Genomic DNA, 47597 nt, shown 5'->3' on the forward strand with positions numbered 1-47597 from the left:
AACGTCGCCGACCACCTCGACAGCAACGCCGACGACTTCCTCGCCACCGTCCGACGCGACGCCGGTCGGTGGGAGGGCCTCGCCGTCGACGCCTACACCGCCGCCGCGGACGCGCTCGAGGACATCCTCAAGGCCTTCGCCACCGCGATCCGCGGGGTGGGCGGCGCCACCGAGCTCGCCGGCGGCATCGTCGCCGGCGTGCGCGCCCTCGTGCGCGACGCCATCGTCGAGGTGGTCAGCTGGATCCTCGGGGCGATCTGGAAGTTCACCACCCCGTACCTCCCCAAGGGCCTGCAGGAGCTGGCTTCCACCGTCGTGGAGTGGGTCGCGAAGGTCCGGCGCTTCCTCGACGACCTGGTGTCGACCGTCAGCCAGCTCGGCACCCGCATGAACGACCTGATCGCCTCGATGGGGGACGGCGGCGCCAAGGTGTCGGAGGTGCTGGGGCGGTGGGGTCAGCTCTCGGTCGTCGAGCCCGGGTTCGACATGGACCGACTGGTGAGCTCGGTGTCACCCGGGGGCGGTGGCCTCAGCAGCGGGATCCCGACCCTCGCGAAGGTCACCTACGACGGTCTGACGGAGTCCACCAAGTACGTCAGCGACGAGTGAGGCCCCGGCTCGCGGAGGCCACCGACACCGCGAGCACGGAGACGAGCACGAGGGCCAGGGTGGGCGCGGCGACGACCCACCAGGCCCGTTCGGCGTAGCCGATGCCCTCGGCGAGCAGCAGGCCCCACTCGGGCGAGGGCTGGCCCGGGCCGAGCCCCAGGAAGCCCAGCGAGGCCAGCGCCAGGGTCACCCCCGGCACGCGCAGCGCGGCGTGGCGCACGACGGGGCCGACGGCGCCCGGCAGCAGGTGGCACCAGGTGCGTCGCAGCGGCCCGACCCCCAGCACGGGGAGCACCGCGACGTGGGGGCGGCCGCGGGCCTCGGTGACGAGGGCCGAGGTGTGCGCGGCCAGGGGCGCCCAGCTCACGGCCGCCACCGCCACCGCCGCACCGAGCGTCGAGGGTCCGGCGAGGGCGGCCACGAGCAGTCCGGCCACGATGGGCGGGGCGGCGTTGGTGACCTCGACCGGGCCCGCGGAGAGGCGGGGCGCCAGCCCGACCACGAGGCCCACCACGAGGCACACCGCCACCACGGCGAGGGCGGTGCCGACCGTGCTGAGCGCCCCGTGGGCCAGGCGGGCGAGCAGGTCGCGTCCGCTGGCGTCGGCGCCGAGCCACAGCCCCGGTCGCGGCGCCTCGAGCCGCTCGTGGACCGACGCGTAGGGATCGCCCGGCAGCCCGGCGAGCACCATGACCAGCAGCAGCCCCCCGGCCAGGAGCGGTACGCCGAGGGCGCGCCGGCCCGCCCGCGGGGCGGGCGCGGCGCTCGGCACGCTGGCCAGCCGCAGGGCCGGTCCGAGCAGGGCGCGCCGCAGCAGCGCCACGACGAGGCCGACCGCGACGGCCACGACGACCAGCAGCAGCACGCCGGCCTGGAGCGCCGGCACGTCCTGCGCGCTCGCCGCGCCCAGCACCGCCCGGCCCAGCCCCGGCACGGCGAAGACCTCCTCCACCGCGACCGCGCCCCCGAGCAGCCCGACCACGACGAGGCCGACCTGGCCCACGACCGACGGCAGGGCACGGCGTAGCACGGCGAGGGCCAGCCGGGCCCGGGAGCGCCCGACCAGCAGCCAGGTGTGCACCCACGGCTCCCCCACCACCGCGCCCACCGCGTCGGCCAGCAGGCGGCCGACCAGTCCCCCGCCGGGCAGCCCCAGCGCGAGCGCCGGCAGCACGAGGTGCTCGGGGCCCTGCCAGCCGTAGGGCGGCAGCCAGCCCAGCCACACCGCGCCCACCAGCAGCAGCACGGCGCTGAGCACGAACTCCGGGAGCGCGGTGAGCGCCACCGCGCCGACGCCGGCGCCCGCCCCGCGGTCGCCGCGCAGCCCGCCGACCAGCGCGGGCACCGCCACGACGGCCGCGACGACCAGCGCCACGACGAGCGCGGCGAGCATGAGCGTCAGCGAGACGCCGGCCGCCGACAGCAGCCCGGGGCCGACCGAACGCCCGGAGATCCACGACGTGCCGAGGTCGCCGCGCGCCAGGCCCGCCACCCAGTCGCCCAGCACCGCGAGCGGTCCACGGTCGAGGCCGAGCTCGGCGCGCACCGCGGCCAGCGCCGCGGGGGTCGCCTCGAGCTCGGCGTACCGCGCGCGCAGGACGGTGTACTCCGCCGAGCGCCCCGAGAGCCACGGCAGCAGACCCACGAGCACGAGCACGCCCAGCCCGGCGCCCAGGCGCGAGGCGGTGACCAGGGCCGCCGCGCGCGTCATCCGACGGAGGTCGAGGCGTCCACCAGGGCGCGCTCGCGGGGGTCGCGCAGGGCGTCCTCGACGCGCTCCGACTCGCCCTGGACCACCCGCTCGTGCAGCAGCGGCACGACGGCGTCGGCGCCGAGCACCAGGGCCTCGACGGCCATGGTGGCGGCCTGCCGCTCGGGGCCGACCGGCAGCGCCGCGGCCTCCTCGAGGGCGGCGTCGACGTCCTCGTCGCAGAGCTGGGCGATGTTGAAGGAGCCCTCGCAGGCGAAGTCGCTGTAGAGGTAGGCCACCGGGTCGCCCGAGTCGAGCACGGTGGCGCGGGAGAGGATGAAGGCGTCGAAGGCGCCGTCGAGGGCGTCGGCCTCGATGAACTGGTACTCCCGCACGTCCTGCTCGACCTCGAAGCCCACCGCCTCCAGCTCCTGCTCGAGCAGCACCGCCACCTCGGGCAGCTCGGCGCGGTCGGTGAAGGTGCCCAGGCTGATCTCCACCCCGTCGACCTGCGCCGGCTCGGGGCGCCCGCCGAGCAACTCGGCGTAGGCGTCGTCGCGCAGGTCGGCGGCCCACGGGATCGCGGGGCCGAGCAGGCCCTCGGCCTCGTCGGCGCGGCCCTCGTAGACGTCGGCGACGAGCCGGGCCCGGTCGATGGCCTCGCGGGCCGCGGCCCGCACGGCCGGGTCGGCGAAGGGGCCCTCGGAGGTGTTGAGGTAGAGCGTGTTGGTGCGCGGCATCGGCACCTCGTGGATGAGCGCGGGGTCGATCTGCGTCAGCTGGCCCACCGGCACGGCCTCCACCACGTCGGCCTCCCCGGTGCGCAGCGCCGCGGCCCGCGCGGTGCCGTCGGGCACGTAGGAGACGTCGAGGCCCGCGGCCTGCGCCGGCTCGCCCCAGTAGTCGTCGAAGCGCTCCAGCGTCGCGCCCGCCGTGCCGGCCACCTCGGTCAGCTCGTAGGGCCCGGTGCCGGTGCCCACGGGCGACACCGTCCCGTCCGGGGCGTACGCCGAGGCCGCCAGCACCGCCAGCTGCGGGCTCGAGAGCCGCTGCGGCACTAGCGGGTCGGGCTCGCCGGTGGTCACCACCAGCGTGTCGCCGTCGGCCTCGGCGGCGAGGGTGACCCCGTCGAGGATCCGCGGCGGCGGGCTGGCCTCGGCCGCGGCGGTGAGCGAGGCGGCCGCCTGCTCGGCGGTCAGCTCCGTGCCGTCGTGGAAGGTGACGCCGTCGCGCACCGCGAAGCGCCAGGTCAGGTCGTCGGCCTGCTCCCAGGAGGTGGCCAGGCCCGGGAGGGCGCCGCCCTCGTCGTCGAGGGTCACCAGCGTCTCGGCGGTGCTCCAGCGCGAGAGCTTGAAGGCGTCGTCGGACAGCGGGCTCAGCCCCGAGCGCGGCGGCTGCAGCATGGCCAGGCGGATCCGGTCGTCGGCGCCCCCGCCGCCCCCGGCGTCCTGGGCGCCCGGGGCTCCGCCGCAGGCGGTGACGGACGCCAGCAGCACCGCTGCGGCGGCGAGGTGGGAAGGACGGGGCGTGCGGATCATGCGGTGCTCTCTTCTCGGGTGGCTTCTCGGGTGGCTTCTCGGGTGGTGGGTGAGGACAGGTCGCGGGCGCCGACGAGGGCGCGGGTGGCGGGGTGGGCGGGGTGGGCGAGGAGGCGGCTGGTGGGGCCCTCCTCGACGACGCGGCCGGCGTCGAGCACGACGACGCGCTCGCAGGTCCGCTCGACGGCCTCGAGGTCGTGGCAGACCAGCAGCAGCCCGATCCCGTCGAGCCCGGCGACCACGTCGAGCACGTGGTCGCGCAGGTCGTGGTCGAGGCCGCTGACCGGCTCGTCGGCCAGCAGCAGGCGTGCCCCGCAGGCCAGGGCGCGGGCCACGGCGACCCGCTGGGCCTGGCCGCCACTGAGCTCGCCGGGGCGTCGGCGCCAGAGGTCCTCGTCGAGGCCGACGCGGGCCAGGGCGGCCCGCGCGGTGCCCACCGGGTCGCCGGGCACGCCCAGGCGGCGCGCCGGCTCGGCGACCAGGCGCTCCACGCGGTGGCGGGGGTCGAGGGAGGCGGCCGGGTGCTGGGGCACGTACTGCACCGCGCGGCGGTACCACCGCAGCGAGCGCACCGATCCCGGTCGCACGGCGCGCCCGTCGAGGGAGACCTCGCCGCGCCCGGGGGCCAGCAGCGCCAGCGCGACCTGGAGCAGCGTGGTCTTGCCCGCCCCCGAGCGGCCGACCAGGCCCACCCGCTCCCCCGGAGCGAGCCGGAGCGTGACGTCGTCGAGCGCCGGCGCGCTCGCGCCGCGGTGGTGGCCCGGGTGGTGGCCCGGGTGGTGGTGGGTGACCCCGCGCAGCTCCAGGCCGCTCACGCCACGCGCCCCTCGGCCAGGGCCACCGTGCGCGAGCAGAGCCGCGCGGCGACCTCGCGGTCGTGGGTGACCAGCAGCAGGGCGGCGCCGCTGTCCGCGCAGTGGCGCTCGAGCAGGTCGACGACGCGAGCCCGGGCCACCGCGTCGAGGGCGGTGGTGGGCTCGTCGGCCACCAGCAGGCGGGGCGCGCAGACCAGCGCGAGCACGGTGCAGACCCGCTGGAGCTGTCCGCCCGAGAGCTCGGCGGGGTGGCGCCCGAGCAGCGCCGCGGGGTCGGCCAGGTCGGCCTGGCCCAGCAGGTCGAGCACGAGGTCGCGGGCGGCGGCGCGGGTCAGGCCACGGCGGGCCCGGGCGGCCTCGACGAGCTGCGCCCCGACGCGCACCAACGGGTTCAGCGCGGTCGCCGAGGCCTGGTGCACCGCGGCCAGGCCGGCGCGCTCGCGGCGGGTGCGGCCGAGGCGGCGGCGCAGGTCGACCGGGCGCCCCTCGAGCAGCAGCCGCCCGGAGGCGGCGTACGCGGGGCCGAGCGTGCCGAGCACCGCGGCGGCGGTGAGGCTCTTGCCCGAGCCCGACGGGCCGACCAGCGCGACGCGCTCGCCGGCCGCCACGGCGAGGTCGACGCCCGACACCAGCGTGCGCGTCCCGACGCGCACGTCGAGTCCCTCCAGCTCCAGCACGGCGCCCCCCGGCCCTTCGGCGCCACGAGGCGCAATGATTATCGTTCTCATCAAGCCTGCCAGACGGCGCCCCCGCCCGTCACATCGGGCCTTGCGCCGCCCCGGGGCGGGTGGCATGGTGAAGCAGCCCCGAGCGATCGCTCGGCCCACGTTCAGGAGCCTCGTGTCCGATCACCCCGACCTCGTCCTGCCCGCCCCCTCGGCCCGCGCCGTCGAGCTGCACGACCGGATGGTCGCGTTCATGCGCGACCACGTGCTGCCCGCCGAGACCACCTACGCCGAGCAGGCCTTCGCCGGCGGCCCCGACGACCACCGCGTGCCGGCGGTCATCGAGGACCTCAAGCGCACCGCCCGCGAGCAGGGGCTGTGGAACCTCTTCCTCCCCCACGAGTCCGGGCTCACCCAGCTGGAGTACGCCCCGATCGCGGAGCTGTCCGGCTGGAGCAACGACCTCGGCCCCGAGGCCATCAACTGCCAGGCGCCCGACACCGGCAACATGGAGCTGCTGCACCTGCTCGGCACCGAGGCCCAGCAGGAGCGCTGGCTGCGCCCGCTGCTCGACGGCGAGATCCGCTCGGCCTTCGCCATGACCGAGCCCGACGTCGCCAGCAGCGACGCCACCAACATCGCCACCCGCATCGAGCGCGACGGCGACGAGTACGTCATCAACGGCCGCAAGTGGTGGACCTCGGGGGCCATGGACCCCCGCTGCGCACTCTTCGTGGTCATGGGCAAGACCGACCCCGAGGCCGTCCGGCACCGCCAGCAGACCATGGTGATCGTGCCGCGCGAGACCGCCGGGGTCACCGTGGTGCGCGACCTGCCCGTCTTCGGGCACCACGACCAGCACGGCCACGCCGTCGTCACCTTCGAGGACGTCCGGGTGCCGGTCGCGAACGTCGTGGGCGAGGAGGGGGGCGGCTTCGCCGCCGCCCAGGCCCGGCTCGGCCCCGGCCGGATCCACCACTGCATGCGCGCCCTCGGTGCCGCCGAGCGCGCGCTGGCGCTGCTCGTCGCCCGCGCCCAGCAGCGCGTCGCCTTCGGCTCGCCGCTGGCTGACCAGGGCGTGGTGCGTCAGCAGATCGCCGAGTCGCGCCTGGAGATCGACCAGGCCCGCCTGCTGTGCCACCGCGCCTGCCACGTCATCGACACCCAGGGCAACAAGGCGGCCGCCTCCCTGGTCGCGATGGCCAAGGTCGCGGTGCCCCGCGCCGCCACCGCCGTCATCGACCGGGCCATCCAGGTGCACGGCGGGGCCGGCGTCACCGACGTCACGCCGCTGGCCGCGATGTACGGCTGGCACCGCGCCATGCGGCTCTTCGACGGGCCCGACGAGGTCCACCTGCGCTCGATCGCCAAGGCCGAGCTGGGCCGCGAGCCGGTCCTGCCGCCGGGCTCCACCCGGGTCTGAGCCGGCTGCGGGGCCGGCCGACGCCGGCTAGCCCCGCAGCTCGCGGCGCAGGATCTTGCCGGTGACGGTCTTGGGCAGCTCGTCGATGACGACGACCTGGCGGGGGTACTTGTAGGCCGCCATCCGCTCCTTGCAGTGCGCGATGAGCTCCTCGGGAGTGGCGCTCGCGCCGGCCTTGAGGCTGACGAAGGCCTTGACGGTCTCCCCCCGCACCTCGTCGGGCACCCCCACGACGGCGGCCTCGCGCACCGCCTCGTGCTCGGCGAGGACGTCCTCGACCTCGCGCGGCCAGACCTTGTAGCCGGAGGCGTTGATCATGTCCTTCTTGCGGTCGACGATGAAGATCCAGCCCTCGGGGTCCATGAACCCCACGTCGCCGGACCGCAGCGCCCCGCCGGGCAGGTTGGCCGCGGTCTCCTCGGGCTTGCCCCAGTAGCCGGCCACGACCTGGGGCCCGTCGGCCACGATCTCGCCGACCTCGCCCAGCGGCAGGTCCTCGCCGTCCTCCCCTACGATCCGCACGACCGTGCTCGGCACGGGCACGCCGACCGAGAGCGCCCCGGAGGTCGGGTCGACCGGCGAGGGGGCGCCGAAGGGCGTGAGCGTCATCGGGCTGGTGGTCTCGGTGAGGCCGTAGGCGTTGTGCACCTGGAGCCCGGTGCGGGCCTTGAAGGCCCTCTCCGCGGTCGGCGAGATGGCCGCGCCGCCGGAGTAGACCGAGGTGAAGGAGGCGAAGTGGTCCTCGGTGAAGTCCGGGGAGTTGAAGAGGGCGTTGAAGGCCGTGATCGCCCCGATCGTGTACGTCGGCCGGTGCTCCAGCAGCGCGTCGAGCACGACCTGCGGCTCGAAGCGGTAGGCCAGCACCAGCGGCAGGGGCGCGGCGAAGCTGATCGCGATGTGGCCGATCAGCCCGGTGATGTGGAAGAGCGGGGCGATGCCGAAGACCGAGCCGCCGCGGGCGAAGCGCGCCCGGTCGCGGTAGACGCGCGCGGTGAAGACGACGTTGCGGTGGGTGTTCATCGCCCCCTTCGGCACCCCGGTCGTGCCCGAGGTGTAGGTCAGGAAGGCCACGTCGTCGGGCGCCAGCTCCACCGGCGGGGGCCGCTGGCCCCGGCGGGCCTCGAGGAACTCCACGAGGTCGTCGGTGCCGGCGTGGCGCTGGCGGGAGACCCCCGCGAAGAGCCGCGGGTCGTGACGGGTCTGGTAGTCGAGCTCGCTGGTGGTGAGCACCAGCTCGACCGAGGATCCCGGCACGACGTCGCGCGCCACCTCGTCGTAGAGCGTCTCGAGCGCGACGAGCACCCGCGCCCCGGAGTCCTGGAGCAGGTAGGTCAGCTCCCGGGCCCGGCTCATCGGGTTGATCGACACCATGACCCCGCCGGCCTTCCAGGTCGCCAGCAGGCACACCACGAACTGCGGCACGTTCTGCAGGTAGACCGCGAGCCGGTCGCCGCGCTCGAAGCCGCTGTCGAGCAGGGCCACCGCGAGCGCGTCGCTCTGGGCGTCGAGCTCCTCGCGGGTCAGCACCCCGTCGAAGTACCGCACGGCGTCACCGGTCGGGTCGGCGGCGAGACCGGCGCGGAACATGGCCAGGCCGTCGGTGTGCTCGGGCTCCAGGTCGGCGGGCTCGCCGGCGTAGAGCCCGAGCCACGGGCGCTCGTCGTAGACGCTCATCGGGTCTCGGTGCCCCTCACTTGATCGCGATCGGGTTCACCGGGGCGCCGCTGCCCTGGGCCACCTTGAGCGGGGCGGCGGCGTAGAAGAACTCGTAGCGACCGTCCTCGGCGCAGTCGGCCGCGAGCCCCTCGAGGTCGGCGATCTCGGTGAGCGTGACGCCGAGGTTGCGCATCAGGGCGTTGTGGAGCACGAGGGCGACGCCGTTGTTGGGGTCGAAGGTGACCTCGTTGGCGATGGTGTCGGTGACGAGGTTGGGGATCTCCATGTCGGCGAACCACTGCACGAGCTCGGGGCTGTAGACCAGGCCCGGCTCGCAGAAGCCCTCGTAGAACTTGTCGCCGAGCTCGAAGAAGAGCTGGAGGTAGTTGGTGCGGATGACGAGGATGTCGCGCTTGCGCAGCTCGACGCCCTGGGCCTCGGCGCAGGCGAGGAGGTCCTCGTGGGTGTAGGTCTCGGCCGCGGCCAGCGTCTGCTTGCCGCGGAAGCGGGCCATGTCGAGCAGCACGGCGCGACCGACCACGCCCCGCTCGGCGATGGGCTGGATGCTGGCCTTGTCGAGGCCGCCGATGGTGGTGCGTGCGTCGTAGCCGTTCCAGAGCTGCCCGCCGTACCAGACGTGGCCCAGGGCGTCGTACTGCGTGGAGCCCTGGAGGAAGGCGTTGATCTTGTCGTCGGCGTAGTGCAGACCGCCGGGGAAGGCGGGTCCGTCGTCGCCGTCCCAGTTCGACTCGTCGAGGATCTGGGTGCGCTCGGCCGGGGTGCGGCCGGGCCACACCGGGTCGCCCTTCGGGTCGCCGATGAGGCGCTGGAGGGTGAAGACCTTGCCCGAGCTGATCAGCCCGGCGGCCGCGACGACCTGCTCGGGGCCGAGGTAGTTCAGCCCGCCGACCTCGTCGTCGGGACCCCACTTGCCCCAGTTGGTGGGCGAGTCCTTGAGGAGCTCGTCGAGCGGGGGCACGGTGGAGTCGGTCATCTGTCCTCCTGGACGCACGGACCGAGCGAGCGAACGCACACTCGGGTTTCACTATGACGCGCCTCACAGTGCAAGACCACTGGACTGCTGTCAAGGGTCGAGCAGGCCCTGGCGACGCGCTCCGGCGCAGGGGAGGAATTCAGGGATGCTGAAACGTGCGACCTGTGCCAGGATCGTCGCCGCGCCCGACCGCCACGCCGCCAGGCGACCCGGACCGAGAGGAGCCACCGATCACCGACCCCACCCCCGACCACCGCTCCGCGCTCGGCCTGGCCGTGCGGGCGCTGCGGCACCGCCGCGGCCTGACGCTGCGTCAGCTCGCCGACGTCCTCGGCGTCAGCTCAGCCACGCTGAGCGCGATCGAGAACGGCAAGACCGGGGTCTCCAGCGAGCGCGTCGCCCACCTGGCCGAGGCCCTCGAGGTGCCGGTCGACCACCTCTTCGGCGGCGCCGGCGACGGTCCGACGGCCGCCGCGCCGTCGCGATCGGCGCCCTCGGTGGAGCACTGGCGCCACCTGCCGCCGCTCGAGCTCGACGCCGCGCTGGCGGGGGCGCTGTCGTCCTTCCTGGAGTTCGGCTACCACGGCGCGACCATGCGCACGATCGCCGAGCGGGCCGGGCTCTCGGTGCCCGGGCTCTACCACTACTACGCCAGCAAGCAGGAGATGCTGGTCGCGCTCCTCGACCTCACCATGCACGACCTCCGGGCCCGCACCGCCGCCGCCCTGGCCGAGGGGCACGACCCCGTCAGCCGGTTCACCAACCTCGTGGAGTGCCTCGCGCTCTACCACACCCACCGCCGCGAGCTGGCCTTCGTCGGGGCCTCGGAGATGCGCAGCCTGGAGCCCGGCGCGCGCGAGCGGGTGGCCGCCCTGCGCCGCGCCGAGCAGGCGCTGGTCGACGTCGAGGTCGAGGCCGGCGCGCGCGCCGGCGTCTTCGCCACGACCCGCCCCCACGAGGCCGCCCGCGCGGTCGTCACGATGTGCACGGCCCTGGCGCAGTGGTTCCGACGCGACGGCGCCGCCACCGCCGAGCAGGTCGCCGAGCAGTACGTCGACTTCGCCCTCGGGCTCGTCCGCCACGACCCCTCGCGCGCGGCTCAGGGCTGAGCCGGCTCCAGCCCCAGCCACGCCGCGAGCCGCTCGACCTCCGTCTCGACCCGCCCTCGCAGGTCGGCGTCGAAGGCCACGTCCTCGTGCACGGCGTCGACGTGCAGGACTCCCCCACGACGGTCGGCGGTGGCATCGACCTTGCCCACGAGGCGCTCTCCGTCGAGCACCGGCAGCGCCCAGTAGCCCCAGCGCCGTGAGGCCGCCGGCTTGTACATCTCCAGCACGTAGTCGAAGGCGAAGAGGTCGGTGAGGCGACGGCGGTCCTTGACCACCGCGTCCAGCGGCGAGAGCAGCACCGTGCGCCCGGCCAGGGGCTCGTCGGCACGCGCCAGGGCGACGGGGTCGACCCGCCAGCGACCGCGCAGGCCCTCGACCACGGCCGGCTCCCCCGGCGGGGCGCCGAGGGCGCCGGCCCCCGAGCGCTGCCGGTCGAGGCCCAGCGAGACGAGGGTGCGGCGCGCGCGCTCGGACCAGGCCTGCTCGAGCGGCACCGGCGCCTGGTCGAGGTAGACGCGCTCGGCGAGGTCCCAGAGCGCCTCCCTGCCCTCGCGACCGGCCGCGGCGACCTCGCCGCGCTGCACCATGAGGTCGAGCAGGCGGCGCAGCGACCGGTCGTCGTTCCAGCCGCTGGAGGTCCACCGCACCGCGAACCGCGTGGTCAGCGCGCTCGCCGGCAGCGGGCCGTCGGTCCGCAGCCGGTCGAGCACCTCGCGGCGGCTCTCGTCGTTGGCCTCGACCCAGCCGGCGAGCTGCTCCTGCCAGGGCCGCAGCTCCCCCGGCCCGGGCCAGGCCGCCATCTCGGCGCGCCACAGGGCGACGTCCTCGGCCGGCACGGCGAAGCCGCGCAGGTCGACCACCCGCTGCTGGGCCAGGAGGTCCTCGAGCTCGCGGGGGTCGTAGTCGTCGCCGATGCGGCTCCAGAGCACGAGGTCGGCGCTCGGCGCGACCGCCGCCGTGGGGTCGAGCTGGAGGCGGGTCAGGTGGCGCAGCGTGGCGAGCACGTCGTCGGGCCGCGGCCGCCCGAGCAGCTGGGCCCGCAGCGTGATCCGCCGGGCCTGCTCCTGCGAGAGCCGGTGCACCTGCGCCATGCGGCGACCCTAGGCCCCCACCATCGCCCGGGGCCACGGCCCGGCCGACCGGATCGGTCCGCGATGATCGGGCGCGAGGGGTGCCGGGCCAGCGAGGCTGGTGAGCGGAAGGAGGGACCCGTGATCGCCGTGCTCAACCTCGCCGTCGACGCCGTCGAGGCCCAGCTCGCCGACGACCCGTCGCTGGCCGTCGACGTCGCCGCGCTCGCCGCCCGCGGCGGCACCAGCGAGCACCACCTGCGCCGGATGTTCGCGTCGCTGGCGGGCATGCCCCTGTCGGACTACGTGCGGCGCCGGCGCATGGCGCTGGCCGCGGCCGACCTCGTCGGCACCGACGACGACCTGCTCACCATCGCGGTCCGCCACGGCTACGGCTCGACCGAGGCCTTCGGGCGGGCGTTCCGCGCGGTGCACGGCGCCGGTCCGGGCGACGTACGACGCCACGGTGGTCCCACACGCACACAACCACGACTCAGGTTCCACCTGAGCGTCGAAGGGAGCGTCCCCATGGACACCCGCATCGTCACCCTGCCCGCCCTGCACCTGGTGGGCCACGCCGCACGCGTGCCGCTGGTCCACGAGGGGGTCAACCAGGCCATCGCCGACCACGTCGCCTCCCTCCCCGCAGGGTCGTTGGAGGACCTGAAGCGCCTCAACGACGTCGAGCCGCGGGGCGTGCTGTCGGTCAGCGACGACCTCGACCCCGACCGCGCCGAGGGCACCGAGCTGACCCACCTCCAAGGCGTCGCCACCACGTCGGCTCCCCCGGCGGGCCTCGACGTCCTCGAGGTGGCGGCCGGCACCTGGGCCGTCTTCCGCACCGAGGGCCCGCACCCCGCCGCGCTGCAGGACACGTGGGCCGCCACCGCCACCTCGTGGACCCCTCGCAGCCGTGGCGCCTGCGCCCCGGCCCCGAGATCGTGGCCGTGCAGGCCTACGACGCCGCGGCCGGCACGGCGACGTGCGACCTGTGGCTGCCGGTCGAGCCCACCTAGGGGCTGGTGGGGGCCCGGCAACAGACGTAGCAGACGCAGCAGAGCCCCCTCGGCGGTGCCGAGGGGGCTCTGCGTCAAGAGGGCTGGACCGCGGTGGGGCTGCGGACCGGTGTGTGGTGGGGGCTTCCCCGAAATCGCACTTCAGGCGTAAACCGCGACCGCTCGATGCCGACGGCGCCGCGGCTGCACACGCCCAGCGCGAAGTTTGCACACACCCACCTTTGTCCTGCTGTGGGCGCCGCGTGGAGCGAACGTCAGGCGTACCGGATCTTGCCGACCTTCGTCGACGAGAGATCAGGCTGCGCCGCTGCTTGCCGTACCCGACGATCGACGACTTGCCCTTGGTCACGCTACGCGAGCCCTCGATTGCTGCAATCCGGACTACCGCCTTGGGCTTCTGGTCGATCATTCCAGGCAATCCTGACCGCGCTACGGATCAACCCTCGCTGACACACCCCGGTGGCACGACCCACGACTCGGGTCGGACCGGCCCACGCGGCGCGACTTGCCCACGCACCTGAGGAGCGAGGCGGTCTCAGTCGAGCTGCAGGGCCGCCGCGCCGAGGAACACCGCGATCCGGTGGTCAATCCGCTCGTCGCGGTCGGGCAGGTCGTCGCGGTAGCCAGACGGCTCGTCGACTAGCTCAAAGGTGCCCTCGCCCGTACTGCCGAGCGTGACGAGTTCCTCATCCCCGTCGCGAGCTTCGGCGAGTAGACCGCGAATGTCGGCGTGCGAAACCGAAGCTCCTGAGCGCACGAAGGCTGCGGGCACGCGCACGATCTGCGGCCAGTTCCTGCGGCCGCACTCATCCAGTTTGGTCCAGAGCGACTGCCACGGGATGGTGCGATGCCGCTTGCCATCAGCCCACTTCGTCAGGCGGGTTCCGGTCTTGAAGCTGAAGCGAACGAGGCTGGCTTTGGATGTTCCGCCGGCGTGGTAGTTGGCGAGTTGGGTGCTGAGGATCGCGGCGACGTCGTCGGTCGTCATGGCTACCGTCCAAGACGCGAACCACCACGGAGTAGGGGTGTAGCTGTTCGCGCGTCCGAAGCCGAGTTCAGCGACAGGTAGCCCGGCTGCCGTCGCAGCAGCTTCCAACGTGTCGGTCCAGTGCGGAACTGGGAAGACGTAGAACGGCCGGAGGTGGTACGGCTTCGCCAAGTAGTTGTCGAGCTGCCACAGGTCAATCTTGACGTCATGAACGTCGCCCTTGGTTTTGAGCGTCGTGGTCTTGAGCTCCAGTTGGACGGCCTTGCCGGCAGACGGGGGGAGGTAGCCGACGTGGATGTCCTCTCCGGAGGTGGGCCACCACAGTGCTGCGTGCGACCGGTAGCGATACGTCAGATAGATGCTCGCCCAGTGTTCGAGTGTCTTCTCCGGGACCGACACCACCATGGGGCGGACGGTAGCGGCTATCGCCCCTGGCTGTCTGGGATCTGGATACGCTGTGCTCCCGCAACATGTGAGGTCGAGGGGAAGGAGGTCATGTGTCCCACGGGACCTACTACTGCAGCCGCTGCGACAGGAACCATCGGTACGACTCGCAGATCGGGCGAGAGCATGGCCACCTTGGGGCCAGCGCGGCTCCGGCGCGTCGTCCTTCGTTTCCCACTCGGCCCGCGCAGCCATCGCGGCCTCGCCCAGCCGCCCCGACCCCGGCCCCAAACCCTGCTCGCGCATCGGGTCAAGGCAGGCCGTCCGCATCCGGGCAACATGTGGTGCAGCGGCCCAACGGCCGCCGGCCGTTGCAGGATCAGCGGGGGCATAGGTATCAGGATCCGCGAGAGCGCGCGCTTCGCCGCGTCGCCGGAGACAACGTCTCCGACGCCATCGTCACGCTGCTCTTCGACCCCACGTCGAGCTACGGCCTCTTGGCCGACAAGCTCCTTGACAAAGTGCCGTGGTACCGACGGAACAACCGCGGCCACTGGCTGTGCAAGCATCTTGAACGAGCCAGCGAAGCGATCGACCTAGGCACCTACACCAGCATGCTCGGGAAGGATCTCGCGGGACTCATGGAGCAGAGCGGTCTCCCGCGCTTTGCAGCACAGGTGATCGCGAAGTCTGCGGCTTTCGGCGCAAGCAGAGCCGTAGGCGCAGCGTCGGGGCTCGCCCACGTGCAGCTGGGGTTGCGTCTGCTGATCCCGCTGGTGTGCCCGAACTTCGACACGTGCCCGGCTCAGGCCACTTCGTGCAAAACGCTGCTGGAGCCCGGTGTCGAGGACATGCTGCGGTCGGCGGTTCGCCCAGTCGCGTAGGCGCCGCGGACGATCCTCAACCGCGCCTGACGCGATGACGCACGCCCATCTGGCTGCTCGACTGCACCTGGCGATCTCCACCATCGCTCACGCTTTGCGGCGCTCATCCAGCGAACACCCGACCGTCCTACTCACCTCTGACAGACGGCCGACGTCTCCCAAGCCGGTTAGGGCAATCGGGCCCATCTTCCACATCGCTGCGAGATGAGAATCGCGCCCACGTCGACGAGGACAACGCTTTGACTGAAACCACCTCCCTGTTCGACATGCTCACCGTGCGGCCCGAGGCGCCTCCACTTACAGCGTTTCGTCCCCGATGTGCTGTAGACCCCAGGCCGGACTTGGACGCCGACGACCCAAGCGCCCGACCCGAACTGTTCCGCCTGCACAGGCGCGGAAGCGGGCGTCGAAGGATGCGCCGTGGGCGACGGCTCAACGCTTGCCGGCGCCGGCGACGGCGCCGATGATGCCGTCTCGCTGACATGGGAGTTGCTGCCCTCGGCTCCGAGCAAGGCGACCGCGCGAGCCGCTCCCAACCCGAGACCGCCGCTCATGACGACGGCTGCCGTCGCGGCCGCCACGCTCCGCCAGTTCATCTGGCGTCACCTACCGTTCCGGCGTGTACGAGGCGAACTGCACCGAAGGATCGTAGCCCCGCACTAGGGTGCCGTGGACGATTGTCCAGAAGGAGAATTCATGAGCTACGGCTTCCGCATCTTCAAGATCAAGTTCACTCCCGACCGGAAGCTCGCACCAGACCTTCACTTCGACAATCCACTGTTCGGACCCGACGGTGCGCGAGGGGCGGTCGCCAGCGCATGTACGAAGTTGCACCAAAGCTCCGGCGACGCGGATACGAAGAAGGGTGCCTACTTCAAGGTAGTGGAGGCCCAGGAAGGCGGTTGGATGATCGCCGTCCTAGGCTCGGGCGGTTCCTTTGGGATCCAGCGCGACGTTATCGACACGACAACTGGTCAGTACAAGGCGCCCATCGCTCCGGACGACGCCGTACTGGATCGGATGCATCTCCTCCTCCTCATTCCTCCGAACGGGGATAGCGGGTTGCTGGTCGCAGAAACCAGCGGCCGCAGTCATCTCACCCCTGGCCTCACGCGTGCGCTCAACCTTCACCTCAAGGGGCGGGGAGTGAAGTTGAGGCTCGAGGACGACTTCACGGACGCAGAAGCCTGGAGTCAGTTCCTGGATCAGTCGAACATCGACGTCAAGGCAGTCGAGCTGGTGCAGACCCACAAGCCCGCCCAGGGCGTCTCGTTCGGTGATAAGTCGATCGCTCGTGCGGTCGTCACCCTGCAGCTTGCGAAGGGCGCACAGGCGAAGTCCGGCCTTCTGAAGGAACTGAAGAAGGCTCACAAGAAGGGGAGCAAGCCCCAACTGACTGGCTTGATCGGCCTGCAAGCGGCGGCGGACGACGACTTCGACGAGCAACGCGTCGTATATGTGCAGAACGGCCGCCAGCGCCGGATCACGGTTGCATCCAGTTGGCCCGCCTTCATCTACGAGCTGGGGGATACTCCACCGTCGCGTCAAGAGCTCCTCGACGGCTGTCGGAGCGAGGTGCAACACTTGCTGACTCAGATGCAGATCGGGCGGCCGAACGACTGGTGGCCCACGGGGGCAAACATGAAGGCACTCTGAGCGATCGAGGGGTGGGGCAATGGCGGCCGACGTCTACAGCGTCATGCCGGTCATCCGCAGACACTTCGCGTCGATGGCGGACGACGGAGGCGGCGGGGGTGGCCGGCGCCGCACGTGGGTCATGTTGGCAGTCGTACCCGCGTGCTTAGGAGCCTTCGCAGGCGGGCTCGTCGCAGGCGGCCTTGATGTGCGGGATGGAGTGTCCCAAGCCTTAGCCGCCACCGCCCTACTCGTCGGCGCCATGCTCAGCCTCTTCGTGTTTATCACGAATTTGCGGGTGAAGGTTGCCGAGAGCCCGACCTACGCCTTTCGCACTCGCCTACATCACCTCCTGGGTGGAACGGCGGCCGGCTGCCTCTATGTTGCGCTGGCTGCGCTCGTGGTCGCTGGCGAGTTGACCCTCGTAGCTACTGTCGGCGCCCTCCGATCTGAGGTCGCCCAGCCGATCGTCGTTGGCGTCGTTGTGTCGTCCTTAACGCACCTAGCCCTCAACCTCCTTAACGTCGTTCGCCGTCTTTTTGGCACATACTTCGAGCTTTTCGCCAGCGACTTCGATCCGAGTATCGAAACTCTTCCCGAAGAAGAACCGGCTCAACAGCAGCCCCGCTTGTCTGACACGAAGCATCACTAGGAACTGCATAACGAAGCCGACGTTCACCGGCCATGCGACCACGTAGGCGCAGTTCCGGCACGAGGGTTCCTGAGGCGCAGGATCGCGTAGACAGACTTCTCGGCATGTCGGTGACGATTCATGAGGTCTCGGTGGGCTCCAGGAGACGGCGCTAGACACATTCTAAGACGGCCTCCACAGCGCCCGGGATGGTCGTCATCCTGCACAACTGCACCAACGCTCGCTGGCCGTTCGGTAGAACCGACACGAGTCTGCGCGGGCCTGTGGGTCGCAACTGCCGTCGGCCCGTCAGATTGCAACCAGCCGATCCGACCCTGCCGCTGGACGCCGGGCGCCGGGCGCCGGGCGCCGGGCGCCGGGCGCCGACGAACTTAGTCAGGCCTCCGGCGACCCGGCGCCGCCACGCACCTCTCGGATCTGGCTCACCAGTCCGCACTGCCGGGGGGCCTCCTCTCCGGCGCCACGACACACCACAAGGAGCGGCAGCCCGACGTAGCACTGGATGAGCTTTCCCAGCAGCAGCCATTCGCCTACTGCAGACCTGGCGCAATGAGTCGGGTCGGCGATCTTTAAGCGCCGGCGGCCAAGATCAACCAGGTAGCGCGTACCTGCGGCGGTGACTTCCCAGACGCCGCCAACCGCGTCGGCGAGCCGCACGTGATCAGTACCCGCCCGCCCCTAGAGGCTGCGTGTTGGAGTCGCCGACGAGCGCCCGGAGCCGACGAAGGAGCGGGCTCGCCTCGAGCCAGTCCGGCGGCGCGGTGCGGAGGAGGAGATGCCGTCGGGCGGACTCCGCTGAGTCGATGCGGCCGGCCACCTCGTCGAGGTAGAGCCATGCTCCCGCCTCGACGACCCAGTTCGGGGTCGTGCGGCGTAGGTAGTTGATGACGTTGGCCCGGTAGGCCGGCGTCAAGTCCTCAAGTGGGTGGACGTGGCCACGGACGTCGACCCAGATCTGGTCCCGGAGGATGCAGCGCTTGTCGATCGATCCGGCTTCTTGGTTCGTCGGCGGGTACGGCGTGCAGGTCGGCTCGTCGGCGCCGGCGAGCAACTCAAGAAGTGTGAGCGGTTCATCGGTGAACTTGGGCAGGTCGGGGTGCCCGGTCGGGTCTCGTCGGTGATCATTCATGTGCACTCCCCTGGTCTCGGGCTGGCACCGGTGCGCCGCCGCGACCCCGTCGTCCGCGGGCGGCGTCTCAGTCCGGGGCGGCGCGACTGTGCTCGTAGTCCGGGTGGAGGCAGTCGGGGCGGCACCGTCGCCTGCGGCGTCGCGGCGCCTAGTCCGGAGTCGGCGTGGCAGGGTTCGCGAGACGCGCGCTGTCCGGCCGGTTGGTCGGTAGGTCGTTAGGCTCGTCGACGAGACTCCACCGGACGAAGCGAGAGCGTGATGCCCCAGGAGGCCGTTGACCCGTTCCTGATCAGCGTGACCGGCGTCCGTGTCTTGGCGCGCTACTACCTTGAGCTCACCTTCGACACCGGCGATATCAAGGTCATCGACATGGAGCTGCTCATGTGGGGGCCGGTCTTCGAGCCACTGCGCGCGGACTACCTCCTGTTCTGCCAGGTCGCCGCCGACCCTGTATCGGGGACCGTGGTCTGGCCAAACGGTGCCGACTGGGCGCCCGACGAGCTGTACTCGAAGTCTAAGGCGGCCGTGCCGGACTGAGCCCGAACGCCATGAAGCGGCCTCGGGGCCGCTCATGCAGGCGGGCTCGCCGGCGCCGGCGAGCAACTCGAGGAGCGTGAGCGGTTCATCGGTGAATTTGGGCAGGTCCGGGTGACCAGTCGGGTCTGGCTGGTGATCCTTCGTGTGCACTCCCCTGGTCTCGAACGGCCACCGGTGGGCCCGCCGCGGCTCCGGCGCCCGCGGATGGCGTCTCCCGTCCGGTGCGGCGCGACTGTGCTCATAGTCCGAGTGAGGCAATGGGGTCCGGCGCGGTCGCCAGTGCCGCGGGGCGCCTCACAAGCAGCCGGCCTGCCCGGGTTCCGGAGACGTGACCTCGGGGCGTGAGAGAGGATGCCGCTCATGTCGGTGACGATCCATGAGGTTCTCGGTGGGCTCCGGGAGACGGCGCTGGACACCCGGGACAAGGGCGACCGGTTCGAGCGGCTGGTGCTGAACCTGCTGCGCACCGAGAAGGAGTGGACGACCCGCTTCTCCGAGGTGTGGCTGTGGAAGGACTGGCCGGGCCGCAACGGGCGACCCGACACCGGTATCGACCTCGTCGCCAAGCACCGCGACCGCGACGGCTACGCCGCGATCCAGTGCAAGTTCTACGACGCCGAGCACCGGGTCTCCAAGGGCGACCTCGACACCTTCCTGGCCGCCTCAGGCGGTGAGGAGTTCGTGTCGCGGTACTTCTTCGACACCGCCGACAACTGGAACACCAACGCCAAGGAGACCGCCGCCTACCAGGCGGTTCCGGTCCAGCGCGTCGACCTTGCCTACCTCGCCGAGGCACGCATCGACTGGGAGCAGTACTCCTGGGAGACTCCCGAGGTCCTGGTCTCGCTCGGCCCGAAGCACCTGCGACCTCACCAGGAACGTGCCCTGGCCGACGTCCGTGCCGGCCTGCAAACCCATGACCGGGGCAAGCTGATCATGGCCTGCGGCACCGGCAAGACCTTCACCAGCCTGCGGATCGCCGAAGAGCTGGTCGGTGCCGGCGGCCGGGTGCTGTTCCTGGTGCCCTCCATCCAGCTGCTGTCGCAGTCGCTGCGCGAGTGGATGCAGGAGGCCACGGTCGACATCCGCCCGTTCGCGGTCTGCTCCGACGTCCGGGTCGGACGCAAGGTCAGCGACGACGGCGACATCTCGGTCATCGACCTGACCGAACCGGCCACCACCGACGCCGACAAGCTCGTTCAGAGAGTGTCGACCGGCCGGCACGCCACCCCTCGCATGGACGTGGTCTTCTCCACCTACCAGTCCATCGACGTCATCGCCGAGGCCCAGAAGAACGGGCTCGCAGACTTCGACCTGATCATCTGCGACGAGGCCCACCGCACCACCGGCGTCACGCTCGCAGATGTGGACGAGTCGGCGTTCGTGAAGGTCCACGACAACAACGTCCTGCGTGCCGCCAAGCGGCTGTACATGACCGCGACCCCGCGGGTCTTCGGTGAGGAGGCCAAGCGCAAGGCTGTCGACGCCGACGCGGTCCTGGCCGACATGAACGACGAGACCATCTACGGACCCGAGTTGCACCGCCTCGGGTTCGGCGACGCCGTAGAGGCCGACCTGCTCACCGACTACAAGGTCCTCGTCCTTGCCGTCGACCAGTCGTACGTCGCGGAGAACTTCCAGCAGGCGATGGCCAGCACCGGTGAGATCGCATTGGACGATGCCGCCAAGCTCATCGGGTCCTGGAACGGGCTGGCCAAGAACTTCGGTAGCACCGCCGCGGGCTCCGACGACACCGCTGGCGTGGACCGGGCGCCCATGAAGCGCGCGGTCGCATTCGCCAAGGACATCCGGTCCTCCAAGCAGGCCGCCGCATCCTTCCCCGCCCTCGTCGATCGCGCCATCGACGGAAACACCGACCCCGCCCGCTCCACCACGCCACGCGTCGAGGCTGAGCACGTCGACGGCACCATGGGAGTCCAGGAACGCAACAAGCACCTCGCCTGGCTCTCCGAGGAGCCGCCGGAGGGCGTCTGCCGGATCCTGACCAACGCCCGCTGCCTCTCCGAGGGCGTCGATGTTCCCGCGCTGGACGCGGTCATGTTCCTCACCCCCCGCGGCTCCCAGGTCGATGTCGTGCAGTCCGTTGGCCGCGTGATGCGCAAGGCGCCGGGCAAGCAGCTGGGCTACATCATCTTGCCCGTCGTCATCCCCGCCGGCGTCGCACCCGAGGACGCCCTGCGCGACAACGAGCGCTACAAGGTCGTCTGGCAGGTCCTGCAGGCACTGCGATCCCACGACGACCGCTTTAACGCGATGATCAACCAGATCGAGCTCAACAAGGGCCGCACCGACCGGCTGATCATCGACCTCGTTACCCCGCCACCCGAGCCCGGGCAGGTCATCGGCGGCGACCACCCCGCCGACGACCCCGACGAGATCGCGCGGCAGCGCACCGAGCAGCTCATGCTGTCCTTCGACATCGACGCCTACCGCGACGCCATGCACGCCCGCATCGTCGCCAAGGTCGGCGAGCGCCGCTACTGGGAGACCTGGGCCAAGGACGTCGCCGACATCGCCGCCGCCCACACCGTGCGGATCAAGGGCCTCATCAGCAACCCCGAATCCAACCCGGCCAAGGAGTTCGAAGCCTTCCTCGACGGCCTGCGCGCCAACCTCAACGAGTCCATCACCGCCGACGAGGCGATCGACATGCTCGCCCAGCACCTCATCACCCGCCCCATCTTCGAGGCGCTCTTCGCGGGCTACGAGTTCACCAAGCACAACCCCGTCGCCCAGACCATGGAGCTGATGCTCGCCAGCCTCGACGAGCACAACCTCGAAGCAGAGCAGCAGTCCCTCGACAAGTTCTACGACTCCGTACGCCGCCGCGTCGAAGGCGTACGCGACGCCGAAGGCAAGCAGCGCGTCATCGTCGAGCTCTACGACAAGTTCTTCTCCACCGCCTTTCCCAAGACCGTCGACCGCCTCGGGATCGTCTACACCCCCATCGAGATCGTCGACTTCATCCTCAACTCCGCAGACCACGTCCTGCGCGAGGAGTTCGGCCAAGGCCTCACCGACGAGGGCGTCCACATCCTCGACGGGTTCACCGGCACCGGAACCTTCGTCGTCCGGCTCCTGCAGTCGGGCCTCATCGAGCCGCATGATTTGGCCCGCAAGTACGCGGGTGAACTGCACGCCAACGAGATCCTGCTGCTCGCCTACTACATCGCCGCGGTCAACATCGAGACGACCTACGCCGCCATCGCCAACGGCGACGGCCAAGCGGCCGGCACATACGAGCCGTTCCCCGGCCTAGTGCTCACCGACACCTTCCAGTCCTACGAAGACGGCGACCGCGACGACCTCGGGATCTTCCCCGGCAACAACGAACGCATCGAACGCCAGCGCCAGTTGCCCATCACCGTCATCGTCGGCAACCCGCCCTACTCCGTCGGTCAGGACTCCGCGAACGACGACAACCAGAACGCGAAGTACCCGACCATCGACACTGCGATCCGCGACACCTACGCCGCACGGTCGAGCGCGCGGTCGACACGCACGATGTACGACTCCTACATCCGAGCAATCAAGTGGGCGAGCCTCCGGATCAAGGACCGCGGAGTCATCGCGTTCGTCACCAACGGCGGTTTCCTCGAAGCGAACACCGCAGATGGCATGCGCAAGACGCTGACGGATGAGTTCACGTCCATCCACGTACTGAATCTGCGAGGCAACCAACGCACCGCTGGTGAGGACTCGCGGAAGGAGGGCGGCAAGGTCTTTGGCTCCGGTTCCCGCGCGACCGTTGCGATCACGGTTCTCGTGAAGAACCCTGACTCGGCCGGCCCGAGCGAAGTGAAGTACACAGACATCGGCGACTATCTCTCGCGAGAGAACAAGCTCGCCAAAGTCGCTGAAGCTCGATCGTTTCAAGGTCTCGACCGAATCACGCTGCAGGCGAACCAACACGGTGATTGGCTCTCACGACGCGACGCCCGCTTCGATGCGTATGTGCCCCTGGGCGACAAGTCTTCGCCTGTCGATGGCGTGTTCCGTATCTACTCGCTCGGCCTTGCCACAGGGCGGGACAGTTGGGCCTACAACTTCTCCGCTGCCGACCTCCGGGCAAACGTTGTTCGGATGATCGACAACTACAACGACGAGGTCGCGCGCGCCTCAATCGATGGAGATCACCAAGTCGATCGCGACCCCACCCGCATCAGCTGGAACCGCAACCTGGATGCCGACTACGCGAAGCGTAGGAGGCACGACATTGACCCTGGCGGCTGGCGGATCAGCACCTACCGGCCGTTCTGCAGGCAACGGAGCTACTTCTCCAAGAGCATGAACGCGATGCAGTACCAGTTGGCTCGCGGCTTCCCCACTGCGGCGCACGAGAACCTCGGCTTCGTGTGCTCAGCACCCGGCGCGGCCGCGCCGTTCTCGGTACTGGCGCTCACCACGATCCCTGACTTGGTCGTCGTGGGCGCAGGCAACCCGACTCAGTTCTTCTCGCGCTGGACATGGGAAAGACTGGACGAAGGCACCCTCGAGTTTGGCGATGCCTACAACGTCCTAGACGGATACCGGCGCATCGACAACATCACCGATCAAGCTCTACGCCGCTGGCAGACTGCCTATGGTCAGGACTGGACGAAGGACGACGTCTTCTTCTACTGCTACGGGCTGCTGCACTCGCACGACTACCGCGAAACCTACGCCGCCGACCTCAAGAAGACTTTGCCCCGGATCCCACTTGTCGCTTCCGCCGCGGATGCTCGGAGCTTCGCCGACGCGGGCCGGCGCCTCTTTGACCTCCATGTGAACTACGAGTCGGTCCCCGTCTTCCCTCTGGACGGGCTTGACGCCACGCCAGCAGAACCGGGTGCCGAGGCGGCGCACCGCTTCTACGCGGTCGGCGACAAGAAGATGCGGTTCGGGAAGCCGACGGACGCACAGAAGGCAGCGGGCGAGAAGTACGACCGCTCGGTGATCCACTACAACGAGAACATCACCTTAGGCGGGATCCCTGAGGAGGCGTACCGGTACCAGCTCGGCGCCCGATCGGCGATCGAGTGGATCATCGATAGGTACTACGTGAAGACGGACAAGGCTTCGGGCATCGTGAATGATCCGAACGACTGGTCCCGCGAGGTTGGCGACCCGCGCTACATCCTCGACCTGCTAGCACGGGTCGTGACGGTGTCCGTCGAGACGATGCGGATCGTCGAAGCCCTGCCAGCGCTCGTCGTCGACGCCGACCTCAGCGCGGATGTCGGTGACTCATGTCACTCTTCTTCCGAATCGGAAGGAGGTGAAGATGGCAAAGGGTGACGTGGACACGTACTACGAAGACGGCCAGTGGAAGAACAAGGTCGAGGGCAACTCGCGTGCTTCCAGCGTGCATGACACGAAGATGGACGCGCAGGCTGCCGGTCGCGACATGGCGAAGGATCGCGGCGTTGAGCACGTGATCAAGAACATGGACGGCAGGATCGGTGGCAAGAACAGCTACGGCGACGACCCGCGGTCAAGCAAGGGCTGAGGTGGCCCGGCCGCTCGGGCGGCCGGGCACCCGCCGACCGCACTCACGCGTAGCCGCATTGGGGTCGTCGCTTCAGTCAGTCGGACTGGATCGGCCGGCATTGGGGCATTGCGACCCGGTCCTCGGGTCTCGGCACCCCGGCGCTCTTCTGCGTGGCGTCGCTCGGCCGTCTGGGTATCACCTCCTCTCGGGACGGCCGGCAGGTCACGCGTGGACTGTGCGCCGGGGCGTTGCATGAAGTTGTCAAGGTGCGCGCTGCGTACCGGGCCTGCCGTCAGGTGGTTCACCGATCCAGCGAGGTGACGGTGACGCCTCGGCGGGCTCGCCGCAGTCGCGCACGGAGATCGGCGTGCTGGGGCATGCGGCCGGGTCGTGGGTGACGGCTGAGGGCATGTGCGAGGGGTGGGAGAACCGGGACTGCCCCCGATTTGGTTGACGCTTAGCGGTTGGGTTTTCAGGCCGCTTCTGCGGCCGCGTAGATCATCTCAAACTCGACGGGCGTGAGCCTGCCGAGGCCGCGCTGGCGACGGCGGCGGTTGTACTTCGTCTCGATCCAGCGGATCATCTCGAGCCGCAACTCCTCGCGGGTGTCCCACCTTCGGGCGTTGAGGACGTTCTTCTGCAGCAGGCTGAAGAAGCTCTCCATGCTGGCGTTGTCGCCGGCGCCGTAGGAGCGGCCCATCGACCCGACCAGGCCGTTGTTGGCCAAGAGCTGCTGGGTGCGCTTGGCCCTGAACTGGCCGCCTCGGTCCGAATGGCACACCGTTCCGTGCGGGCTGCGCAGCGCGATCGCGTTCCTCATCGCGGCCTGCGCCAGCGACGACTTCATCCGTGAGTCGATGGAGTAGCCGACGATCTTGTTGGAGAAGACGTCCTTGATCGCGCAGATGTAGAGCTTGCCTTCGCGGGTGGGGTGTTCCGAGATGTCCCAGAGCCACACCTTGTTCGGGCCCTCGGCAACGAACTCGTGCCGCACCACGCCGTGCTCGTCGACGACCGCGAGGAGATCGTCGTGCGGCGCGGGGCCGGTGGAGCCGGCCTTCGAGCGCTTCTTATGATGACTGGCGGTGATCCCGGCGATCCGGCACAGCCGGTGGACACGGTTCTCCCCGACGGTGATGCCGTGCTCGTCGGCAAGTTCGTCGGTGAGGAACCTGTAGCCCAACGTCGCGTCATCACCATGAAGGTCGTAAAGCACGTCGATGAGGTGGGCGTCGTCCCAGTCACGCTGACAGACCGGGTCTTTGAGCCACTTGTAGTACCCCTGGGTCGACAAGCCCAGGACCCTGCACGCCACCGCGACCGGCACCCTGATCAGGGCACCGGTCGCGGCCATTTCACGGACGAGCGGGAAGACTATTTCCCCGACAGGTTTGCCTGGGACAGATACGCAGCAGCGCGCCGCAGGACTTCGTTCTCCTGCTCCAGCAGCCGGATCCGCTTGTTCGCCTCGCGCAGCTCCTTGCGGTCGTCCTCGGTCATGCCGGGACGCTTGCCGTCCTCGATGTCAGCGCGCTTCATCCAGTTCGACAACGTGCCTTCGGAGATGCCGAAGTCCTTCGCGATCTGCGCCAGCGACGACTGACCCTGGCGGGCCACTCGCACGACGTCGTCGCGGAACTCCTTGGGATAGGGCTTTGCCACGGGGACATCCTTCCAGCGAGGACGGATCCTCACAGGTCAGGTGTCAACCGAACTCGGGGCAGTCCCGCGTGCGCGACTGCAACAGCCGTTCCCAGTCCGAACCGTCCGGACCGTCAGCAACCAACTACCGAGAAAGAAGAACCCAGCTGATGGCCAGCAACACCCACGAGGACAGCCAGATCGCGCCCGCCGACAGCGACGCCAGCGCCAGCACCACAGCGGATCTGCTCGTCCTGCTCAACGACGACTGGGGCTCTCCCGAGGAGGTCAACATCGCAGAGTTGGTCCAGCTCCACCCCAACGCGCTCGCACAGCTCGACGCGGCGTTCAAGCGCCACCACTGGCTGGTGACGACCAGCGGTGCCGGCGCCCTGCTCAACCGCCACAGCCGGCTCACCAGCCGCGGTCGCAGGCGCGAGAACGTCGACGGCGCGACGTTTTACGCACTCATGCTCACCGCCATCTTCGCCACCCAGCAGGCAACCGTCGAGCAGATGTACGCCGTGACCCGGACCCTCCCGCTCAAGACCCGCCTGGAGTACGGATTCGCTACAACGACAGGAGGCCGATTGATCGAGAAGTTGTCCAGGAAGGACCTGCACAACATCAACGGGGCAATCGGAACGCATCTCGACCCGGTGCGCATCCCGCTCACCAAGGCTGAGCAGGACCCGCCGGAGGAGGCGCGCGCGCAGGTCATCGCGACCCGCCGCACGGAGCGACTCGCAGCACTCGCCGAGATCCGGACCTCGATGCTGCGAGCCACTCACCTGGTAGCGATCGATCACGGCACCTACGCCATCGACGACACCGCGATCTGGGGCTGGCGCAAGGCAACCAGGACCGCACCCGCCGAGGTCGACGTTCCGAGCCGCCCCCTGAGTGATGAAGACACCCACATGCCGGGAACCGCGCAGCGCGGTGAGGACCCCACCAAGCACGCCGCGACCGACACGCCGGACCTCGTGATAGACGGACGCACTCGCACCGACGCCGCCTGGGGAGTGAAGACCGGCAAGAACGGCAAGGACACCAGCTTCTCCGGATACAAGGCCCACGTCATCGTCAACACCAACGACCCCAAGCGCCGCGACGCGCTGCCCATCCTCATCTAGGCCCTGGAACTCACACCCGCCAGCCAGGGCATCGTCGACGTCTCCCTCCGGCTCATCGACGAGATTCGCGAGCGCGCTCGGTTCACCAGTCTCCTCGGTGATCGCCACTACAGCTACAAGAAGTTCGACCGTTGGGCCATCCCTTTGTGGCGGCGCCGGATCAACCAGGTCCTCGACCACCGCAAGGACAAGCCCGGCGCAGTCGACCGCTGGGGTGCGAAGATCATCGACGGCCGGCCGCACTGCCCCGGGATGTCGCGGATCCTCGAGCGCCTGGTCCCCTCGGACGACCCCGCGGAGCGGGACACGTTCCACCGGCAGATCGACGACCGCAAGAACTTCGCTCTTCGCATGGTGAAGGGCCCACTCGCCTCCGAAGCCGCAGTCAACGCCGGCGAGGAAGATCCAAAGGTAGGCGTGACCCGCTGGCAGTGCCCCGCCGTCGCCGGCGCAGTCGGATGCCCCCTACGCGCCGGCACCATGGAGGTAGCGCGCGAGCTCGGTCTGCCAACCGTCCCCGAAGCACCGACCGAAGAAGACGCGCCTCGGTGCTGCACGCAGAGCACCATCCAGATCGAGGCCGACGACGCCATGAAGTACTTCCAGGAGAAGTACTGGGGCGGCAAGGAGTGGACCCAGCTCTACGCACTCCGCTCCGCGGTCGAGGGCGTTTTCGGCAACCTGAAGAACTACGGGACCGAAGGAGTCCGCCGGGGCTTCTACCAGACCGACGGCATCCACATGTTCACCCTGGCCGTGACCGCCGCAGCCGCCTGCTACAACATCCGCACCCTAGAGAAGTTCTTCCGCGAGCAGGGACAGCGCCTCGCCCACCCGCTCATGAACCACCCCCTCGATGGTGCCATCCTCGAGAACGTCCTCCTCGAGGGCGACGAAGTACGCGAGTACATCGAGCGCCACCAGCTCGCTGCCGCCTGAGGACCCCGCTAAATGACGAAGGACCCTGACCGACCGGTCAGGGTCCTTCGTCGTTGCAGGCCCAAGAGCCGCCCAGAACCGCTCCTCATTTCAGGGAACAGTTCCGGGCGATTTCAAGGAACCCCTCGTGGTGGAGCTGGCGGGAATCGAACCCGCGTCCTCGAGCGTCGAACCAGGTCTTCTCCGGGTGCAGTCTGCGATGTCGCTTTTCTCGGCCCCGGCGCTCGCGCAGACGCGTCGCCGACAGGCCCAGTCAGGATTGAGTCCCGATCAACCCCCCTGACAGGAGTTGAGCAGCAAGTCTCCTAGATGACGCCAGGGTCCGGGACGGAGACGGATGCCCGGTCTGACGCTTCGATCACCGCTCAGGCGGCGAGAGCGAAGGAACTGCGCTTAGCGTTGGCAGTTATTGGTTTCCAGCGATCGTTTACGAGATGACGCTGGCTCCTCGACCCGCTTCCCCTGGGACTAACGTCCCAAGTCGAAACCGATCAGCCCCTCTTGAGTTGTGGTGCTCGTCCATCCTAGCGCGCCCGCGCCGCCGGTTGTTCCCGGCGGCGTCGGGCGCGGGGCCGCTCAGCCGCCCGTGCCCTCGAGCAGGTAGTCGCGCACGGGGGTCGCGAGGTCCTCGTCGCCCTCGAGCTCGGTCTCGTTGCCCCCGCTGGAGACGACCGCGGCCTGCTCCTCGCCGTCGTCGCAGGAGCCCTCGAGCAGGCCGACCCGGGCGTCGTTGACCGAGAACACCAGCGCGATCGCCGGGTCGGTGTCCTGGATGCAGACCTCCTGGTCGGTCTTCTCGAAGCGGCCGACCGACACGCCCTCGGGGAAGTCGGCCTGGGCGTTGAAGTCCTCCGCGGAGTCGTAGCCGCCCTCGGGCGCTTGCTGCTCGAAGAGCACGGTGATGAGGTCGACGTAGTCCTGGCCGGTCGCCTCGGCGCCGGAGTCGTCGCCGGAGTCCCCCGCGGGCTCCGAGGCGTCCTCGGAGGAGGACTCCGAGGTGGAGGCGCTGGCGTCGCCCTCCGGCTCGACGGAGTCGTCGGACCCGCCGCAGGCGGTCAGCGACAGCGCCATGACGGCGGCGGGGACGAGGGCGAGCGTGCGGCGCACGGCGGAGCGGGAGGTCATGGTGTCCTTCGGATCGGGTCAGGGCGCGGTACGACGCCCCACGCCCACTGTCCCACCCGCTGTCCCCGGTGGTGGAGGAGGGAGCCCCAGCGTCCCCGGTGGTTGAGGAGGGAGCGCCAGCGACCGTCTCGAAACCACCCTCACGCGACAGCAGAACCCCCTCCACAGATCCACCGGCAGACTAGTCATCGAATGTCTGTTCGAATAAACTAGGCGCATGCTCCTCGACCTCGACACCACCGGCGCCGTGGTCGACATCGAGTCCCTCGACGCCGACGACGTCCTGGAGTACGCCGCCGACACCGCCCGCTCGGTGCGCGCCGCCGAGCGTCGCACCCTGCGGGTCATGGCCCGCTGGGGTGCGCTGAACCCGGACCGGGCCTACGCGTGGTCGGTGCCCGGCATGATCCGCCACGGCCTGGACGAGTTCGCGGCTGAGCCGTTGGCCTTGGCGTTGGAGATGTCGCCGGTCAACGCCGGCTGCAACCTCGCCGAGGTCATGGAGCTGGTCCACCGCCTGCCCCGCATCTGGGCGATGGTCGACGACCTCACCCTCCCCGGCTGGCGGGCGCGACGCATCGCCTCCCAGACCCAGGTCCTCAACGACACCGGGGCCGCGTTCGTGGACCGCAAGGTCGCCGCCCTCGGCCCCCGCGTGCAGAGCCTGGGGGCACGACGGATCGAGCTGTTCGTCGCCGAGGCAGCCGCCAGGCACGACCCCCACGCCCAGACCGCCCTCGAAGAACGAGCACGCGGTGGGTGGAACGTGCGGGTGACCCACGACATCGACCGCGGCTCCGCCTCCGGCACCTCCTGGCTCGAGGCCACCGGCGACACCCAAGACCTCACCCGCTTCCACGACCTCATCTGCGCCACCGCCGCGGAGCTCGGCCGCCATCAGACCTCGTCGGGGGCGGTGGTGGAGTCGCTGGAGGTCCGCAAGGCCCGCGCCATCGGCGTCATCACCGACCGCGCCCAAGGATTGACCGCACTGGACTCGGTGGAGCCCACGACGGCGAAGGAGCGGGTGGTCTACCTCCACCTGCGCCCCGAGGACCTCGCACGCGCCGAGACCCTCGCCGCCCTCGACACAGCCTGCACGAGTAGGGAAGAACCAGCGCCGGAGGAGCCCCCGCCACCCGCCGAGGCCCCGGCCGAGGAGCCCCCACCCGACCCCCGGGACCTGCCCGCCCCGGATTCCGAGGACGACTCCGAGCCCCCTGCAGCAGCGCCTGCAGGCCTCGCGGCGGCCCCGGTGGCTGAGGAGCGAGCGCAGCGAGCGTCTCGAAGCCAAGCCCCGGCCACCGACGAACAGCCCGCGGACGAGCACCCTGCGGACGAGCAGCCTGCGGGCGACCCCTACCGCACCACCGGACCCGCCCTACGCCCCACCCCGGTCCACCGCCACCACGAGACCAGCCACCTGTCCCAGATCGACCGCACCGGCCCACCACCGGGCACCGCAGTCGTCGAAGGCCTCGGGGTGGTCTCCACCACCACCCTGCGCCGCTGGCTCACCCACGCCAAGGTGTTCGTGAGACCCGTCATCGACCTCGACCCCACCACCGCCGGCGCCGTCGACCGCCACGACCCACCACCCTGGATGCGCGAACACGTCACCATCCGCGACCCCCGATGCGTGTTCCCCGGCTGCACCGTGCCCTCACGCCGCTGCGACCTCGACCACATCACCCCCTACCGACCCCTCGACCACGGCGGGAAGCCCGGCCAGACCCACCCCTCCAACCTCGCGCCGCTGTGCCGCCACCACCACCGGTTGAAGACGACCGGCTCGAAGGGCAGCCCACCCTGGAGCTACCACCGGCATCCCGACGGCACCTACACCTGGACCAACCCCCACGGCTGGACCACCCTCGTCCGCGCCGGGTGACTCAGGCCGGACCGAGCAGCCGCATCCCGTTGTGCCAGCACACGTCGCGCAGCCAGTCCTCGCCCAGGTCGAGGCGGGCCAGCGACTCCAGCTGGTGGGCATAGGGGTAGGGGATGGTCGGGAAGTCGGTGCCGAGCAGCACCCGGGGCTGCAGGTCGCGCAGCCGCTCGGTGAGCCCGTCGGGGTAGTCGGTGTCCCAGAAGTCGGTGAAGACCATGGTGGTGTCGAGGTGGACCCGCTCGTGGCGCGCGGCCAGGTCGGCGAAGTCGAGGTAGTCCGGCGCCCCGAGGTGTGCGGCGACCACGGTGAGCCGGGGGTGGGCCGCCAGCAGCCGCGCCATCGGCGCGGGTCCGGTGAAGTCGTTGCCGACCGGTGCGTGGCCGGCGTGCACCACCACGGGTGTGCCGGCGTCCTCGAGCGCGCCCCACGCCGGGGTCAGCAGCGGGTCGTCGAGGTCGAACTCCCCCACCTGCACGTGCACCTTGAACACCTCGACGCCCGCCTCGATCGACGCGGCGACGTAGTCGCCGACCTCGGGCTCGGGGTAGAAGGTGGCCGACCACAGCGACTCCGGCACGTCGCGCTTGAAGCCCGCGGCCCAGTCGTTGAGGAAGCCGGCGATGCCGGGGCGGTGGGCGTAGGGCAGCGTCGAGAAGCGACGCACCCCCATCTCGCGCAGCAGCGCGACCCGCTCCTCGACGGGCAGGCGGTAGCGGATGGGCCAAGGCCTGCCGATCTTCGGACCGGCGGCGTCGAAGACGGCGTGGACCTTGCGCTCCACCGGGGGCGCGAGGAAGTGGGTGTGCACGTCGTACAGCCCGGGCAGGCCGAGACCCTCCCAGAACGCGCGCACCGGCGCGACGTCAGTCACGCATGCCCTTCATCCGGCGACCCACGGCCTGCTCGGTCTCGCGCACGGCCTGCCGCTCGGCGAGCGCGTGGCGCTTGTCCCAGGTCTTCTTGCCCTTGGCGGTGGCGATCTCGACCTTGGCCCGGCCGTCGAGGAAGTACAGCGACAGCGGCACGATCGTCAGGCCCTTCTCCGAGACCCGCCGCTCGATCTTGTCGATCTCGACCCGGTTGAGCAGCAGCTTGCGCTTGCGGCGCGCGGAGTGGTTGGTCCAGGTGCCCTGGGAGTACTCCGGGATGTGCACGCCGTGCAGCCACGCCTCGTCGTGGTCGATGTCGACGAAGCCGTCCACGAGCGACGCGCGCCCCTGGCGCAGCGACTTCACCTCGGTGCCGACGAGCACCAGGCCCGCCTCGTAGACGTCCTCGATGAGGTAGTCGTGAAGCGCCTTCTTGTTCTGCGCGATGAGCTTGCGCCCCTGCTCCCTGGCCATCCGTCCATTGTCCCAGGTCGGGTCAATCGGGTTGCGGTCACATCCAGGTCATGGGGTCCACGGCGTTGCCGTTGACCAGCACGGTGTAGTGCAGGTGGCAGCCGGTGGACCACCCGGTGTCGCCGACGTAGCCCACGATCTCCCCGGTCGAGACCCGGTCGCCGACGTCCACGCGGTAGCTGGAGGCGTGGTTGTAGACCACGGTGAGGTTCTTGCCGTTGACCTGGCCCAGGTTGACGTAGAGCCGGTTGCCGTAGACCGAGGAGTAGTACTTCGAGATCACGGTGCCGTCGCCGGAGGCGCGCATGCCCTCGCCGCAGGCGACGCCGAAGTCGGTGCCGTCGTGCAGGCTGTAGTAGCCGTAGATGGGGTGGGTGCGCATCCCGAAGGGCGAGGTGACCGGGCCGGTCACCGGCGGCAGCAGGAAGCCGTCGGCCGACGCCGAGACGCTCGTCCCGCGCGAGGCACGCGCAGCCTCCATGATCTGCTGCTTGATCCGGGCCTCCTGGTTGCGCAGCCGCGAGAGCAGCGCGCGGTCCTTGGCCAGCGCCGCCGACGCCTCGCGCCGCGCGTCGAGGCGTACGGCGACCTTGTCGCGCACCTTCTCGCGCCCGGCCACGGCCTGGGCGGTGAGGGCGCGCATGGTCGCGAGGTTGGCCGCGGCCGCCTCGCGCTGCTGCGCCACGTCGTCGCGGGCCTCGGAGAGCTGGTCCTCGCGCACCTGGAGCAGGACCTCGGCGGCGTCGAGCTCGTCGTAGACCTCGGTCTGGTTGCTCGAGATGACGCGGTCGGTCTGCTGCTGGCGGGTGAGGTCGCCCAGGGAGCCGGAGTTCATCAGGGCCGTGAGCGACATCAGCTGCGGGTCGCCCTGCTGGTAGAGCTCGTTGACCGAGTCGGTCACCTCGGTGCGCTGGTCCGCGAGGGCCTGCTGGCCCTCGGCGAGGTCGCTCTCGGCGGTGGTCAGCCGGTCCTCGGCCTTCGCCAGGGCCTCGGCCATCTCGGCGTCGCGCTCGCGCGCCGCGTCGAGCCGCTCGCGCACGGCGGCGAGCTCGGCGACCGCGGCGTCCAGCTCGGCCTGGGCGGCGTCGAGGGCGCCCTGGGCCCGGCGCATCGCGGCGCTGGTCTCGTCGAGCTCGTCGTGGGCGCGCTCGATCTGCTTCTCGACCTGCTTCTGCTGGTCCTGGAGGTCGTCGTCTGCCTGGGCGAATGGGACGGCCACGGCGCCGGTCGCCAGCGCTGAGGTCGCGAGGACCAACGCCAGGCGACGGCGGGCGGCGCTGGGGAAGGAGCGCACGTCATGCCTTCGACTGATCGGGGACTGCTCGGGGAAGAGAGCGGGTCGACGGTAACCCGCCGGGCTCAGACCTTGAGGTATTTGCGCGTCAGCAGGAGTGTCGGCAGCAGGGTGAGCACCGGCCCGAGGACGGCCACGACGGCCACGGTCAGCAGGTAGTCGTCGACGCCCACCCACGGGATGAAGCCCAGGTAGTCGGTGAACCGCTGCTCGACGCCGAAGTACATGAACGCCCCCAGCGAGACGACCGAGAGCCCCACCGCGACCAACGCGGTCACCACCGCCTCGAGCAGGAACGGCAGTGCGATGTAGGCCGTCGAGGCGCCCACCAGGCGCATGATCCCGATCTCCTTGCGTCGGGCGAAGGCCGCCAGCCGGATCGTGTTGGCCACCAGCAGCAGAGCGGCCACGACCAGGAACACCGCGACCCCGAGCGAGCCGACCTGCATCGCGGTCATGATCTTGAGCAGCGGCGCGATCACCTCCCGCTGGTCGCGCACGTTGGCGACGCCGTCGAGCCCGACGATCTCGCTGGTGATGCCCTGGTACTCGTCGCGGTCCTTGAGCGTGATCCACAGCGACTCGGCCAGGTCGTCCTCGGTGAGGATCGCGTTGGGCCCCTCGAAGCGGTCGGCCTCGTCGGGCCCCAGCAGCTCCTTGGCCTTGGCGAAGGCCGTGGCCTGCGACTCGAAGTAGTAGGACTCGACCTCGGGGTTGGCCTCGACGACCCGCTCGATCTCCTGCTTCTGCTGGTCGGTCACGGCGCTCTGACAGTTCGGGTCGGGGTCGTCGGAGCGGCACAGGAAGGCGGTGATCTGCAGCTCGCTGCCCCACTGGTCGACGGCCTTCTCGGCCTGGGCGCGCACCAGCAGTCCCAGTCCGACGAGGGTGAGGGACACGAAGAGGGTGAGGATCACCGCCAGGTGCATGGAGAGGTTGCGTCGCAGGCCCTGGCCGAGGTTCGAGAAGACGTAGCGCATGAGGGGAGGGAGATCTCCTGAGGTGGTCCGGGCCGCGGCCCGGGGGTGTGTCGGTCCCGGAGGGACAGGTCAGTGCTGGAAGCCGTAGACGCCCTGGGCGTGGTCGCGGATGACCCGGCCGTCCTCGAGCTCGATGACGCGCTTGCGCATCTGGTCGACGATGCCGTGGTCGTGGGTGGCCATGACCACCGTGGTGCCGGTGCGGTTGATCCGGTCGAGCAGCTTCATGATCCCGACCGACGTGGTCGGGTCGAGGTTGCCGGTCGGCTCGTCGGCGATGAGGATCATCGGCCGGTTGACGAAGGCGCGGGCGATCGCGACGCGCTGCTGCTCACCGCCGGAGAGCTCGTCGGGCATGCGGTCGGCCTTGCCCTCGAGACCCACGAGCTCCAGCGTCTCCGGCACCGTCGAGCGGACCTCGGAGCGCGACTTGCCGATCACCTCGAGGGCGAAGGCGACGTTCTCGGCCACCGACTTGTTCTGCAGCAGCCGGAAGTCCTGGAAGACGGTGCCGATCTGGCGCCGCAGCCGCGGCACCTTCCAGCCCGCCAGACGGTTGATCTCCTTGCCGGCGACGTAGACGCGACCGTCGGTGGGCCGCATCTCGCGCAGCACCAGGCGCAGGGCCGTGGACTTGCCCGAGCCCGAGGCGCCGACGAGGAAGACGAACTCGCCCTTCTCGACGTCGACGCTGACCTGGTCGAGGGCGGGCGCGCCCGTGCCGGGGTAGGTCTTGGTCACCTTCTCGAAGCGAATCACCCGCAGGAGCGTACGCCAGGGCACCACCCGCGTGGGGACCTCGACGCCCGCCCCGGCGACGCTCGTATCGTGGCTCACATGACCGTCTCCGGCCGCCCCCTCCCGGGTCGCACCGCCACCGCCGCCCGGCTGGGCGCCACGGCGCTCGCCCTCGTCGTGGCCCTGACCGCGTGCACCGGCGGCGACGACGCGCCCGCTCCGAGCGAGCCCACGCCGTCGGCGTCGCCGGCCCCGCCGGCGGGCCTGGCCGACCTCGACACCACGACCCTGGCCGTGACCCGCGGCGACCTGTGCCCGACCGTCGACCCAGCGGCGGTCGAGGACGCGCTGGGCGGGGCGCCGGCCGACGCGGAGTCCTACGCCAACGGCCAGCGCGTCGAGCTGACCGGGGGCGTGCGCGACGTCGCCCACGAGTGGAGCTGCACCTGGAGCGGCGCGGGCCGCGAGGCGGCGCGGGCCTGGGTCTTCGCTCCCCCGGTGCCGAAGGACCGGGCTCGGCAGCTGGCCCGCACGCTGGCCACCGCCGACGGCTGCGCCCGCCCGCGGCAGGCCGAGCAGTACGGCGCCCCCTCGCTCGGCCTGGTCTGCGAGGCCGGACCCGTCACCCGCGTCCAGTACGCCGGCCTCTTCGGCGACGCCTGGCTCTCCTGCTCGCTGACCCTCCCGCGCTCCACCGAGCGGGCCGACCTGCTCGAGCGCGGCAGCCGCTGGTGCGCCGCCGTGGCGCTGGCCGGCTCCGCCACCTCCTGACGTCCACGCTGATCTCCACGCTGACCTCCCGCCCGCGGGAGCCAACGGATCCGGGCGAAGCCGCCCGCGGGAGGGTCCCGCGCGACTAGCCTCCCGGCGGGAGGGAGACCCGTCATGTCGCTGCGCCACCACGCCCGGCCCGGTCCACGCCGCACGATCGTCGCGACGCTGGCCGCGCTCGCCTGCCTCGGCGGCACGCTCGCCGGGGCCGGCGCCGCGCCGGCCCCCGCGGTCGCCCCCGACCCGGCGTCCCCGGCGCCCGACACCTCCCGGCTCCTCCCCGCCCCGGCGGGCGGCGAGCGCGCCGTGCGCCTGCTGGGCGGGCGTCTCGAGGAGGCCGCGGAGCGCAACGACCTCACCGCCGCCGCGCTGGTCGACCTGCTGACCGGCGACCCCACGGTCCGCGTCGACGAGCGCGGCCGGGTCCTCTTCCGCGACCTCGACCCGCACCGGCCCGAGCCCGCCGAGGCCCCCGACGCCGCCCGCGAGGCGCAGGCCCTCGCGGCCCCCTTCCCCGACGACCAGACCTTCGCGCTGCACAGCCTCCCCGGCTCGCGGCGCACGATCTACCTCGACGTCGACGGCGGCACCGTGGCCGGCACGGCGTGGAACGACGCGTCCTTCCCCGACGGCGCCGTCACCGGCTACGACCTCGACGGCGACCCGTCCACCTTCTCCCCCGCCGAGCGCGCCGTGGTGCAGGTCGTGTGGCAGCGCGTCGCCGAGGACTTCGCGCCCTTCGACGTCGACGTCACCACCGAGGCGCCCCCACCCGGTCGCATCGACCGCTCCGGGGAGGCCGACCAGGAGTACGGCACGGTCGCCATGATCACCGGCGACCCCCGCGCCCACGCCGCGATCTGCGGCGACCCCGGCTGCACCGGCGTGGCCTACCTCGACGTCTTCGACGCCACCCGCAGCCACGCCCGCTACCAGCCCGCCTGGGCCTTCACCGCCTACTACGACGACGTCGCCAGCATCGCCGAGACCGTTTCCCACGAGGTCGGCCACACCCTCTCGCTGCACCACGACGGCTGGGGCACCGAGGACTACTACGGCGGCCACGGGCTCTGGGGCCCCATCATGGGCTCGACCGGTCGCCCGGTCGTCCAGTGGAGCCAGGGCTCCTACGCCGGGGCCACCACCACCGAGGACGACCTGGCCCTCATCGCCACCCACGGCCTGCCGCTACGCGCCGACGAGGCCGGGGCCGACATCGCCACCGCGGCCGCCGCGCCGCCCGCGGGGCCGGCGTACGTCACGACGCGTGAGGACGTGGACGTGTTCGCGCTCGGCCCGTGCACCGGGCCCGTCTCCGTCACCGGCGCGACCGCGCTGGCCAGCCCCGACCTCGACCTCGAGCTGAGCCTCCTCGACGCCTCGGGCGCCACGCTGGCCACGGCCGACCCGCTGGTGCAGTCGGTGCAGGGCCGGCTGACCGGGATGGGGGCCACCGTGTCGCTGGCGGTCACCGACGAGCCGCTGTGGGTGGCCGTCGACGGCGTCGGCGCCGGCGGCTGGAGCACGGGCTACGACGACTACGGCAGCCTGGGCTCCTACGTGCTGTCCGTGCTCGGGGACTGCGCCGCCGGAGCGCAGCAGCCCGACCCCGACCCGGTGGAAGTCACGGCACCGGGAGCGCCCGCGGTCGACGGGGTCCGGCCCGGCCGGTCCGGGCGGCCGCTGACCCTCGCGGTGCGCTGGACGCCGTCGGACGACGACGGCGGCTCAACGGTGACCGGGTGGCGGGTCACCGCCCAGCGCCTCGACGGCGACGGTGCCGTGGTGCGCAGCAGCACCGGCCCGCTGCTCGCCCCCGAGCGCCGGCGCACGAGCCTGCGGCTCGGCGCGGGGCGCTACCGCCTCGCGGTGACGGCGCTCAACGCGCAGGGCGCGAGCCCGCTCAGCGCGTGGTCCCGCGTGGTGCGGCCGCGCTGAGCGGTCGGGCGATCAGTTCTCGTCGGCCTTCTCGCTGCCGCGGCGCCAGCGGATGCCGGCCTCGAGGAAGCCGTCGAGGTCGCCGTCGAAGACCGCGGAGGGGTTGCCCGACTCGTAGGTCGTGCGCAGGTCCTTCACCACCTGGTAGGGGTTGAGGACGTAGTTGCGCATCTGGTCGCCCCACGAGGCCTGCACGTCGCCGCGCAGCCCGTCGAGGTGCGCCTTCTCCTCGGCCTTCTTCAGCGCCAGCAGCTTGGCCTTGAGCACCACCATGGCGCTGGCCTTGTTCTGCAGCTGGCTCTTCTCGTTCTGGCACGACACGACGGTGCCGGTGGGGATGTGGGTCAGCCGCACCGCGGAGTCGGTGGTGTTGACCGACTGCCCGCCCGGGCCGCCGGAGCGGTAGACGTCGACGCGGATCTCCTCGTCGGGCACGTCGATCTCGTCGGTCTGCTCGAGCACGGGCACGACCTCGACCGCGGCGAAGGAGGTCTGGCGGCGGCCCTGGTTGTCGAAGGGGCTGATCCGCACGAGGCGGTGCGTGCCGGCCTCGACGCTGAGCGTGCCGTAGGTGTAGGCCCCGTGGACCGCGAAGGTGGCCGACTTCAGCCCGGCCTCCTCGGCGTAGGAGGTGTCGAAGACCTCGACGGGGTAGCTGTGCTGCTCGGCCCAGCGGGTGTACATGCGCAGCAGCATCTCGGCGAAGTCGGCGGCGTCGACGCCGCCGGCGCCGGCGCGGATGGTCACCAGCGCCTCGCGCGCGTCGTACTCGCCGTTGAGCAGGGTGCGGACCTCGAGGCCCTCGACCGCGGCCTTGATCTTGCCCAGCTCGCGCTCGGCCTCGGCCAGCGAGTCGGCGTCGCCCTCCTCCTGGCCCAGCTCCGCGAGGATGCCGAGGTCCTCGATGCGGCTCTCCAGGGCGGCGAAGCGGTCGACCTGGCCCTGGAGGTCGGAGAGGCGACCCGTCACGCGGGTCGCGTTGGACTGGTCGTCCCAGAGGTCGGGCGCCGCCACCTGCTCGGCGAGGTCGGCGATCTCCTTGTGCATGGCGCCGATGTCGAGCACCTGCTCGATGGTGCGCATCGTCGCCTGGAGCTGCTTGATCTCGGTGTCGTAATCGGGTCCTGCCACGGGCCCAGGGTACGTCCCCGGGCGAGCGGGGCCTACTTGCGACCGAAGACCTGCGCGACGTACCAGGTGCCGTCGTCGTCGGTGCGCGCCGCGAGGCCGAGCAGGCGGTAGGACGGCTCGAGGATGTTGGCGCGGTGCCCGGGCGAGTCCATCCACGCCGCGACGACCGCCTTGCCGCCGGCGTAGCCGTAGGCGACGTTCTCCCCCACGCTGCGCAGGCCGCAGTCGGAGAGGATCGGCTGCAGGTCCTGGTGGGCCATGGTCTCGTTGGCCGCCATCCAGCGGGCCTGCTTCACGGCGTACTTCTGCACGCACTTCTGGCGCTTCAGGGCGACCAGGTCGCGCTCGGTGCGCTCACCGTTGGTGTGGCGCACGGCGGCGCCCTGGTAGCGCTGCTGGGCCTCGGCGCCGGCGGCCACGGCCGGTCCAGGCGCCGCCACCAGGGCGGCGAGCACGGCGGGCGCGGCCACGAGGGCGGCCAGGCGGGAGATGGTCGGGGCGGGGGTCCGAGAGTTCACGCACCCCACCGTACGACGAACCGGGCGGGTCGTCCCGGGGTCGGGATACGCCATCCTGGCGATGCGCGCCGGTCCCGGCCTGGTGCAGGCTCGGGCTGGTGCGCCTCTTCCCACAGACCTCCACGGCCCGCGGGCCGCTCTCCCCTGCCCTGCTCGCCCTCGCCGCCCTGACCGCGATGCTCGCGCCGCTGGTGGCGACCACGCCCCAGCCCTCCCCCGCCGCGGCGGCCGAGCCGCGTCGGGCCGGCTGCGTCGAGGCCAGTGGCCCCTTCCACGTCGGCACCACCACGGTCACCGTGAGCTCGCGCGGCCGCGACCTCCCGGCCACGGTCGCCTACCCCGCGACCTCCGACGGCGCCGGCGCGACGCCGGTGTGCCGGGTCTCCCCGCTGGTCCTGGCCGGCCACGGCTCGGGCGGTGACGGCGCCTCGGCCGCCGCGCTGCACGGCTACCTCGTCGAGGCCGGCTACGTCGTGGCCGCGCCGACCTTCCCCGGCGGCTTCGACATCGCCGGCTACGCCAAGGACGTGCGACGCACCCTCACCACGGTCCGCGCCGTCTCCGACCGCTCCGGCGGCCTGCTCTCGGGCCGCGTCCGCCAGGGCGGCCCGGTGGGCTACATCGGCACGTCGATGGGCGCCATCGTCGGTCTGGCGCTGGTCGACAGCGAGCAGCGCGACGGCCGCATCCGTGCGGTCGTGGCCAAGGCCGGCACGTCCTTCGACCCCTCGTTCCGCCCCGTCGGCGGGCCGCCGCTGCTCATGCTCAACGGCGACGCCGACACCGTCATCCCCTACGCCGGCGCCCGCGAGACCTACCAGCAGGCCCGCCGCACCAAGGGCCTCATCACCCTCAGCGGGGTCGGCCACGACCTCGACACCGGCGGCGACCCGGTGCTGCGCACGACCAGCACCGCGTTCCTCGACCGCTTCCTGCGCAGCCGCGACCACGCCCTGGGCCGCCTGCAGCGCATCGTGTCCGAGTCCGAGGTGGCCAGCCTGCGCAAGCGGTGGTGAGCGCCTTAACGTAAAGGCGTGATCTCCCACCTCGCCCGCCGGGCACGCCTCGTGACCCTGGCCGTCGGCGCCTCCACTGTCGTCGCCACCTGCCTCGTCGCCCCCGCCGGGGCGCAGGCACCGAGCGGGGCCTGCGCCGAGCCCACGCTCCTCGGCACCGCCGGTGACGACCGCCTCGTGGGCACCGAGGGACCCGACGTCATCGACGCCGGCGACGGGCAGGACGTCGTCGACGGCCTCGGCGGCGACGACGTGATCTGCGGTGGCGCGGGCGGCGACCGGCTCGACGGCGGCGCGGGCGACGACGTGCTGCTCGGCGGTCTCGACGGGTACGTCGACGCCCCCGAGCCCTACGGCCCCTACCGCATCGGCGACGTGCTGGTCAGCGGACCGGGCGACGACGTCCTCGACGCCGGGCCCGACCCGCGCTCGGGCGAGCCCCTCGACGTGGTCACCTTCGAGGGCTCCGCCACCGCCGTGACCGTGGACCTCGGGGCGGGCACGGCCCTCGGCGAGGGCGAGGACCGGCTGGTCGGGCCGTGGGGGCGCGTGCGCCTCTCACCCCACGCCGACGTGCTGCGCGGGTCCGACGGCGTCGACGACGTGCAGGGCGAGGGCGGCGGTGACCGTCTCGCCGGTGGCCCGGGCGACGACCGGCTCAGCCTCCAGGGCGAGGTGGGCCCGGCCGATCCCGCCACGCTCGCCGGCACCGTGCGCGGCGGGGGCGGCGACGACCTCCTCGTCGGCGCCGCGGGGGCCGACCTGCTCCTCGCCGGGCCGGGCGCCGACCTGGTCGTGGCGTGGGCCGGCGCCGACGACGTCGACGGCGGTCGGGGCCGGGACGTGCTGCGCGGCCTCGCCGGCGACGACCTACTGGACGGCGGCCCCGACCGTGACACCGCCGCGGGCGGCCCGGGTCGCGACCGTCTCGTGTCGGTCGAGGTGCGCCGTTGATGGTGGCGAGCCTGGGGCTCAGCCGATGCTCGCCACCGCCGACCCGGTCGCGCCGACCACGGCGCCGCCGGGCGAGCCCGGGATGCTGAGCGGCAGGTCGAGGGGCGCACGGAGCTCGACGGTGACCTCGTCGCTGCCGGGAGCCACGCTCACCGCGACGGCGAGCCCGGGGTACTCGGCGTAGGCGCCCACCTGCTGCAGGTAGGCCTGCACCGCGCCGCGCGCCGTGGCCTCGGTGAGCCGCAGCCGCTCCCCGCCGAGGCCGTCGGTGTAGACCTGCTCGCCGTCGCCGGCGCGGTCGGCCGCGGTCAGCGCGGCCCCGTCGGCGAGGGTGTTGAGGCCGGAGCGGTGCAGGTAGGCCGCGGTCGCGTCGACCACCGCCGCCACGCCCATCAGCAGGACGAAGGCGAAGCCGATGACCAGCAGGCTGATCTGCCCCGACTCGTCCTGGCCGCGCGCCCTCACGACCCCGCCTCCTGGTAGCGGCCGATCGGCACCGTGTGGCTGGCGTCCAGGGCGAAGCTGGGCGCTCCCCCGCCCAGGGCGTCGGGCAGCAGCGGCAGCCGCACGCCGGAGTCGACGCGCACGGTCACGACCGAGCCCGGGCTGTGGCAGTCGGGGCTCGGCACGCAGCTGACGGCGACGTCGACCCTGACGTCCTCGAGTCCCTGGTCGGCGAGGGCCTGCCGGGCGGCGGCCTCGGCCCGTTCCCTGCCGGTGGCGTCGTCGGGGGCCAGGGCGAAGGCCCGGCCCGCGGCGCGGGCGGCCTCGCTCACGCCGAGCGCCCCGCGTTGCACCTCGAAGACGCTGAGCACGATCCACACGATCGGCACCAGCAGCAGGACGCCGAGCCACACCAGCTCGACGAGCGCACTGCCCGCGTCCTCGTCCGTCCCGCGGCGCCGGCTCACGGGGTCGCCCCCTCCACGGTGGGTTCCTCGACGGCGTGGCCCGCGACGTCGAGCTCCACGGCCGGGCCGCCGATGCCGAGCGCCGGCACCCGCGCCGTCACCGTCACCCGGTACGCCGGGGCCCCGTCGAGCAGCACCCGCTCGACCCGCACGTCCTCGGCGTACCGCGCCGCGACCACGCCGGCCACCTGCTCGCGCGCCGCCGCCGCCCCGTCACCGCCGTCGGCGTCGGCGGTCGCGGCGATCCGGGCACCGTCGGCCGCGGCCGCGGCCAGGGTGTTGCGCACGAAGAGGGTCAGCGAGACCTGGAGGACCCCCAGCACCACCGGCACGAGCACGACCAGCACCAGGACGAAGTCGACGACCGCCGAGCCGTCCTCCCGCCGACCCACTACTTCACCGAGTTCAGCGCGTCCCGCAGCAGGGCCGTGAGCTGGTCGCGCGCGACCGCCGACAACGCCACCACCAGGCCCGCGGTCATGACGGTCACCAGCACCCAGCCCGGCACGTCACCGCGGCCGTCGCGCCGGCCACCCGGAGGGGCCAGCCGCAGCCGCAGGAGGAGGTGCAGGCGGAGGAGGAGCAGGGGCACAGTGGTCACAGGGGGTTCCTTTCCGAGAGGTCGAGCGCCGGGTCAGGGGGCGACCAGGCTGAGGCCCACGACACCGGGCCAGAAGGCGAAGAGCACGGTCACGGGGAGCACGAGGAAGACCACCGGCACCATCATCAGCACCTCGCGGCGCGCCGCCGACTCGATCAGCTCGCGACGCCCCGCCTCCCTCACGTCGGCCGCCTGGGCGTGCAGCACGTCGGCGAGGGGGGTGCCGCGCTCGACGGCGACGGCGATGCCCTGGGCGAAGCGTGAGACCAGCGGCAGCCCGGTGGTCGCCGCGAGCCGGTCGAAGGCCGCGCCCACCGGCTCGCCGGTGCGGATCTGGGCGAGCACGGCGGCGAGGTCGGCGCTCAGCGCTCCCCCGCTGCGCCGCACCACCCGGTCGAGGGCCCCCACCGGGCTCTCCCCTGCGGCCACGGCGAGCGCGAGGAGCTCCGCGAGGGTGGGGAACTCCTCCAGCACCTGTCGCTCCCGCGCGGCGACCTGCGCGGAGAGGCGGTTGTCGCGGGCCAGCACGCCGAGGGCGAAGGCGATCACGCACAGCAGCGCCGACCGCGGGGCGCCCGTGGGGTCCGACAGCGCCTGGAGCAGGCCCCACGCCGCGGCGACGGCGAAGCCGCACAGACCCCACAGCACCTGCTCCACCCGGAACTCCTGCACGGAGGAGTCGAGGGCGGCGCGCTCCAGGCGCCGACGCACCGAGGTGGCTCCGCCGAGCACCCGCTCGACGGTGGCGGCGAGGCTGCTCACCAGCGGCCCGAAGACCTGTCCCACCACGGTGCTCGACCGGCCGGCGGCCCCACCCGGACGAGCGGCGGCGGTGCCTGCGACCTGTGGCAGGTCGCGCACGTAGGGCAGCACGCGCGGCTCGAGCTGTGGGCGTCGCACCGCACGCACCCTCGCGAGTGTCAGGAGCAGACCAGCCCCCGCCACCGCGCCCAGCACCGCGCCCCACCAGGCCGGCGTCACGACAGGATCCTCCGCTCCGTGGGGAGCCTCCCGATGCGCATCATGACCCGGTAGGCGACGACGCAGGTCACGGCGCCGATGCTCAGCACGACCACGCCGGCCGGCGAGGCGTAGCGTCGGATCACCTCGGACTGGAACGACATCAGGAGCAGCACCAGCCACGGTGCCGCCACCGCGAGTCGGGCGCCGTTCACCGTCCAGGCCTGACGCGACTGCAGCTCGGAGCGGGTGCGCGCGTCCTCGCGCAGGTAGCCGGACAGGTTGCGCAGCAGCCGCCCGAGCTGGCCCCCGCCGACCTCCCTGGCGACCCGCAGGCCCTCGACGACCCGGTCACCGACGGGGTCGGCCAGCCGGGCCTTGAGCCGGTCGAGGCAGTCGCCGAACCTCCCGGTCACCTGGTAGTCGAGCGCGAACTGCGCGAAGGCGTCGCGCAGGGGCTCCGGGCCCCGCGTGGCCAGGTTGGCGAGGGCGTCGGGCAGCGAGAGCCCGGCGCGCACCGCGCTGGCGAGGTTGTCCACCGCCTCGGGCCAGACCTCGGCGAGCTCCGCCTGCCTGGTCCGTGCCCGCCCCGCGACGACGGCCACGGGCAGGTAGGCACCGAGCACACCGAACGCCAGCGAGACCGGCAGGGTGCGTGACGCCACCTGCACGACCAGGGCCGCGACCGACCCGAGCACGAGGCACAGGACGACGAACGCCGTGACCGACACGTCGGCGAGACCCGCCCTGGCCAGCAGGGTCTCGACCCGGCCCGCGCGCGGCGGGCCGGGGGCGGCGGCGCGCGGCGAGGTGAAGGCCGACCAGACGAGCAGGAGTCCGACGCCGAAACCGAGCCCGACGAGCGCCCCCATCAGGACCGCCGCCCGTAGCCGGCGCTCTCGTCCCCCGCCAGCAGCGCTCGCACATCGATGCCGGCCCGCTCGAAGAGCTCCGGCCGCGGGGCCGACCCGTGGGCGCGGCGCAGCTCCCCGCCCGAGCGCAGGAACACGGGCTCGGTCTCGATCACGTCCTGCTCCACCCTCCCGGGCACCCCGACGATCTCGTTGACCCGCCGTACCCCGGCGCCGTCGATGCCGAGATGGACCACCAGGTCCACCGACGACGCCACGGTCGGCACGACGAAGCGGGCCGAGATGTTCTCCCCCGCCAGGAGTGGGAGGGTGCACATCTTCACCAGCGCCTCGCGGGCGCTGTTCGCGTGCAGGGTGCACATGCCGGGCAACCCGGCGTTGAGGGCGAGGAGCAGGTCGAGGCACTCCTCCGCACGCACCTCTCCCACGATGATGCGGCTCGGTCGCATGCGCAGGCTCTCCTTGACCAGGTCGCGCAGCCGGATCTCACCGGTGCCCTCGAGGCCCGCCTGACGGGTCTGCAGCGGCACCCAGTCGGGGTGGGGGAAGCGCAGCTCGTAGACCTCCTCGGCGGACACCACCCGATCCCCGCCCGGGATGGCCGCGGCCAGGCAGTTGAGCATGGTCGTCTTGCCGGCCTGGGTCCCGCCGGCGACCAGGACGTTCAGCCCTGCGCGCACCGCCGCCTCGAGGAACGTCGCGGCAGGGGCAGTGAGGCTCCCGAGCTCCACGAGGTCATCGAGCCGGGCGGCACGCAGCACGAACTTGCGGATGTTGACCGCCGAGAAGCCGCGTGAGATCCCCTCGAGCACCACGTGCAGGCGGTGGCCCTCGGGCAGCATGGCGTCCACGAAAGGGCTGCTGACGTCGATCCGGCGGCCGCTGGACTTCAGCATCCGTTCCACCAGCTCGGTGACCTGCCCGGGCGACAGCATCAGGTTGGTGAGCTCGTGGCGCCCGTTACGAGCGACGAACACGCGGCTGGGGTCGTTGATCCAGACCTCCTCGACACTCGGGTCGTCGAGGAAGGGCTGCAGCGGGCCGAAGCCGGACACACGCGCGACGAGCTCCCCGACCAGGGCCTCGACGTCGGCCACGGGCGCCACCGCGCCGGTGAGGCTGCGCTCGTCGTGGTCACGCACCACGCCCTCGGCGATGCGCCGGACGACCGCGGAGTCACGCTGGGGATCGACCCCCTCGCGGCGCACGAGCGAGCGCACGTCGACGTCGAGACGCTCCATCAGCTCGTCGTGCGCGGTGCTCTGCGCCATGCGTGTCTCTCCCGTCCCGAGGAGGAGTGAGGTAGGCACCCGGTGCGCCTACCACCACGGTAGGTATGACGGAGTGTTACCGCGACGGGGTGTCCCCAAACTGTGGAGAACGTCGGTCGGGACTGGTGGGACAGCAGTGACGGACGAGGTGAGCGTCAGTCGCCGAGCTTGCGCTCCAGCGCCGCAGCCCGCTCCGCGGCGTCGGTGAGCTCGTCGGCGTCGATGGCGTGCGTGCGGTGGAACCACTCGAGCGCGTCCTTCTCGCGACCGGCCGCGACGAGGGTGTCGGCGTAGGCGTAGCGCAACCGCACGACCCACGCGGCACGCGACTTGTTGTTCAGGGGCGCGAGCTCGAGGGTCCGCAGCGCGGCGTCGAACTGCTTCATGTCACGTCGGGCGCCGGCCTCGACGATCGTCATCTCGGCCTTCGCCTCGGGGGCGAAGTTGACCACCGACGGGCTCTTGGCCAGCTTGAGGGCCTGCTCCGGCTGCTTCAGCGCCCGGTGGCAGTCGGCCATGATCGGCAGGTACGCCGTGGCCCCGTTCATCCGCTTGGCAGCGCGCAGCTCCGCCAGCGCCTCGGAGTAGTGGCCGGCGGCGTAGGCCGCCTCCCCGGCCGCCTCACGCACCACGGCGAGCCGCGGGGCGCGGGCGCGTGCAGCCAGGGCGTGCCGGTACGCCGTCTCCGGGTCGTCCTCGATCATGAGACCGGCCGCGGCCAGGTGGCGGGCGATCCTCGAGGCCAGCTTGTCCGGCAGCCCCTTGAGCTGGTTGGCCACCGAGCGGTCGAGCTCGGCCCCGGTGATCTCGTCCGGGAGCTCCGGGCCGTCGTACTCCGCCTGCGAGGCGGTACGAGGCTCCTGCTGGCGATCAGCCGGGCGCTTCCAGTCGCTCTTGCGACCAGGGCGGTCACCCTGTGCACGCTGGGGCCCGCCGCTGCGACCGCCGGACGCCGAGCGACCGCGGCCCCCCGCGGAACCGCCCTGACTCGATCCACCTTGAGCAGAGCGCCCCTGGCCCGATCCTCGCTGGTCACTGCTGCGACCCCCGCTGCGTGCGGGGCGCTGGTTACCGCGTCGCTCGTCGGCCACGGGGGTCACTCTCCTCGGTGTAAATGTCGTAGAGGCCACCCGAAGGTGGCCTCTACGAAGTGTATGTCCGGCGGCGTCCTACTCTCCCACAACCTCTCGGTTGCAGTACCATCGGCGCTGAAAGGCTTAACTTCCGGGTTCGGGATGGGACCGGGTGTTTCCCTTTCGCTATGGCCGCCGTAACTCTTGCG

General features: G+C 71.5%; 44 protein-coding genes, 1 rRNA gene and 1 other RNA gene (1 of these 46 cut by a window edge). 17 read left to right on the forward strand and 29 right to left on the reverse strand.

Translation table 11 applies throughout. The features are described from left to right. On the forward strand, positions 1 to 609 hold the 3' portion of the coding sequence (locus M3673_RS13310; protein WP_056903533.1) for a WXG100 family type VII secretion target. Its footprint begins 297 nt before the window's first position; the window shows 609 of its 906 coding nt (coding positions 298–906); the start codon falls outside the window, past its left edge; it ends in the stop codon at positions 607 to 609. Here M3673_RS13310 and M3673_RS13315 read toward each other — a convergent pair. Genes M3673_RS13315 through M3673_RS13330 form a run of 4 tightly spaced genes read right to left on the reverse strand, consistent with a single transcriptional unit; the run spans position 596 to position 5329 of the window. Further along, a complete protein-coding gene (locus M3673_RS13315) occupies positions 596 to 2320 on the reverse strand; it encodes an ABC transporter permease subunit (protein WP_251534241.1) in 1725 nt (574 codons plus the stop codon). The two genes, M3673_RS13310 and M3673_RS13315, sit on opposite strands and share 14 nt — an antisense overlap. Then, positions 2317 to 3837, reverse strand: a complete 1521-nt coding sequence (locus tag M3673_RS13320; RefSeq protein ID WP_251534243.1) for an ABC transporter substrate-binding protein — start codon at positions 3835 to 3837, stop codon at positions 2317 to 2319. The genes M3673_RS13315 and M3673_RS13320 overlap by 4 nt, the downstream gene beginning before the upstream one ends. Then, the gene (locus M3673_RS13325) at positions 3834 to 4652 is read right to left on the reverse strand and encodes an ABC transporter ATP-binding protein (RefSeq protein ID WP_251534246.1); all 819 of its coding nucleotides are present in this window, start codon (positions 4650 to 4652) and stop codon (positions 3834 to 3836) included. Before M3673_RS13325 ends, M3673_RS13320 begins: the two co-directional genes overlap by 4 nt. Further along, complete coding sequence (locus M3673_RS13330; protein ID WP_251534248.1) at positions 4649 to 5329, reverse strand: ATP-binding cassette domain-containing protein; 681 nt, start codon at positions 5327 to 5329, stop codon at positions 4649 to 4651. The genes M3673_RS13325 and M3673_RS13330 overlap by 4 nt, the downstream gene beginning before the upstream one ends. Before the next feature lie 163 nt (positions 5330 to 5492). Between M3673_RS13330 and M3673_RS13335 the strand changes: the two genes are divergently transcribed. Then, on the forward strand, positions 5493 to 6740 hold the full coding sequence (locus M3673_RS13335) for an acyl-CoA dehydrogenase family protein (protein WP_251534250.1): 1248 nt from the start codon (positions 5493 to 5495) through the stop codon (positions 6738 to 6740). 27 nt (positions 6741 to 6767) lie between these two features. Here M3673_RS13335 and M3673_RS13340 read toward each other — a convergent pair whose 3' ends face one another. Next, on the reverse strand, positions 6768 to 8414 hold the full coding sequence (locus tag M3673_RS13340; protein ID WP_251534251.1) for an AMP-binding protein: 1647 nt from the start codon (positions 8412 to 8414) through the stop codon (positions 6768 to 6770). Between the two features lie 16 nt (positions 8415 to 8430). Next, complete coding sequence (locus tag M3673_RS13345; protein ID WP_251534252.1) at positions 8431 to 9390, reverse strand: cyclase family protein; 960 nt, start codon at positions 9388 to 9390, stop codon at positions 8431 to 8433. Between the two features lie 164 nt (positions 9391 to 9554). On the opposite strand from M3673_RS13345, the gene M3673_RS13350 reads away from it, so the two are divergent. Continuing rightward, positions 9555 to 10499 (forward strand): TetR family transcriptional regulator, encoded by a 945-nt coding sequence (locus tag M3673_RS13350; RefSeq protein ID WP_251534254.1) that lies wholly within the window; start codon positions 9555 to 9557, stop codon positions 10497 to 10499. On the opposite strand, the gene M3673_RS13355 is transcribed toward M3673_RS13350, so the two are convergent. Continuing rightward, the gene (locus M3673_RS13355) at positions 10490 to 11590 is read right to left on the reverse strand and encodes a DNA glycosylase AlkZ-like family protein (RefSeq protein WP_251534255.1); all 1101 of its coding nucleotides are present in this window, start codon (positions 11588 to 11590) and stop codon (positions 10490 to 10492) included. The genes M3673_RS13350 and M3673_RS13355 overlap by 10 nt on opposite strands. Before the next feature lie 120 nt (positions 11591 to 11710). Between M3673_RS13355 and M3673_RS13360 the strand changes: the two genes are divergently transcribed. After that, on the forward strand, positions 11711 to 12736 hold the full coding sequence (locus M3673_RS13360; RefSeq protein WP_251534256.1) for an AraC family transcriptional regulator: 1026 nt from the start codon (positions 11711 to 11713) through the stop codon (positions 12734 to 12736). Positions 12737 to 13120: 384 nt separating this feature from the next. On the opposite strand, the gene M3673_RS13365 is transcribed toward M3673_RS13360, so the two are convergent. Beyond that, positions 13121 to 13978: a hypothetical protein gene (locus M3673_RS13365; protein ID WP_251534257.1), complete on the reverse strand. Its 858-nt coding sequence runs from the start codon at positions 13976 to 13978 to the stop codon at positions 13121 to 13123. A 320-nt stretch (positions 13979 to 14298) separates the two neighbouring features. Between M3673_RS13365 and M3673_RS13370 the strand changes: the two genes are divergently transcribed. The 3 genes from M3673_RS13370 to M3673_RS13380 all read left to right on the forward strand — a co-directional run bounded on the left by M3673_RS13370 (position 14299) and on the right by M3673_RS13380 (position 17128). After that, complete coding sequence (locus tag M3673_RS13370; protein ID WP_251534258.1) at positions 14299 to 14841, forward strand: hypothetical protein; 543 nt, start codon at positions 14299 to 14301, stop codon at positions 14839 to 14841. A gap of 696 nt (positions 14842 to 15537) precedes the next feature. Then, a complete protein-coding gene (locus tag M3673_RS13375) occupies positions 15538 to 16497 on the forward strand; it encodes a hypothetical protein (protein WP_251534259.1) in 960 nt (319 codons plus the stop codon). A 241-nt stretch (positions 16498 to 16738) separates the two neighbouring features. After that, the gene (locus tag M3673_RS13380; RefSeq protein WP_251534260.1) at positions 16739 to 17128 is read left to right on the forward strand and encodes a hypothetical protein; all 390 of its coding nucleotides are present in this window, start codon (positions 16739 to 16741) and stop codon (positions 17126 to 17128) included. Between the two features lie 375 nt (positions 17129 to 17503). Here M3673_RS13380 and M3673_RS13385 read toward each other — a convergent pair whose 3' ends face one another. Then, entirely contained in the window at positions 17504 to 17785 is a 282-nt protein-coding gene (locus M3673_RS13385; protein ID WP_251534261.1) for a hypothetical protein, read from the reverse strand. 4 nt (positions 17786 to 17789) lie between these two features. Next, a complete protein-coding gene (locus M3673_RS13390; RefSeq protein WP_251534262.1) occupies positions 17790 to 18257 on the reverse strand; it encodes a hypothetical protein in 468 nt (155 codons plus the stop codon). A gap of 258 nt (positions 18258 to 18515) precedes the next feature. Between M3673_RS13390 and M3673_RS13395 the strand changes: the two genes are divergently transcribed. The 3 genes from M3673_RS13395 to M3673_RS13405 all read left to right on the forward strand — a co-directional run bounded on the left by M3673_RS13395 (position 18516) and on the right by M3673_RS13405 (position 24303). Then, on the forward strand, positions 18516 to 18794 hold the full coding sequence (locus M3673_RS13395; protein WP_251534354.1) for a DUF2442 domain-containing protein: 279 nt from the start codon (positions 18516 to 18518) through the stop codon (positions 18792 to 18794). 360 nt (positions 18795 to 19154) lie between these two features. Then, positions 19155 to 24092, forward strand: a complete 4938-nt coding sequence (locus tag M3673_RS13400) for a type ISP restriction/modification enzyme (protein WP_251534263.1) — start codon at positions 19155 to 19157, stop codon at positions 24090 to 24092. Further along, the gene (locus M3673_RS13405; RefSeq protein ID WP_251534264.1) at positions 24079 to 24303 is read left to right on the forward strand and encodes a DUF2188 domain-containing protein; all 225 of its coding nucleotides are present in this window, start codon (positions 24079 to 24081) and stop codon (positions 24301 to 24303) included. Before M3673_RS13400 ends, M3673_RS13405 begins: the two co-directional genes overlap by 14 nt. A 454-nt stretch (positions 24304 to 24757) precedes the next feature. Here M3673_RS13405 and M3673_RS13410 read toward each other — a convergent pair. Continuing rightward, positions 24758 to 25947, reverse strand: a protein-coding gene (locus M3673_RS13410) for an IS3 family transposase (protein WP_374108200.1) whose coding sequence is annotated in 2 segments (ribosomal slippage) — positions 24758 to 25662 and positions 25662 to 25947 — 1191 coding nt in all. Because the reading frame shifts where the segments join, the coding sequence is not laid out codon by codon here. Positions 25948 to 26096: 149 nt separating this feature from the next. Here M3673_RS13410 and M3673_RS13415 point away from each other — a divergent pair. Together M3673_RS13415 and M3673_RS13420 are read left to right on the forward strand one after the other, a co-directional pair. Then, on the forward strand, positions 26097 to 27062 hold the full coding sequence (locus tag M3673_RS13415) for a hypothetical protein (RefSeq protein ID WP_251534265.1): 966 nt from the start codon (positions 26097 to 26099) through the stop codon (positions 27060 to 27062). A 252-nt stretch (positions 27063 to 27314) separates the two neighbouring features. Then, positions 27315 to 28001, forward strand: a complete 687-nt coding sequence (locus M3673_RS13420; protein WP_251534267.1) for a hypothetical protein — start codon at positions 27315 to 27317, stop codon at positions 27999 to 28001. A 128-nt stretch (positions 28002 to 28129) separates the two neighbouring features. Here M3673_RS13420 and ssrA read toward each other — a convergent pair. Beyond that, positions 28130 to 28500: a transfer-messenger RNA gene (gene ssrA / locus M3673_RS13425) on the reverse strand. A gap of 77 nt (positions 28501 to 28577) precedes the next feature. Continuing rightward, positions 28578 to 29126, reverse strand: coding sequence for a hypothetical protein (locus M3673_RS13430; protein WP_251534269.1), 549 nt, complete (start codon positions 29124 to 29126; stop codon positions 28578 to 28580). A gap of 217 nt (positions 29127 to 29343) precedes the next feature. Here M3673_RS13430 and M3673_RS13435 point away from each other — a divergent pair, with 217 nt between their 5' ends. Beyond that, the gene (locus M3673_RS13435; RefSeq protein WP_251534271.1) at positions 29344 to 31017 is read left to right on the forward strand and encodes an HNH endonuclease signature motif containing protein; all 1674 of its coding nucleotides are present in this window, start codon (positions 29344 to 29346) and stop codon (positions 31015 to 31017) included. A gap of 1 nt (position 31018) precedes the next feature. Here M3673_RS13435 and M3673_RS13440 read toward each other — a convergent pair whose 3' ends face one another. The 5 genes from M3673_RS13440 to ftsE form a co-directional block, all read right to left on the reverse strand. Beyond that, positions 31019 to 31888: an amidohydrolase family protein gene (locus tag M3673_RS13440; RefSeq protein ID WP_251534273.1), complete on the reverse strand. Its 870-nt coding sequence runs from the start codon at positions 31886 to 31888 to the stop codon at positions 31019 to 31021. Next, entirely contained in the window at positions 31881 to 32360 is a 480-nt protein-coding gene (gene smpB / locus M3673_RS13445) for an SsrA-binding protein SmpB (RefSeq protein WP_251534275.1), read from the reverse strand. The genes M3673_RS13440 and smpB overlap by 8 nt, the downstream gene beginning before the upstream one ends. Before the next feature lie 37 nt (positions 32361 to 32397). Continuing rightward, positions 32398 to 33654 carry a M23 family metallopeptidase gene (locus tag M3673_RS19690; RefSeq protein WP_251534277.1) on the reverse strand — a complete coding sequence of 419 codons (1257 nt, stop codon included), beginning with the start codon at positions 33652 to 33654 and terminating at the stop codon, positions 32398 to 32400. Between the two features lie 65 nt (positions 33655 to 33719). Beyond that, entirely contained in the window at positions 33720 to 34634 is a 915-nt protein-coding gene (gene ftsX / locus M3673_RS13455) for a permease-like cell division protein FtsX (RefSeq protein ID WP_251534279.1), read from the reverse strand. A 69-nt stretch (positions 34635 to 34703) separates the two neighbouring features. Continuing rightward, positions 34704 to 35393 (reverse strand): cell division ATP-binding protein FtsE, encoded by a 690-nt coding sequence (gene ftsE, locus M3673_RS13460; protein ID WP_056864531.1) that lies wholly within the window; start codon positions 35391 to 35393, stop codon positions 34704 to 34706. Positions 35394 to 35471: 78 nt separating this feature from the next. Between ftsE and M3673_RS13465 the strand changes: the two genes are divergently transcribed. Next, on the forward strand, positions 35472 to 36143 hold the full coding sequence (locus tag M3673_RS13465) for a hypothetical protein (protein ID WP_251534281.1): 672 nt from the start codon (positions 35472 to 35474) through the stop codon (positions 36141 to 36143). A gap of 114 nt (positions 36144 to 36257) precedes the next feature. Then, positions 36258 to 38081 (forward strand): hypothetical protein, encoded by a 1824-nt coding sequence (locus M3673_RS13470; protein ID WP_251534283.1) that lies wholly within the window; start codon positions 36258 to 36260, stop codon positions 38079 to 38081. A gap of 12 nt (positions 38082 to 38093) precedes the next feature. Here the strand turns inward: M3673_RS13470 and prfB are convergent, their stop codons facing one another. Next, positions 38094 to 39212, reverse strand: a complete 1119-nt coding sequence (gene prfB, locus M3673_RS13475; protein WP_056863612.1) for a peptide chain release factor 2 — start codon at positions 39210 to 39212, stop codon at positions 38094 to 38096. A gap of 32 nt (positions 39213 to 39244) precedes the next feature. Then, entirely contained in the window at positions 39245 to 39730 is a 486-nt protein-coding gene (locus M3673_RS13480) for a CAP domain-containing protein (RefSeq protein ID WP_251534284.1), read from the reverse strand. Between the two features lie 98 nt (positions 39731 to 39828). On the opposite strand from M3673_RS13480, the gene M3673_RS13485 reads away from it, so the two are divergent. Then, complete coding sequence (locus M3673_RS13485) at positions 39829 to 40746, forward strand: alpha/beta hydrolase (protein ID WP_251534286.1); 918 nt, start codon at positions 39829 to 39831, stop codon at positions 40744 to 40746. An 18-nt stretch (positions 40747 to 40764) separates the two neighbouring features. Further along, entirely contained in the window at positions 40765 to 41700 is a 936-nt protein-coding gene (locus M3673_RS13490) for a calcium-binding protein (RefSeq protein ID WP_251534287.1), read from the forward strand. Between the two features lie 18 nt (positions 41701 to 41718). Here M3673_RS13490 and M3673_RS13495 read toward each other — a convergent pair whose 3' ends face one another. The 9 genes from M3673_RS13495 to rrf form a co-directional block, all read right to left on the reverse strand. Continuing rightward, positions 41719 to 42165, reverse strand: a complete 447-nt coding sequence (locus M3673_RS13495) for a pilus assembly protein TadG-related protein (RefSeq protein ID WP_056863608.1) — start codon at positions 42163 to 42165, stop codon at positions 41719 to 41721. Next, positions 42162 to 42611, reverse strand: a complete 450-nt coding sequence (locus M3673_RS13500) for a hypothetical protein (protein WP_251534289.1) — start codon at positions 42609 to 42611, stop codon at positions 42162 to 42164. Before M3673_RS13500 ends, M3673_RS13495 begins: the two co-directional genes overlap by 4 nt. After that, on the reverse strand, positions 42608 to 43003 hold the full coding sequence (locus M3673_RS13505; RefSeq protein WP_193661500.1) for a TadE/TadG family type IV pilus assembly protein: 396 nt from the start codon (positions 43001 to 43003) through the stop codon (positions 42608 to 42610). The genes M3673_RS13500 and M3673_RS13505 overlap by 4 nt, the downstream gene beginning before the upstream one ends. After that, positions 43003 to 43212 (reverse strand): hypothetical protein, encoded by a 210-nt coding sequence (locus tag M3673_RS13510; protein ID WP_251534291.1) that lies wholly within the window; start codon positions 43210 to 43212, stop codon positions 43003 to 43005. Before M3673_RS13510 ends, M3673_RS13505 begins: the two co-directional genes overlap by 1 nt. A gap of 33 nt (positions 43213 to 43245) precedes the next feature. After that, positions 43246 to 44112 (reverse strand): type II secretion system F family protein, encoded by an 867-nt coding sequence (locus M3673_RS13515; protein ID WP_251534292.1) that lies wholly within the window; start codon positions 44110 to 44112, stop codon positions 43246 to 43248. Positions 44113 to 44189: 77 nt separating this feature from the next. Beyond that, positions 44190 to 45044: a type II secretion system F family protein gene (locus M3673_RS13520; protein WP_251534295.1), complete on the reverse strand. Its 855-nt coding sequence runs from the start codon at positions 45042 to 45044 to the stop codon at positions 44190 to 44192. Beyond that, on the reverse strand, positions 45044 to 46315 hold the full coding sequence (locus M3673_RS13525; protein ID WP_251534297.1) for a CpaF family protein: 1272 nt from the start codon (positions 46313 to 46315) through the stop codon (positions 45044 to 45046). Before M3673_RS13525 ends, M3673_RS13520 begins: the two co-directional genes overlap by 1 nt. 155 nt (positions 46316 to 46470) lie before the next feature. Beyond that, a complete protein-coding gene (locus M3673_RS13530) occupies positions 46471 to 47094 on the reverse strand; it encodes a hypothetical protein (RefSeq protein WP_251534299.1) in 624 nt (207 codons plus the stop codon). Between the two features lie 377 nt (positions 47095 to 47471). Further along, a 5S ribosomal RNA gene (gene rrf, locus M3673_RS13535) occupies positions 47472 to 47588 on the reverse strand. Positions 47589 to 47597: the final 9 nt, after the last annotated feature.

Source organism: Nocardioides sp. P86, from assembly GCF_023712465.1.
In the GTDB taxonomy this organism is placed as follows: Bacteria; Actinomycetota; Actinomycetes; order Propionibacteriales; family Nocardioidaceae; genus Nocardioides; species Nocardioides kribbensis.

Excerpts from the sequence above, each read along its gene's own strand:
- M3673_RS13520 (WP_251534295.1), bottom strand. The coding sequence starts at position 45,044 with ATGGGGGCGCTCGTCGGGCTCGGTTTCGGCGTCGGACTCCTGCTCGTC.
- M3673_RS13405 (WP_251534264.1), top strand. The coding sequence starts at position 24,079 with ATGGCAAAGGGTGACGTGGACACGTACTACGAAGACGGCCAGTGGAAG.
- M3673_RS13380 (WP_251534260.1), top strand. The coding sequence starts at position 16,739 with ATGCTCAGCCTCTTCGTGTTTATCACGAATTTGCGGGTGAAGGTTGCC.
- M3673_RS13390 (WP_251534262.1), bottom strand. The coding sequence starts at position 18,257 with ATGAATGATCACCGACGAGACCCGACCGGGCACCCCGACCTGCCCAAG.
- M3673_RS13470 (WP_251534283.1), top strand. The coding sequence starts at position 36,258 with ATGTCGCTGCGCCACCACGCCCGGCCCGGTCCACGCCGCACGATCGTC.
- M3673_RS13415 (WP_251534265.1), top strand. The coding sequence starts at position 26,097 with ATGGCCAGCAACACCCACGAGGACAGCCAGATCGCGCCCGCCGACAGC.
- M3673_RS13375 (WP_251534259.1), top strand. The coding sequence starts at position 15,538 with ATGAGCTACGGCTTCCGCATCTTCAAGATCAAGTTCACTCCCGACCGG.
- ftsX (WP_251534279.1), bottom strand. The coding sequence starts at position 34,634 with ATGCGCTACGTCTTCTCGAACCTCGGCCAGGGCCTGCGACGCAACCTC.
- M3673_RS13320 (WP_251534243.1), bottom strand. The coding sequence starts at position 3,837 with ATGATCCGCACGCCCCGTCCTTCCCACCTCGCCGCCGCAGCGGTGCTG.
- M3673_RS13365 (WP_251534257.1), bottom strand. The coding sequence starts at position 13,978 with ATGGTGGTGTCGGTCCCGGAGAAGACACTCGAACACTGGGCGAGCATC.
- M3673_RS13435 (WP_251534271.1), top strand. The coding sequence starts at position 29,344 with ATGCTCCTCGACCTCGACACCACCGGCGCCGTGGTCGACATCGAGTCC.
- M3673_RS13345 (WP_251534252.1), bottom strand. The coding sequence starts at position 9,390 with ATGACCGACTCCACCGTGCCCCCGCTCGACGAGCTCCTCAAGGACTCG.
- smpB (WP_251534275.1), bottom strand. The coding sequence starts at position 32,360 with ATGGCCAGGGAGCAGGGGCGCAAGCTCATCGCGCAGAACAAGAAGGCG.
- M3673_RS13355 (WP_251534255.1), bottom strand. The coding sequence starts at position 11,590 with ATGGCGCAGGTGCACCGGCTCTCGCAGGAGCAGGCCCGGCGGATCACG.
- M3673_RS13525 (WP_251534297.1), bottom strand. The coding sequence starts at position 46,315 with ATGGCGCAGAGCACCGCGCACGACGAGCTGATGGAGCGTCTCGACGTC.
- M3673_RS13430 (WP_251534269.1), bottom strand. The coding sequence starts at position 29,126 with ATGACCTCCCGCTCCGCCGTGCGCCGCACGCTCGCCCTCGTCCCCGCC.
- M3673_RS13395 (WP_251534354.1), top strand. The coding sequence starts at position 18,516 with ATGCCCCAGGAGGCCGTTGACCCGTTCCTGATCAGCGTGACCGGCGTC.
- M3673_RS13465 (WP_251534281.1), top strand. The coding sequence starts at position 35,472 with ATGACCGTCTCCGGCCGCCCCCTCCCGGGTCGCACCGCCACCGCCGCC.
- M3673_RS13400 (WP_251534263.1), top strand. The coding sequence starts at position 19,155 with ATGTCGGTGACGATCCATGAGGTTCTCGGTGGGCTCCGGGAGACGGCG.
- M3673_RS13420 (WP_251534267.1), top strand. The coding sequence starts at position 27,315 with ATGTCGCGGATCCTCGAGCGCCTGGTCCCCTCGGACGACCCCGCGGAG.
- M3673_RS13315 (WP_251534241.1), bottom strand. The coding sequence starts at position 2,320 with ATGACGCGCGCGGCGGCCCTGGTCACCGCCTCGCGCCTGGGCGCCGGG.
- M3673_RS13340 (WP_251534251.1), bottom strand. The coding sequence starts at position 8,414 with ATGAGCGTCTACGACGAGCGCCCGTGGCTCGGGCTCTACGCCGGCGAG.